The sequence below is a fragment of the Hydrogenophaga sp. genome, from assembly GCF_035481345.1.
Taxonomy (GTDB): Bacteria; Pseudomonadota; Gammaproteobacteria; order Burkholderiales; family Burkholderiaceae_C; genus Hydrogenophaga.
In genome coordinates, this window is record NZ_DATIGV010000186.1 from 1 (window position 1) to 43099 (window position 43099).

The 43099-nt window shown below is 69.8% G+C and carries 44 protein-coding genes; 6 read left to right on the forward strand and 38 right to left on the reverse strand.

Translation table 11 applies throughout. The features are described from left to right. The 4 genes from VLG41_RS19890 to VLG41_RS19905 form a co-directional block, all read right to left on the reverse strand. A partial coding sequence (locus VLG41_RS19890) for an NAD(P)-binding domain-containing protein (RefSeq protein WP_325351124.1) occupies positions 1 to 458 on the reverse strand: 458 nt, incomplete at its 3' end. Positions 459 to 474: 16 nt separating this feature from the next. Continuing rightward, positions 475 to 933 carry a protein-export chaperone SecB gene (secB, locus tag VLG41_RS19895; protein ID WP_325351125.1) on the reverse strand — a complete coding sequence of 153 codons (459 nt, stop codon included), beginning with the start codon at positions 931 to 933 and terminating at the stop codon, positions 475 to 477. Between the two features lie 103 nt (positions 934 to 1036). Next, positions 1037 to 1297 carry a glutaredoxin 3 gene (gene grxC / locus VLG41_RS19900; protein ID WP_325351126.1) on the reverse strand — a complete coding sequence of 87 codons (261 nt, stop codon included), beginning with the start codon at positions 1295 to 1297 and terminating at the stop codon, positions 1037 to 1039. Between the two features lie 37 nt (positions 1298 to 1334). After that, positions 1335 to 1745 (reverse strand): rhodanese-like domain-containing protein, encoded by a 411-nt coding sequence (locus VLG41_RS19905; RefSeq protein WP_325351127.1) that lies wholly within the window; start codon positions 1743 to 1745, stop codon positions 1335 to 1337. A gap of 82 nt (positions 1746 to 1827) precedes the next feature. Here VLG41_RS19905 and gpmA point away from each other — a divergent pair, with 82 nt between their 5' ends. From gpmA to VLG41_RS19920, 3 genes are all read left to right on the forward strand, one after another. Then, positions 1828 to 2571, forward strand: coding sequence for a 2,3-diphosphoglycerate-dependent phosphoglycerate mutase (gpmA, locus tag VLG41_RS19910; RefSeq protein WP_325351128.1), 744 nt, complete (start codon positions 1828 to 1830; stop codon positions 2569 to 2571). Positions 2572 to 2712: 141 nt separating this feature from the next. Then, positions 2713 to 4191 carry a S41 family peptidase gene (locus tag VLG41_RS19915; protein ID WP_325351129.1) on the forward strand — a complete coding sequence of 493 codons (1479 nt, stop codon included), beginning with the start codon at positions 2713 to 2715 and terminating at the stop codon, positions 4189 to 4191. Between the two features lie 49 nt (positions 4192 to 4240). Next, positions 4241 to 5008, forward strand: coding sequence for a molybdopterin-synthase adenylyltransferase MoeB (locus VLG41_RS19920; RefSeq protein ID WP_325351130.1), 768 nt, complete (start codon positions 4241 to 4243; stop codon positions 5006 to 5008). Here VLG41_RS19920 and VLG41_RS19925 read toward each other — a convergent pair. The 8 genes from VLG41_RS19925 to folE all read right to left on the reverse strand — a co-directional run bounded on the left by VLG41_RS19925 (position 4994) and on the right by folE (position 9838). Continuing rightward, a complete protein-coding gene (locus VLG41_RS19925; protein WP_325351131.1) occupies positions 4994 to 5524 on the reverse strand; it encodes a thermonuclease family protein in 531 nt (176 codons plus the stop codon). The genes VLG41_RS19920 and VLG41_RS19925 overlap by 15 nt on opposite strands. Further along, complete coding sequence (locus tag VLG41_RS19930; protein WP_325351132.1) at positions 5524 to 5745, reverse strand: hypothetical protein; 222 nt, start codon at positions 5743 to 5745, stop codon at positions 5524 to 5526. The genes VLG41_RS19925 and VLG41_RS19930 overlap by 1 nt, the downstream gene beginning before the upstream one ends. A gap of 149 nt (positions 5746 to 5894) precedes the next feature. Further along, positions 5895 to 6365 (reverse strand): DM13 domain-containing protein, encoded by a 471-nt coding sequence (locus VLG41_RS19935; protein WP_325351133.1) that lies wholly within the window; start codon positions 6363 to 6365, stop codon positions 5895 to 5897. Between the two features lie 52 nt (positions 6366 to 6417). Continuing rightward, positions 6418 to 6921: a 6,7-dimethyl-8-ribityllumazine synthase gene (locus VLG41_RS19940; protein ID WP_325351134.1), complete on the reverse strand. Its 504-nt coding sequence runs from the start codon at positions 6919 to 6921 to the stop codon at positions 6418 to 6420. A gap of 1 nt (position 6922) precedes the next feature. Continuing rightward, complete coding sequence (locus tag VLG41_RS19945) at positions 6923 to 7756, reverse strand: DUF429 domain-containing protein (RefSeq protein ID WP_325351164.1); 834 nt, start codon at positions 7754 to 7756, stop codon at positions 6923 to 6925. A gap of 20 nt (positions 7757 to 7776) precedes the next feature. After that, on the reverse strand, positions 7777 to 8658 hold the full coding sequence (locus tag VLG41_RS19950; RefSeq protein WP_325351135.1) for an EamA family transporter: 882 nt from the start codon (positions 8656 to 8658) through the stop codon (positions 7777 to 7779). A gap of 4 nt (positions 8659 to 8662) precedes the next feature. Then, positions 8663 to 9085: a BLUF domain-containing protein gene (locus VLG41_RS19955; RefSeq protein WP_325351136.1), complete on the reverse strand. Its 423-nt coding sequence runs from the start codon at positions 9083 to 9085 to the stop codon at positions 8663 to 8665. A 24-nt stretch (positions 9086 to 9109) separates the two neighbouring features. Beyond that, positions 9110 to 9838, reverse strand: coding sequence for a GTP cyclohydrolase I (folE, locus tag VLG41_RS19960; RefSeq protein WP_325351137.1), 729 nt, complete (start codon positions 9836 to 9838; stop codon positions 9110 to 9112). A gap of 103 nt (positions 9839 to 9941) precedes the next feature. On the opposite strand from folE, the gene VLG41_RS19965 reads away from it, so the two are divergent. Continuing rightward, the gene (locus VLG41_RS19965) at positions 9942 to 10766 is read left to right on the forward strand and encodes a hypothetical protein (protein WP_325351138.1); all 825 of its coding nucleotides are present in this window, start codon (positions 9942 to 9944) and stop codon (positions 10764 to 10766) included. Here VLG41_RS19965 and VLG41_RS19970 read toward each other — a convergent pair. The 26 genes from VLG41_RS19970 to dapF all read right to left on the reverse strand — a co-directional run bounded on the left by VLG41_RS19970 (position 10763) and on the right by dapF (position 40601). After that, entirely contained in the window at positions 10763 to 10939 is a 177-nt protein-coding gene (locus VLG41_RS19970; RefSeq protein WP_325351139.1) for a hypothetical protein, read from the reverse strand. The two genes, VLG41_RS19965 and VLG41_RS19970, sit on opposite strands and share 4 nt — an antisense overlap. 13 nt (positions 10940 to 10952) lie before the next feature. Continuing rightward, positions 10953 to 11876: a UDP-3-O-acyl-N-acetylglucosamine deacetylase gene (lpxC, locus tag VLG41_RS19975; protein WP_325351140.1), complete on the reverse strand. Its 924-nt coding sequence runs from the start codon at positions 11874 to 11876 to the stop codon at positions 10953 to 10955. Between the two features lie 391 nt (positions 11877 to 12267). Then, positions 12268 to 13482, reverse strand: a complete 1215-nt coding sequence (ftsZ, locus tag VLG41_RS19980; protein ID WP_291020351.1) for a cell division protein FtsZ — start codon at positions 13480 to 13482, stop codon at positions 12268 to 12270. A 197-nt stretch (positions 13483 to 13679) separates the two neighbouring features. Then, complete coding sequence (gene ftsA, locus VLG41_RS19985) at positions 13680 to 14909, reverse strand: cell division protein FtsA (RefSeq protein ID WP_291020349.1); 1230 nt, start codon at positions 14907 to 14909, stop codon at positions 13680 to 13682. 13 nt (positions 14910 to 14922) lie between these two features. Further along, positions 14923 to 15720, reverse strand: coding sequence for a cell division protein FtsQ/DivIB (locus VLG41_RS19990; protein ID WP_325351141.1), 798 nt, complete (start codon positions 15718 to 15720; stop codon positions 14923 to 14925). A gap of 11 nt (positions 15721 to 15731) precedes the next feature. Then, the gene (locus VLG41_RS19995) at positions 15732 to 16670 is read right to left on the reverse strand and encodes a D-alanine--D-alanine ligase (RefSeq protein ID WP_325351142.1); all 939 of its coding nucleotides are present in this window, start codon (positions 16668 to 16670) and stop codon (positions 15732 to 15734) included. Next, the gene (murC, locus tag VLG41_RS20000; protein WP_325351143.1) at positions 16667 to 18067 is read right to left on the reverse strand and encodes a UDP-N-acetylmuramate--L-alanine ligase; all 1401 of its coding nucleotides are present in this window, start codon (positions 18065 to 18067) and stop codon (positions 16667 to 16669) included. The genes VLG41_RS19995 and murC overlap by 4 nt, the downstream gene beginning before the upstream one ends. Next, positions 18064 to 19143, reverse strand: coding sequence for an undecaprenyldiphospho-muramoylpentapeptide beta-N-acetylglucosaminyltransferase (gene murG / locus VLG41_RS20005; protein ID WP_325351144.1), 1080 nt, complete (start codon positions 19141 to 19143; stop codon positions 18064 to 18066). The genes murC and murG overlap by 4 nt, the downstream gene beginning before the upstream one ends. After that, positions 19140 to 20417, reverse strand: coding sequence for a putative lipid II flippase FtsW (ftsW, locus tag VLG41_RS20010; RefSeq protein ID WP_414652521.1), 1278 nt, complete (start codon positions 20415 to 20417; stop codon positions 19140 to 19142). The genes murG and ftsW overlap by 4 nt, the downstream gene beginning before the upstream one ends. 41 nt (positions 20418 to 20458) lie before the next feature. Then, positions 20459 to 22321, reverse strand: a complete 1863-nt coding sequence (gene murD, locus VLG41_RS20015; RefSeq protein ID WP_325351146.1) for a UDP-N-acetylmuramoyl-L-alanine--D-glutamate ligase — start codon at positions 22319 to 22321, stop codon at positions 20459 to 20461. Further along, entirely contained in the window at positions 22318 to 23496 is a 1179-nt protein-coding gene (mraY, locus tag VLG41_RS20020; protein ID WP_325351147.1) for a phospho-N-acetylmuramoyl-pentapeptide-transferase, read from the reverse strand. The genes murD and mraY overlap by 4 nt, the downstream gene beginning before the upstream one ends. Continuing rightward, positions 23486 to 24994: a UDP-N-acetylmuramoyl-tripeptide--D-alanyl-D-alanine ligase gene (locus VLG41_RS20025; protein WP_325351148.1), complete on the reverse strand. Its 1509-nt coding sequence runs from the start codon at positions 24992 to 24994 to the stop codon at positions 23486 to 23488. Before VLG41_RS20025 ends, mraY begins: the two co-directional genes overlap by 11 nt. Continuing rightward, positions 24991 to 26502: a UDP-N-acetylmuramoyl-L-alanyl-D-glutamate--2,6-diaminopimelate ligase gene (locus VLG41_RS20030; protein ID WP_325351149.1), complete on the reverse strand. Its 1512-nt coding sequence runs from the start codon at positions 26500 to 26502 to the stop codon at positions 24991 to 24993. The genes VLG41_RS20025 and VLG41_RS20030 overlap by 4 nt, the downstream gene beginning before the upstream one ends. Further along, the gene (locus VLG41_RS20035) at positions 26502 to 28238 is read right to left on the reverse strand and encodes a penicillin-binding protein 2 (RefSeq protein ID WP_325351150.1); all 1737 of its coding nucleotides are present in this window, start codon (positions 28236 to 28238) and stop codon (positions 26502 to 26504) included. Before VLG41_RS20035 ends, VLG41_RS20030 begins: the two co-directional genes overlap by 1 nt. Then, complete coding sequence (ftsL, locus tag VLG41_RS20040) at positions 28235 to 28543, reverse strand: cell division protein FtsL (RefSeq protein WP_325351151.1); 309 nt, start codon at positions 28541 to 28543, stop codon at positions 28235 to 28237. Before ftsL ends, VLG41_RS20035 begins: the two co-directional genes overlap by 4 nt. After that, positions 28540 to 29463 carry a 16S rRNA (cytosine(1402)-N(4))-methyltransferase RsmH gene (gene rsmH / locus VLG41_RS20045; RefSeq protein WP_325351165.1) on the reverse strand — a complete coding sequence of 308 codons (924 nt, stop codon included), beginning with the start codon at positions 29461 to 29463 and terminating at the stop codon, positions 28540 to 28542. Before rsmH ends, ftsL begins: the two co-directional genes overlap by 4 nt. Positions 29464 to 29471: 8 nt before the next feature. Next, complete coding sequence (gene mraZ / locus VLG41_RS20050; protein ID WP_325351152.1) at positions 29472 to 29888, reverse strand: division/cell wall cluster transcriptional repressor MraZ; 417 nt, start codon at positions 29886 to 29888, stop codon at positions 29472 to 29474. Between the two features lie 481 nt (positions 29889 to 30369). Beyond that, complete coding sequence (gene hslU / locus VLG41_RS20055; protein WP_325351153.1) at positions 30370 to 31701, reverse strand: ATP-dependent protease ATPase subunit HslU; 1332 nt, start codon at positions 31699 to 31701, stop codon at positions 30370 to 30372. Between the two features lie 3 nt (positions 31702 to 31704). Then, positions 31705 to 32253 carry an ATP-dependent protease subunit HslV gene (gene hslV, locus VLG41_RS20060; RefSeq protein ID WP_325351154.1) on the reverse strand — a complete coding sequence of 183 codons (549 nt, stop codon included), beginning with the start codon at positions 32251 to 32253 and terminating at the stop codon, positions 31705 to 31707. Between the two features lie 184 nt (positions 32254 to 32437). After that, positions 32438 to 34261, reverse strand: coding sequence for an STAS domain-containing protein (locus VLG41_RS20065; RefSeq protein ID WP_325351155.1), 1824 nt, complete (start codon positions 34259 to 34261; stop codon positions 32438 to 32440). Positions 34262 to 34292: 31 nt separating this feature from the next. Further along, the gene (gene dksA, locus VLG41_RS20070) at positions 34293 to 35366 is read right to left on the reverse strand and encodes an RNA polymerase-binding protein DksA (RefSeq protein WP_325351156.1); all 1074 of its coding nucleotides are present in this window, start codon (positions 35364 to 35366) and stop codon (positions 34293 to 34295) included. Between the two features lie 256 nt (positions 35367 to 35622). Continuing rightward, a complete protein-coding gene (locus VLG41_RS20075) occupies positions 35623 to 36711 on the reverse strand; it encodes a GTP-binding protein (protein WP_325351157.1) in 1089 nt (362 codons plus the stop codon). A 64-nt stretch (positions 36712 to 36775) separates the two neighbouring features. Further along, positions 36776 to 37960 carry a class I SAM-dependent rRNA methyltransferase gene (locus VLG41_RS20080; protein ID WP_325351158.1) on the reverse strand — a complete coding sequence of 395 codons (1185 nt, stop codon included), beginning with the start codon at positions 37958 to 37960 and terminating at the stop codon, positions 36776 to 36778. Positions 37961 to 37985: 25 nt separating this feature from the next. Further along, complete coding sequence (locus VLG41_RS20085; RefSeq protein ID WP_325351159.1) at positions 37986 to 38936, reverse strand: tyrosine recombinase XerC; 951 nt, start codon at positions 38934 to 38936, stop codon at positions 37986 to 37988. Positions 38937 to 38997: 61 nt separating this feature from the next. Continuing rightward, positions 38998 to 39696, reverse strand: a complete 699-nt coding sequence (locus VLG41_RS20090) for a DUF484 family protein (protein ID WP_325351160.1) — start codon at positions 39694 to 39696, stop codon at positions 38998 to 39000. Positions 39697 to 39722: 26 nt separating this feature from the next. After that, complete coding sequence (gene dapF, locus VLG41_RS20095) at positions 39723 to 40601, reverse strand: diaminopimelate epimerase (RefSeq protein ID WP_325351161.1); 879 nt, start codon at positions 40599 to 40601, stop codon at positions 39723 to 39725. A gap of 221 nt (positions 40602 to 40822) precedes the next feature. On the opposite strand from dapF, the gene VLG41_RS20100 reads away from it, so the two are divergent. Continuing rightward, on the forward strand, positions 40823 to 41830 hold the full coding sequence (locus VLG41_RS20100) for an ABC transporter ATP-binding protein (RefSeq protein WP_325351162.1): 1008 nt from the start codon (positions 40823 to 40825) through the stop codon (positions 41828 to 41830). Positions 41831 to 41883: 53 nt separating this feature from the next. Then, a partial coding sequence (locus tag VLG41_RS20105; RefSeq protein ID WP_325351163.1) for a PotD/PotF family extracellular solute-binding protein occupies positions 41884 to 43099 on the forward strand: 1216 nt, incomplete at its 3' end.

A 43099-nucleotide genomic window follows, 5' to 3' on the forward strand; every position in this document is an offset into this window, starting at 1 on the left:
CCCCGGGCCACCTCCTGGGCGAAGCTGGGGCCGCTCAGCACACCGGCGCGCAGGCCCGGCGCCACGGCGGCGGCGATCTCGTGGCCCATCAGGCCGGGTTCGTCGGGCGAGGCGGCCCGTTCGAAGCCCTTGCACAGCCAGGCCACGGGCACGGCCAGGCCGCGCAGTTCGCTCAACCAGCCGCGCAGCGCGGCCATGGGTGTGGCCACGACGACCAGATCGGCGTCGGCCACCCAGGGTGCCGCCTCACCGGAGACCACGCTCAGGTCCTCGGGCAAGGCCAGGCCCGGCAGGTAGCGCCGGTTCTCGCACTCGCGGTCGATGGCGATGGCCTGCGCCGGGTCGCGCGCCCACAGTCTCACGCGGGTGGCGCCCTGGCGCGCGGCCGAAATGGCCAGCGCCGTGCCCCAGGCGCCGGCGCCCAGCACCAGGGTGCGTGCGGGGACGGCTTGCGTCATGCGTTCGGGAACGCGATCAGGTGATGATGCGCGGCGCCTCGGCCGTGTCCTGGCCGGCCTGCTGCTGTTCGTACATGGCCTGGAAGTTGATCTCCGCCAGGTGCACGGGCGGGAAGCCGGCGCGCTGGATCAGGTCGGCCACGTTGCCGCGCAGGTAGGGGTAGACGATCTGCGGGCAGGCGATGCCCATGATCGGGCCCATCTGCTCGTCGGGCAGGTGGCGGATTTCGAAGATGCCGGCCTGCTTGGCCTCGACCAGGAACACGGTCTTGTCCTTGATCTTGGTGGTGACGGTGGCGGTCACGCGCACCTCGAACACGCCATCGGCCACGGGCTGGGCGTCCACGCCGAGCTGGATGTCCACCGTGGGCTGCTCCTGTTCGAGCAGGATGGCCGGCGAGTTGGGCTGCTCCAGCGAGGCCTCTTTCAGATAGATGCGCTGGATCTGGAAAACGGGCGTGTCGGTGTCGGCCATGGTGCGTCTCGGGTGTATCGGGAATGAAAAAGCCCGCCGGGGAAGTCCCTCAGCGGGCACAGCGGCTGATTATGTCAGCCGCCAATGACAGATTGACAGCGCGTCAGGCCGCCTGCAGCAGCGGCACCAGGCCGCCGCGCGCGTCCAGCGCGTGCAGGTCGTCGCTGCCGCCCACGTGGGTGTCGCCGATGAAGATCTGCGGCACGCTGGTGCGCCCGGCCCGCTTCGTCATCTCCGCGCGCAACTCGGGCCGGCCGTCCACCACGATCTCCTCGTAGTCCGTCACGCCGCGGGCCTGCAGCAGGGCCTTGGCGCGGTGGCAGTAGGGACAGTAATCGCTGGAGTAGATGGTGACCTTGGACATTGGGCTTTCGGCTGTTCGGCGGGGAAAACCCGAATGATCAGGCTTTCTCCACCGGCAGGCCGGCGGTGCGCCAGGCACCCATGCCGCCGGTCAGGGATTGGGCGTTCTCGTAACCCAGTTTCTTCGCCAGCGCCACGCCCCGGTTGGCGCGCGCACCGGTCGGGCAGACGAAGATCAGCGGCAGGGCCTTGTTCTTGACCGCGCCGGGCAGCTTGGCCTCCAGCTCGTCCAGGGGCACGTGTTTGGCCCCGACGATGTGGCCTTCGGCGAATTCCTTGGCGTCGGAGACGTCGATCACGACCGCCTTCTGGCGGTTCATCAGCGTCACGGCGTCGGCGGCGTTGAGGGTGCCGGTTCTGCCGCCGGCCTTGACGGCGGGCCACACCAGCAGGGCGCCCGACACGAACGCCACGGCGATCAGGACCCAGTTCTCGATGAAGAAGCTCACGGTGATACCTTGGTGGGAAAGGCCGCGATTCTAAAATGCGCGGTTTCCGATCCTTCCGGCGCCCGGCGCCCCGCACTCCGCCATGCACAAGCTCGTCCTGATCCGCCACGGCGAATCCACCTGGAACCTCGAAAACCGCTTCACCGGCTGGACCGACGTGGATCTGACCCCCACCGGCGTGGCGCAGGCCCAGGAAGCCGCCCGCCTGCTCAAGGCCGAGGGCTACGACTTCGACATCGCCTACACCAGCGTGCTCAAGCGGGCCATTCACACCCTGTGGCACGTGCTGGACGGCATGGACCGCACCTGGCTGCCGGTGGTGAAGAACTGGCGCCTGAACGAGCGCCACTACGGCGCCCTGCAGGGCTTGAACAAGGCCGACATGGCCGCCCAATACGGCGACGAGCAGGTGCTGGTCTGGCGCCGCAGCTACGACACGCCCCCGCCCGCCCTGGACCCGGCCGACCCGCGCAGCGAGCGCGGCGACCGCCGCTACGCCCGCCTCAAACCCGAGGAAGTGCCGCTGACCGAGTGCCTGAAGGACACCGTGGCGCGCGTCATGCCCTTCTGGAACGAGGCGCTGGCGCCGGCCATCGAGTCGGGCAAGCGCGTGGTGGTGGCCGCGCACGGCAACAGCATCCGCGCCCTGGTGAAGTACCTCGACGGCATCTCCGACGCCGACATCGTGGGCCTGAACATCCCCAATGGCATTCCGCTGGTGTACGAGCTGGACGCGCAGCTCAAGCCGATCCGCCACTACTACCTGGGCGACGCCGAGGCCGCCGCCCAGGCCGCCGCCGCGGTGGCGACTCAGGGTAAAGCCTGAGTCGCCGCGCCCCCACCCGCCGGGGCGTGCAAAACCGCCGCCGGCCGGCGGGGAACCCTCACGAACGCCCATTCTCCAAGGTGTATATTGGCCCGCCGCAGGGCCAAGGGCCCTTGACGGGCAGTTTGCAAAGGTGATTCCATGACGAAGCGGGTCGGATCCAGGCTCAGAACCGTTGGCTGGGTGGCCATTGGCGCAGTGGCGGGTGCACTCACCACGGTGCAATTGCAGGCGGTGGCGCGCAACACGCTCAACCCCCTGCCGCTGGAAGAACTCCAGCAACTCGCCGCCGTGTTCGGCATGGTCAAGACGGACTATGTGGAGCCGGTGGACGAGAAGAAGCTCATCTCGGACGCCATCTCGGGCATGGTCGCCAGCCTCGACCCGCATTCCCAGTACTTCGACAAGAAGTCCTTCAAGGAATTCCGCGAGGGCACCAGCGGCCGCTTCGTGGGCGTGGGCATCGAGATCACCATGGAAGACGGCCTGGTCAAGGTGGTCTCGCCGATCGAGGACTCGCCCGCCTTTCGCGCCGGTCTCAAGAGCGGCGACCTGATCACCCGCATCGACGACACCGCCGTCAAAGGCCTGGACATCAACCAGGCGGTGAAGCTCATGCGCGGCGAGCCGCGCACCAAGGTGCTGCTGAGCATCCTGCGCAAGGACGAGGACCGCAGCTTCACCGTCACCATCACGCGCGAAGAGATCAAGACCGTGAGCGTCAAGTCGCGCTCGATCGAACCGGGCTACTCGTGGGTGCGCGTCTCGCAGTTCCAGGAACGCACCATGGAGGACTTCACGCGCAAGCTGGAAGACCTCTACCGCGCCGACCCGAACATGAAGGGCCTGGTGCTCGACCTGCGCAACGACCCGGGCGGCCTGCTCGACGCGGCCGTGGGCCTGTCGGCCGTGTTCCTGCCCGAGAACGTGACCGTGGTGTCCACCAACGGCCAGCTCGCCGAGAGCCAGTTCATCTACAAGGCCATTCCGCAGCACTACCTGCGCCGTGGCGGCAACGACCCGATCCGCCGCCTGACCGAGAACACCAAGGGCTTCTACAAGCGGGTGCCCATGGTGGTGCTGGTCAACGAAGGCTCGGCCTCGGCCAGCGAGATCGTCGCCGGCGCCCTGCAGGACCACAAGCGCGCCACCGTCATGGGCAGCCAGACCTTCGGCAAGGGTTCGGTGCAGACGGTGCGCCCGCTTGGCCCCGACACCGGCCTCAAGCTCACCACCGCGCGTTACTACACGCCCTCGGGCACGTCCATCCAGGGCAAGGGCATCGTGCCCAACGTGATGGTCGACGAGACCGCCGACGGCAACCTGTTCGCCGCCCTGCGCACGCGCGAGGCCGACCTGAACAACAGCCTGGGCAGCACGCCGCACGGCCCCATGACCGACGCGCAGCGCGACGCCGAGCAAAAGCGCGAGGAAGCGCGCGAGGCCGCCCGCAAGAAGCTGGAAGAAGAAGCGCGCAAGAACCCGGGCCAGCGTCTGGTGCCCGAGTTCGGCAGCGACAAGGACTTCCAGCTCGTGCAGGCCATCAACCAGCTCAAGGGCCAGCCGGTGGTGGTCAGCAAGTCGCAGACCGTGCGCACCGAAGAGAAGAAAGAGAACTGAGCCCCCGGCGGGCCGGCGCCCGGCCCGCCGCCCTCTCGCGCGAGACCGCGTGAACGACGCCCAACTGCTGCGCTACTCGCGCCACATCCTGCTCGACGAACTCGGTGTCGAAGGCCAGGAGCGCCTGCTGGGTTCGCACGCCCTGCTCATCGGCGCGGGCGGCCTGGGCTCACCGGTGGCGCTCTACCTGGGCAGTGCGGGCGTGGGCCGCATCACCGTGGTCGACCACGACACGGTGGACGAGACCAACCTGCAGCGCCAGATCGCGCACAACCTGGCGCGCGTGGGGCGGCCCAAGGCCGACTCGGTGCGCGAGGCCATCGCCGCCATCAACCCCGACGTGCAGGTCAACGCCATTCGACAGCGCGCCGACGAGGCCTTGCTCGATGCCCTGGTGCCCACGGCCGACGTGGTGATCGATGGCTGCGACAACTTCGCCACGCGGCAGATGGTCAACCGCGCCTGCGTACGCCACCGCAGGCCACTGGTCTCGGGCGCTGCCATCCGGCTCGACGGTCAGCTCGCCGTGTTCGATGCGCGCGAGGCCGAGGCGCCCTGCTACGCCTGCGTGTTCCCGCCCCAGGCGGACGTGGAAGAGGTGCGCTGCGCCACCATGGGCGTGTTCGCGCCGCTGGTGGGCATCGTGGGCACCTTGCAGGCGGCCGAGGCGCTGAAAATCCTCTCGGGCCTGGGCTCGCGGCTCACCGGCCGCTTGCTCATGGTCGACGGTCGCGAGCTGGCTTTCCACGAGATCGCGCTCAAGCGCGACCCGGCCTGTCCGGTCTGCGGTTCAAGCCACGGATCAGCGGACCGCTGAAGCCGGCGCGGGCCAGGGCGGTTCGCATGGGCCGTGGCGGCGCCGGAAATCGCGCGGTGCTTCTGGCGGCTCACCATCCTTTTTCCATAGACCTCGCCTCGCCGCCCGCGCCTGGTCTTCGTGCATCACGTAGACCCCTTGGCCCCGCCAACGCGAGGCCCAGGCCCAGCCGGTGCGCACCAGCCAGGCGTTCATGTCCTCTCCATCGCGCTCGATGACCACGAGCCCGCGGCCGTAGCTGTCGTGCGCACGCTCGCGCACGGTCACGGCCTGCTCCAGAAGCCGCGCCGCCAGGGCATCGCGCGCGGCCACGCCCATGGCCTGGCAGATCTCGGGGGCGTCCAGCCCGTCCAGCCGCAGCTTGCGCCAGCGCCCGCCGGCGGCGGGCTGCACCCACACGGTATCGGCGTCGAACACGCGCGTCACGCGCGCCGCGTACACCGCGTCATCGCCCCACGACGCCGCGGTGACACCGGCCAGCAGCGCGCCGGCCGCCACCACCGCCAGGCGCCGCATCAGCCCTTGCGGCCGCCCATGACCAGCAGCACCACACCCACGGCGATGGCGCCGATGCCGGCCCACACGGGCACGTTGATGGTTTCCTTCTGCTTCACCGACAGCTCGACCGGGCCGAGCTTCACGGCCTCGGTGTCCTTGGTGTAGGTGAAGCTGCCCATGACGAGGCCGACGGCCCCCGCCACGATGAGCACGATACCGACGACTTTGGCGAGATTCATGGTGGCTCCGTTGCTGGGTGAGAGAGGCCCGATGATGCACCAGTCCGCACCAGGCGCCGGACGGGTCCGCGGCCTCGGCCACGGCCACGGCCAAGGCCGGGGGAGTCAGCAGGCCGAGCGACCCGGGGCCCGGGTTCGACCGGTGGGCGTCATCGGTACTGCGCGGCCGTGATGAACTGCTGGAAGGTCTCGCACCAGACGATGACCGTGTTGAAGCCCTGCGGCTCCACGCCGGGCGGCAGCTCGACGATGAAGTTCTCGAAGGTTTTCACGTCGCCCACGCGCCGCATGCGTGGCTTCAGTCGCGCGAAATCGGCCTCGGTCTCCACGAACTCGGGCGAGAGGTAGAGCTTGTAGTCGGGCCCCGGTGCCAGGCGCCCGCGAAGCGCGATGCGCGTGGCGCCCACGCTCACCTCGCCCTCGCCCCAATGCAGCGCATCGCTGTCCTTCAGGTCGCGGCGGAAGTGGCCGGTGAACAGCGCGCCCTCGCTGGCCCGCCCGATCTGCTGCGCATCGGGCGGCGGCGGCGCGATCAGCAAGGGCAGTGTGTAGATGCCGGCGGCAAAGCCCACGGCCAACACCAGGCCGTGGGACAGGGTGAGCCAGATGAAACGCTTCATGGGTCGCGCTCCTGTCGGTGGGGTACCGTGAGTCGCCCCAGGCCCCGCGGTCTTACCGCCGGGCGTCCAGGCCACGCAGGCCGGCCACCGTGCTCAGCAGCGCCTGCGCGGCCTCGCTGCCCTTGGCACCGAAGTGCTGCTGCAGGAACTTGCGGTGCTCCACGTGTTCGTGGAAGTGGTGCGGCGCCTGCACCGCGCAGATCACGGGCACGCCGGTCTTCAGTTGCACGTCCATCAGCGCCCGCACCACGGTGTCGGCGACGAAGTCGTGCCGGTACACGCCGCCATCGACCACCAGCGCGCTGCCCACCACGGCCGCGTAGCGCCCCGACTGCGCCAGGCGCTGCACGTGCAGCGGAATCTCGAAGGCACCCGCGACGTCGAACACGTCGATGGCCTCGGGGCCGAAGCCGGCGCGCGCCATCTCGGCGAAGAAGGCGTCGCGCGAGCGCTGGACGATGTCGGCGTGCCAGGAGGCCTCGACGAAAGCGAAGCGCAGCTCGCGCGGCAACTGGGGCGGGTCGATGAGGGGAGGTGCTTCGGCCATGAAGGACATTCTAGGAGCCGACGATCCAGCCTTCGAGGGGGTCGAAGTCGGGCAGGCCCCAGCGCGCATCGCCGGCGCGGTGGCGCTGCAGCGCCCAGGCGGCCTGCAGCAGGCACAGCACGGCGTCGAGCCGGTCGCCGCTGGCGTCGTCGGCCAGGTCATCGCGCTGCGCGTGGGTGAGCCGCAGGCGCAGGCCCGCGGCCTGCAACAGCGGCGCCTGGCCGTTCTCCAGCGCGTTGATGAGGGTCTTGCGCGCGATCAGGCGCTCGCCGGTCTGCTTCGCCCGGTCGTCGCTCTTGTAGGAGGTGGCGCCCAGCACGCTGCGCGCGAGCAGGCCCGGGTAGGCCTCCAGCGCCACGCGCTGTGGGTCGCCGTCGAGCAGACCGGGCAGGCGCGCACCGGCGGCGATCAGGCGCGGCACGCCCGCGTGCATCATGAAAGCCACAGGCGGGTTGACCCACTTCATGCTCGGGCTGGAGCCGGCCGGGCCATCCGTGGCGCGGTGCGCGAACTTGGCACCCACCGGGCGCGCGCCGCAAAAGGCGGCGAAGGCCTCGCGGATGGCCGCGCGCGGCAGCGCTGCGTAGTGCGCCATGCAGGCGCGCCACTCCAGCGGCCAGCCCAGGGCCTGCACCAGCTCGCGCGGCAGGCCGAAGGGCAGGTCAAATCCGCCCACCCAGGGGCCGGGCGCGTGCAGCCGTTCGGCCCAGGCGTCCAGCGACTCGAAGCGCTCGATGGCGTCCAGCACCACGCGGCCCCGCTGCTCTCGGCCCACGGCCAGCACGATCGGCTTGCGCCGCGTCGGCGCGCTGGTGAAATCGCAACCGAGCAGCGTGAACTCCATGGCGGCGGCGCTCACCGGTTTCAGGCCAGGGCCAAGGCCGCCACGCCCAGGCCGATGCACAGCGCGCCGAGGATGCGCAGGCCACGGTCGCCCTCGCGCAGCAGGTGGCCGCCGATGAGCGCGGCGAACAGCATGGACACCTCGCGCGCGGGCGCCACGTGCGACAGCGGCGCGCGCTGCATGGCGAACAGCACCAGCACGTAGGCCACCGGGCTGAACACCGCCACCAGCAGCGCGTGGCGCCACTGCAGCCGCCACAGGCGCAGGGCTTCGGCCCGGTCGCGCAGCACGCGCGGCGAGAACAGCACCAGGCGCACCAAGTTGCCCATGTAGTCCAGCACGATGGGCGACACCAGCAGCACCTTGACGGTGTAGCCGTCGACCACCGAATAGGCCGCGATGGACAGGCCCGTGAGCGCGCCGTAATACAACCCGCGGTGCAGGCGTTCGCGCGCCGCTGCGTCGTGCGCCGCGCGCCACAGGCCCGGCCCGCCGGCGATGAGGAAGACCCCGCCCACCACCGCCGCGATGCCTGCCCCGCCGAGCGCGCTGATCCGCTCACCCAGAAACAGCACCGCCACCAGGGCCGTGATCAGCGGACCACTGCCGCGCGCCAGCGGGTACACCACCGTGAGGTCGGCGCGCCGATAGCCCCGCAGCAGCGTGGTGAAGTAGAAGACGTGGATGACACCGCTGGCCACCACCATGGCCCATTCCATGGCGCCCCAGCGCGGCAGTTCCGCGCGCGCGAACCACCAGCCCACCGGGGCCCAGATGACGGCGATCAGCGCGGAGGAGAACCAGGCGAAGCGCGTGTCGCCGCCCGCGTGTTTGGCGGCGATGTTCCAGCCGGCGTGGATCAGGCCCGCGAGCAGGACGAGCAGGAAGGCGTCGAGCGACACCTTCTCAGGCGCGGCCGATGATGCTGGCCGTGGCCATCAGCTCTTCGAGCAGCGCCAGCGAGACCTCACCCGACACGGCGTACGGGTCCAGCTCGGGGCGCTCGGAGTACTTGAGCACGATGGAGGTATTGAGTTTGGCGAGGTTGACCTGGCCCATGGTCCAGCCGCCGAAGCGGCGCTCGGTGATTTCCTGGTAGTGCAGCAGCACCACGTCCTTGTGGCGAGGGTCGGCCACGATGTGGTTGTAGAGCAGGTTGACGGCACCGCGCCCGCCCTCGATGGCCTGCAGAAAGATGCCGCCGCCGTAACACAGCACGCCCGTGATGCCGTGCGACACGTTGTGCTGGCGGGACGACTCGAGAATGCCTTCGATGGCCTTGGGGTCCTTGTCGACGGCGCGGCTGACATAGAGCAGGCGGACCAGCATGGTGGGCTTCTTTGCGAAAAAGGGTCAGCGGGGAACGAGGGCCAGGAATTCGCGGCGCAGGTTGGCGTCCTTGAGGAAGACACCGCGCATCACGGAGTTGATCATCTTGCTGTCCATGTCCTTCACGCCGCGCCAGGCCATGCAGTAGTGGCTGGCCTCCATCACGATGGCCAGGCCATCGGGCTGCGTCTTTTCCTGGATCAGGTCGGCCAGCTGGATCACGGCCTCTTCCTGGATCTGCGGGCGGCCCATGATCCACTCGGCCAGGCGCGCGTACTTGGACAGGCCGATGACGTTGGTGTGCTCGTTGGGCATGACGCCGATCCACAGCTTGCCGATGACGGGGCAGAAGTGGTGGCTGCAGGCGCTGCGCACGGTGATCGGGCCCACGATCATGAGCTCGTTGAGGTGCTCGGCGTTGGGGAATTCGGTGACCGCGGGACCCTTCACATAGCGTCCCGCGAAGACCTCCTTGAGGTACATCTTGGCCACGCGGCGCGCGGTGTTGCCGGTGTTGTGGTCGCTCTCGGTGTCGATCACCATCGACTCGAGCACGCCCTGCATCTTCTCGGTGACCTCGTCGAGCAGCTTCTCCAGCTCGCCGGGCTGGATGAACTCGGCGATGTTGTCGTTGGAGTGGAAACGCTGCCTCGCGGCCTTCAGGCGTTCGCGGATCTTGACGGACACGGGCACGCCTTCGTCGCCGGAAGGCGGCGTGGCCGGGGTCTGGTCAGGGTCGGTCTTCATGAGCATCGGGCATGCTAACACTGGCGCCCATTTCCCCCCGGTGTATGGCCTTGCGCGCCCCGGCAGGATCGGCCCGGGCGGCGTGGGCCACCGCTTCAGGAGAACGCGAATGACGGACTGGCGATGGTGCGGCCGGCGGCGGCTGGTGGGACTCGTGCTGGGGGGCATCGGCGCCCTCGCGGGCTGCACGAACGATGCCTTCGATCCCTGGCTGGGGCCGCGCCGGCCCCGGGAGGGCGCCGAACGCGACCTCGCCACCCGTTCCGAACTGAGCGACCTCGACAAGTACAGGCTGCTGGAGAAGCAGGCGATCGCACCGGCGCTGCTCGCTGACCTGGCCCGCTCCCCGTCGAGGGCGATCCGCGCCCACGTGGCCGTGAACCCCGCCACGCCGGCCGACACCCTGGTCGCCCTGGCCGCCGACCCCGACATTGGCGTGCGCCAGTACACCGCTTCTCACCCCCACCTGCCTCGATCCGCATTGCAAGGCTTGCTGTCGGACCCGAGCGCCTTGGTGCGCGACGCCGCCCTGGCCTCGCCGGTCTGGCAGGCCGAGGAGCTGTGGACCCTGTACCGCCAAGGCCACAACGGCGACGCCATCGCGGGCAACCCCCATGCGCCCGCGGCGCTGCTGATGGCGATCGCCCGCCGCGGCCGGGGCTCCTCACTGCTGGGTTTCCAACTGGCGCGCAGCCCGCAGATCACACCCGAGATCGAGGCTTTCGTGCTGGCGGGCGGATCGGGCGGCACGGACAAGCTGACGCTGCTGCGCAATCCGCGGCTGTCCTGCCCCACGCTGCTGAGCTTGGCCAGCGACCCGCAGCCCCACATCGCGCAACGCGCACGCGAAGCCATCGAGCGGCGCCACAGCGCCGGACAGGGGTGTCGCGTGAAGGGCGGGCCTGAGCAGGCGCCGACGAGGCCAGCGCGCTAGAGCAGCCGCTCCAATGCCAGCACCGCGAAGAACCCCAGGGCCGCGATCACCGTCCACTTGAGGATCACCAGGCCCCACTGGCGGTAGCGCGCCTGGCCGGTGCCGATGTAGAAGGCGAAGCACACGCCCGCCGCGATCAGCAGCAGCAGAACGGTCCAGCGGAACAGCTGCATGCGCGGACCCGGCTCACCAGGCGGGCGCGACCTGGGCGAAGCCCTGCGGGGCCTCGCGCTCGTTGTCGAAGCTCACGATCTGGTAGGACTGCGGCCGCTCCAGCAGCGCGCGCAGCAGCTGGTTGTTCATGGCGTGGCCGCTGCGGAAGGCGCTGTACGCGGCCAGCAGCGGCTTGCCCACGATGTGCAGGTCGCCCATGGCGTCGAGGATCTTGTGCTTGGCGAACTCGTCGCCGTAGCGCAGGCCGTCGGCGTTGAGCACCTTCACGTCGTCCATGACGATGGCGTTGTCCAGCCCGCCGCCCAGCGCCAGGCCATGCGAGCGCATCATCTCCACGTCCTTGGTGAAGCCGAAGGTGCGGGCGCGCGCGATCTCGCGCGCGTAGTTGCCACTGCCCAGATCGAACTCGACGCGCTGGCCGGAGGCGTTGACGGCCGGGTGGTCGAACTCGATCTCGAAGCTGAGCTTGTAGCCGTGGTACGGGTCGAGCCGCGCCCACTTGAGGCCGCGGCCCTCGCCTTCGCGCACCTCGACCGGCTCGACGATGCGGATGAAGCGCTTGGGCACGTTCTGCGCCACGATGCCGGCGCTTTGCAGCAGGTAGACGAAGGAGGCGGAGGAGCCGTCGAGGATGGGGACTTCCTCGGCGGTGATGTCGATGAGCAGGTTGTCCAGCCCCAGGCCGGCGCAGGCGCTCATGAGGTGCTCGATGGTGTGCACCTTGGCGCCACCGTTGGAGATGGTGGAGGCCAGGCGGGTGTCGCTGACAGAGAGGGCGTTGACGGGGATGTCCACGGGCTCGGGCAGGTCGACGCGCCGGAACACGATGCCGGTGTCGGGGGCGGCGGGGCGCAGCGTCAGCTCAACGCGCTGACCGCTGTGCAGGCCGACGCCGACCGCCTTGGTCAGGGATTTGAGGGTGCGTTGAGCGAGCATCCTCGGATTGTAGTTTTCACGGCCCCAGAGCATGGTTGCAAATGGCGATGGCCTTAATAGGTTTGGGTTCTCGAAGCGTCTTTCTCCGGAGGGGTCGGTCATCGGCGCTCGGGTGTCCGGCTCCGCGACTGTCCCCCGGAGCGGATCGCTGGCGCGCTCCGCTCCTCCTCCTTTATGTCGCTACGCCGGACACCCGATCACCGACGACCTCGTTGGCACTCGGTCTGTTGGTGCGCAGCCGTGCCTGTTGCTCGCGGACGCTGGGTGCCCTGCGTAGCGAAATAAAGGGGGAGGACGGCGCAGCCGTCCGGAGGACATTCGCGGAGCAGGGCACCCAGTGGCCGCGAGCCCGCGAGGTGCAGGCTCGCTACCGCCACGAACGCAGACAACCTCAATCCGCCTGCTTACGAAGGAAAGCAGGAATCTCGAAGTCGTCCATGCCCCCGGAAGCCAGCGCATCCACCTTGGCCGCCGCCTGCGTGCGGTTGGTGCGCCACACGCTGGGCACCGCCATGTGCTGGTAGTCCGGCTGGGCCGAGCCCGCGCCCGGGCCGCCCACGGCCTGGTTCACCGTCGGCACGTTGAACGGCACATCGTCCGTGCCCGTGCGCAGCACCTGCAGCGGCGGCTGGCGGCGCTGCTGACCCTGGCGCGACAGACCCGTCGCCACCACCGTCACGCGCATCTCGTCGCCCAGGCTGTCGTCGTAAGCGGCGCCGTAGATCACGTGCGACTCGGCCGAGGCGTAGGCGCGGATCGTGTTCATCGCCAGCTTGGACTCGGCCAGCTTCAGCGAGCCCTTGGCCGCCGTCACCAGCACCAGCACGCCCTTGGCGCCGGACAGGTCGATGCCTTCCAGAAGCGGGCAGGCCACGGCCTGCTCGGCGGCGATGCGCGCGCGGTCGGGGCCGGCCGCGGTGGCGGTGCCCATCATGGCCTTGCCGGGCTCGCCCATCACCGTGCGCACGTCCTCGAAGTCGACGTTGACGTTGCCGTACTCGTTGATGATCTCGGCGATGCCGCCCACGGCGTTCTTCAGCACGTCGTTGGCGTGCGCGAAGGCCTCGTCCTGGGTGATGTCGTCGCCCAGCACCTCCAGCAGCTTCTCGTTGAGCACCACGATCAGCGAGTCCACGTTGGCCTCGAGTTCGGCCAGGCCCTGGTCGGCGTTGACCATGCGGCGACCGCCCTCCCAGTCGAAGGGCTTGGTCACCACGCCCACGGTGAGGATGCCCATCTCCTTGGCCACGCGCGCGATCACGGGGGCCGCGCCGGTGCCGGTGCCGCCGCCCATGCCGGCGGTGATGAACAGCATGTGCGCGCCTTCGATGGCTTCGCGGATGGCGTCCACGGCGCCCTCGGCCGCCTCGCGGCCCTTCTCGGGCTTGCTGCCCGCGCCCAGGCCGGTGATGCCGAGCTGGATGGTCTTGTGCGACGCGCTGCGGGCCAGGGCCTGAGCGTCGGTGTTGGCGCAGATGAACTCCACGCCCTGGACCTGGCGGGCGATCATGTGCTCGACCGCGTTGCCGCCGCCGCCGCCCACGCCGATGACCTTGATCTGCGTGCCCAGGTTGAATTCTTCAACTTCGATCATTTCGATGCTCATTGGGTGCTCCTTTGCAGTTGCCTGTTGTGTTGCCGTGTTGCCGGCGATGCTCTGAATGTGAAAACGGAAATCAGGGAGAAACGGTTCGGGTCATCCGGGAGGCCCGGTGTGCTCGTCACACCGTCCTCGTCGTCGGCGCCGCCCCGGCGGCCGCCACTGGGGCGGGCCGTGCGTGGTGAGGGGGATCGTCGCGGCCATCAGAACGTTCCCATGAACCAGTTCTTCACGCGCTCGAAGGTGCCCGACACCGAGCCCGCCTTCTGCGCCACCTTGTGGCCGCGCACGCGCGCCAGGCGCGCCTCTTCGAGCAGGCCCATCACCGTGGCGGCGCGCGTCTGCGCCACCATGTCCGACAGCGCGCTGTGGTAGTTGGGCACGCCGCGGCGCACCGGCTTGAGGAAGATGTCCTCGCCGAGCTCCACCATGCCGGGCATGACGGCGCTGCCACCGGTGAGCACGATGCCGCTGGAGAGCATTTCCTCGTGGCCGCTGTCGCGCAGCACCTGTTGCACGAGCGAGAAGATCTCCTCCACGCGCGGCTCGATCACGCCGGCCAGGGCCTGCTTGCCCAACAGGCGCGGACCGCGATCGCCCAGGCCCGGCACCTCCACTTGGGTGTCCGGGTCGGCCAGCAACTGCTTGGCGCAGCCGCTTTCCACCTTGATGTCCTCGGCGTCCTTGGTGGGCGTGCGCAGCGCCATGGCGATGTCGCTGGTGATCAGGTCGCCAGCGATCGGGATCACCGCCGTGTGGCGGATCGCGCCGCCCGAGAAGATGGCCACGTCGGTGGTGCCGGCGCCGATGTCCACCAGCGCCACGCCGAGTTCCTTTTCGTCGTCGGTGAGGATGGCCTGGCTGCTGGCCAGCGGGTTGAGCATGAGCTGGTCGACCTCCAGCCCGCAACGGCGCACGCACTTGATGATGTTCTCGGCCGCGCTCTGCGCGCCGGTGACGATGTGCACCTTGGCCTCCAGGCGGATGCCGCTCATGCCGATCGGCTCCTTCACCTCCTGGCCGTCGATCACGAACTCCTGCGGCTCCACCAGCAGCAGGCGCTGGTCGGTGGAGATGTTGATGGCCTTGGCGGTCTCGATCACGCGCGCCACGTCGGTGGCGCTGACCTCGCGGTCCTTGATGGCCACCATGCCGCTGCTGTTGATGCCGCGGATGTGACTGCCGGTGATGCCGGTGTAGACGCGCGCGATGCGGCAGTCGGCCATGAGCTCGGCCTCTTTCAGCGCCTGCTGGATGCTCTGCACCGTCGCGTCGATGTTGACCACCACGCCGCGCTTCAAGCCATGGCTCGCGGCCACGCCCAGTCCGGCGAGCTTGAGCGTGCCGCCGGGCTGTACCTCGGCCACCACCACCATGATCTTGGCGGTGCCGATGTCGAGTCCGACGACGAGGTCCTTGTATTCCTTGGGCATGATGGTGCGGGCGTTACCGGTTCGAAGAAGTGTTGGGTGAGGTCTGGTCGTTGGTGGTGGTCACCCCGCGCACACGCAGGGCGTAGCCATTGGGGTAGCGCAGGTCCACGGTCTGCAGCGCCCCCGCGTAGCGTTCGGTGATCTGCGGCAGCGTGCCGACGAAGCGCTGCACGCGGGCCTGCAGTTCCTGCGGCGTACCGCGCCCCAGCTCGATGACCGCGCCGCTGTGCAGCCGCGCGCGCCAGCCGCCGCGTTCGCCGAGTTCCAGGCGGTCCAGGCCGAGTTCGAGCCGCGCGAACTGCGCCTGCAGCACCTGGTGCAGCGCCAGCACCTCGGCCGCGCGGCCTTCGGGGCCGGCCAGCTCGGGCAGGCCGTCCACGTCGTCGGGGCTGGCCTCGAACACTTCGCCGTGCGAATTGACGAGCTCACCGGAGCCTTCGTCGCCCCACCAGGCCACGGCGTCGTGCTCCTGCAGGGTCACGCGCAGGCGGTTCGGAAACTCGCGCTGCACCACCGCGCGGCGCACCCAGGGCACCTGCTCGAACATCTGGCGCACCTGGTCCAGGTCCACGGTGAGGAAGCTCGACGACAGGCGCGCGCGCATCTGCGTGGCGAGCTGGGCGCGCAGGCCCACGGCGTTCTGGTGCGCCACGTCGCCGTGCACGCTGATGCCCTTGACCGCCCAGGCCGGGTGGCGCACGGCCCAGGTGCCCAGGGCACCGAGCGCCAGCAGCGCGAACACGCCCAGCAGAAGCTGGGTGGCCAGGGCCATCAGCTTCACGTCCAGGGGCATGTCGGTGGTCGTTGGCATGGTTGGACCGTTCAGGCGTTGTCCAGGCTGGCGGTGGCCAGCAGTTGCACGCACAGGTCTTCGTAGGAGATGCCGGCCGCGCGCGCCGACATGGGCACCAGCGAGTGGCCGGTCATGCCCGGCGAGGTGTTGATCTCCAGCAGCCAGGGCTTGCGGGTGGCCGCGTCGATCATCACGTCGGCGCGCGCCCAGCCACGGCAGTCCAGGGTGCGGAAGGCCTTGAGCACGAGGGCCTGGATCGCGGCCTCTTCGCCCTCGGGCAGGCCGCAGGGCACCAGGTACTGCGTGTCGTCGGTGAAGTACTTGTTCTGGTAGTCGTAGTTGCCCTCGGGCGCCACGATGCGGATCACCGGCAGCGCGCGGGCCGATTCGCCCGTGCCCAGCACGGGGCAGGTGACTTCGTCGCCGGCGATGAACTGCTCGCACATGACCATCGGGTCCTGCTTCGCGGCCAGGGCGTAGGCGGCCTCGCACTGGTCGGCGCTCATCACCTTGGTGAGACCGATGGTGGAGCCTTCGCGCACGGGCTTGACGATCATGGGTGAGCCCAGGGCCTCGAAGGCGGCGCGCGTGTCGGCCGCGCTGCGCACCTGGCGCCAGGTCGGCGTGGCCAGGCCCTCGGCCAGCCAGATGCGCTTGGTCATGAGCTTGTCCATGGCCACGGCCGAGGCCATCACGCCCGGGCCGGTGTAGGGAATGCCCAGCAGCTCCAGAGCGCCCTGCACCGTGCCGTCCTCGCCGAAGCGGCCGTGCAGTGCGATGAAGCAGCGCGCGAAACCCTCGCGCTTGAGTTCGCCCATCTCGCGCTCGGCCGGATCGAAGGCGTGCGCGTCCACGCCCTTCGATTGCAGCGCCTTGAGCACGCCCGCGCCCGACATGAGCGAGACCTCACGCTCCGCGGAGCGCCCGCCCATCAGCACGGCCACCTTGCCGAAGTCCATCGTCGTCATTTCGCCAGCTCCATGATTCTTCCCGCCACCGCGCCGACCGTGCCCGCGCCCATGCACAGCACCACGTCGCCATCGCGCGCGTTGTCCAGCACCGCCTGCGGCATGTCGGCCACGTCGTCCACGAACACCGGCTCCAGCTTGCCGGCCACGCGCAGCGCGCGCGCCAGCGATCGGCCGTCGGCCGCCACGATGGGCGCCTCGCCGGCCGCGTACACCTCGGCCAGCAGCACGGCGTCGGCCTGGCCGATGATCTTCACGAAGTCCTCGAAGCAGTCGCGCGTGCGGGTGTAGCGGTGCGGCTGGAAGGCCAGCACCAGGCGGCGGCCGGGGAAGGCGCCGCGCGCGGCCGCGATGGTGGCGGCCATCTCCACCGGGTGGTGGCCGTAGTCGTCGACGATGGTGGCGTGGCCGCCGCCGGGCAGCGCGGCCTCGCCGTAGCGCTGGAAGCGCCGGCCCACGCCCTTGAAGCCCGCCAGCGCCTTGAGCACCGCCGCGTCCGGCACGCCCAGCTCCACCGCGATGCCGATGGCCGCCAGCGCGTTGAGCACGTTGTGCTGGCCGGGCAGGTTGAGCACCACGTCCAGGTCGGGCAGCGCCACGCCGTTGCGCCGCTGGACGGTGAAGTGCATCTGAGCGCCCACCGCGCGCACGTCGATGGCGCGCACCTGCGCGTCATCGCTGGCGATGCCGTAGCTGGTGATGGGGCGCGCGATCTCGGGCAGGATCTCGCGGATCGCGGGGTCGTCCACGCAGACCACGGCGGCGCCGTAGAACGGCATCTTGTGCAGGAACTCCACGAAGGCGCCCTTGAGGCGGCCGAAGTCGTGGCCATAGGTGTCCATGTGGTCGGCGTCGATGTTGGTGACGACCGAGATCACCGGCAGCAGGTTGAGGAAGGAGGCGTCGGATTCGTCGGCCTCGACCACGATGTACTCGCCGCTGCCCAGGGCCGCATTGGCGCCCGCGCTGTTCAGGCGCCCGCCGATGACGAAGGTCGGGTCCAGGCCGGCCTCGGCGAAGACGCTGGCCACCAGGCTGGTGGTGGTGGTCTTGCCGTGCGTGCCGGCGATGGCCACGCCCTTCTTCATGCGCATCAGCTCGGCCAGCATCACCGCGCGCGGCACCACCGGCACCAGCTTGGCGTGCGCGGCCACCACCTCGGGGTTATCGGCCTTCACGGCGGTGGAGGTGACGATGGCGTCGGCGCCTTCGATGTGCTTCGCTTCGTGCCCGATGCAGACCTTGGCGCCCAGCGATTCGAGGCGGCGCGTGGTGGCGCTTTCGCCCAGGTCGCTGCCGGAGATGGTGTAGCCCTGGTTGAGCAGCACCTCGGCGATGCCGCTCATGCCCGCGCCGCCGATGCCGACGAAGTGGATGTGACGGATGGCGTGCTTCATTCGGTCCTGACTTTCGCGAGTTCGATGCAGGCGCCCACCACGGCCTCGGTGGCACCTGTTTTGGCCACGGCGCGCGCCTTCTCGGCCATGGCCTGCAGTGGCGCGCGGTCCAGACCCTGCAGCAACACGGCGAGCTTGTCCGGCGTGAGACCGGCCTGCGCTTCCAGCCAGGCCGCGCCCGCGTCCACCAGGAAGCGCGCGTTGTGCGTCTGGTGGTCGTCCACCGCGGCCGGAAACGGCACCAGCAGCGAGGCCGCGCCCACGGCGGCGAGTTCGGTCACCGTGCTGGCGCCCGCGCGGCCAATCACCAGGTCGGCCTCGGCGTAGGCGGTGGCGGTGTCTTCGATGAAGGGAGTGAGTTCGGCCGCCACGCCGGCCTGGGCGTAATTGGCGCGCAGCTCTTCGATCTGTTTTTCGCCGCTCTGGTGCAGCACCACCGGGCGCTGCGCCTCGGGAATGCGCGCCAGCGCCTGCGGCACGATGCGGTTGAGCGCCTGCGCGCCCAGGCTGCCACCCACCACCAGCAGGCGCAGCGGCCCGCTGCGGCCGGCGAAGCGCTCGGCCGGCGCGGGCTGATTCAGGAAGGCCTCGCGCAGCGGGTTGCCCACCCACTGGGCCTTGGACAGCGCGTTCGGGAAGGCGTTGAAGCGGCGGTCGGCCACCTCGGCCAGCACCTTGTTCGCCAGGCCGGCCACCGAGTTCTGCTCGTGCAGCACCAGCGGCTTGCCCAGCAGCACGCCCATCATGCCGCCCGGGAAGGTGATGTAGCCGCCCAGGCCCACCAGCACGTCGGGCTTCACGCGGCGCACCACCTGGATGCTCTGCCAGAAGGCGCGCAGCAGGTTCAGCGGCAGCAGCAGCTTGGTGACGAGGCCCTTGCCGCGCAGGCCACCAAAATCGATGGCTTCGAGCGGGAAACCGCGCGGCGGCACGAGCCGGCTTTCCATGCTGCCCGGCGCGCCCAGCCAGTGCACGCGCCAGCCGCGCGCGCGCAGCGCCTCGGCCACGGCCAGGCCGGGGAAGATGTGGCCGCCGGTGCCACCGGCCATGACGAGGGCGCAGGGCTCACGCGTCATGAGCGCCCTCCTTTCATCATCTGCCGGTTCTCGAAGTCCACGCGCAGCACGATCGCCAGCGCAATCAGGTTGAGCAGGATCGCCGAGCCGCCGTAGCTCATGAAGGGCAGCGTGAGGCCCTTGGTGGGCAACGCGCCGAGGTTCACGCCGATGTTGATGAACGCCTGGAAGCCCATCCACAGGCCCACGCCCTGCGCCACCAGGCCGGAGAACACCTGGTCGAGCGCGATGGCCTGGCGGCCGATGTGCATGATGCGACGGATCATCCACAGGAACAGCGCGATCAGCACGAGCACGCCGAGCAGACCGAATTCCTCGCCGATGACGGCGAGCAGGAAGTCGGTGTGCGCCTCCGGCAGCCAGTTGAGCTTTTCCACGCTGCCGCCCAGGCCCACGCCGAAGATCTCGCCGCGGCCGAAGGCGATGAGCGCGTGCGAGAGCTGGTAGCCCTTGCCCAGCGCGTGCTCCGCGCTCCAGGGGTCGAGGTAGGCGAAGATGCGCTCGCGGCGCCAGTCGCTGGCCATGATCATCATGGCGAAGGCGCCCACCACCACCAGCGCGATGAGGAAGAACATGCGCGCGTTGACGCCGCCCAGGAACAGGATGCCCATGGCGATGACCACGATCACCATGAAGGCGCCCATGTCGGGCTGGGCCAGCAGCAGCATGCCCACCACCAGCAGCGCCACGGCCATGGGCCACACGGCCTGCCAGAAGTTCTGCTTGATCTCCATCTTGCGGACCATGTAGCTGGCCGCGTAGAGCAGCACCGCGAGCTTGCCCAGCTCGGACGGCTGGAAGTTCATGACACCCAGTGAGATCCAGCGGTGCGCGCCATTGACGCCCTTGCCGATGCCCAGCACCGCCACCATGAGCAGCAGCGCCAGCGCGAACAGCCAGGGCGCGAGTTGCTCCCAGCGACGCAGGGGCACCTGGAAGGCCAGCAGCGCGGCAACGAAGCCGATGGCCATGGACAGGCCGTGGCGCAGCACGAAGTGCGTGTGCGCGTAGTTCTCGAAGCGCGGGTTGTCGGGCAGCGCGATGGAGGCCGAATAGACCATCACCAGCCCCCAGGCCATGAGCGCGAACACCACCCACAGCAGCGGCTGGTCGAAGCCGGTGACGTGCACGGACGCGCCGCGCTGGCGGCCATAACTGCGGCTGGACAGGCGCACGGGAATGCCGTCGCCGCCCGCGCCCACCAGCGCACCGGCGGCCCAGGCGGGCAACAGGCCTTGCAGCCACGCGCGCAGGCGGGTGCCCAGGCGCGCCATCAGGCCGGGGCCCTGGGTGGGTTGTGCGGCCTTGCGCTTGCTCACAGGCCGCCCTCCAGGCCCATGCCGCGCGCCTCGGCGAGCTCGCGCACCGCGGCGACGAAGACCTCGGCGCGCTGCACGTAATTGCGGAACTGGTCCAGGCTGGCGCAGGCCGGCGACATGAGCACGGCGTCGCCCGACTGTGCGAGTTCGGCGGCCAGCCGCACGGCGGCCGTGAGCTCGCCCGCGTCGTGCAGGGGCACGCCGGCACCGCGCAGCGCGTCTTGCACGGCGGCGCGCAGCAGCGGCGCGTCGCGGCCGATGAAGACCACGGCGCGCGCGTGGCGGGCCAGCGGCGCGGCCAGCGGCGTGAAGTCCTGGCCCTTGCCGTCGCCGCCCAGGATCACCACCAGGCGGCGCTCGGCGCCCAGGCCATTGACGGCCGCCAGCGTGGCGCCCACGTTGGTGCCCTTGCTGTCGTCGAAGTACTCGACCCCGTCCACGATGGCCACGGGCTCGACGCGGTGCGGCTCGCCACGGTACTCGCGCAGGCCGTGCAGCATGGGCGCCAGCGGCGCGCCGGTGGAAGTGGCCAGCGCCAGTGCGGCCAGCGCGTTGGCGGCGTTGTGCCGGCCGCGGATGCGCAGGGCCTCGGCGGGCATCAGGCGCTGGAAATAGATTTCTTCATCTTCCTGCGCGCGGCCCTTGGTGCGGGTCTCGTCGACCGCCAGCGCGCGCACCAGCCAGGTCATGCCGTTGACGGTTTCCAGGCCCCAGTCGCCCGCGCGCGTGGGCGCGTCCAGGCCGAGACTGCACCAGGCGCGCGCCGGCACCTGGCGGTTGCGGTTGCCGATCTTGACCGTGACCAGGCCGGGCTTCATGGCCATCACGCGCGGGTCGTCGCGGTTGAGCACCATGAGCGCGCGCGCACCGAACACGGCGGCCTTGGCCTGGGTGTAGGCGTCCATGTCGCCGTGCCAGTCGAGGTGGTCCTCGCTGAGGTTGAGCAGCGTGGACGCGGTGGGCACGCCGGCCCAGGCGCCCTGCGCGGTGCCATCGAGCTGGAAGCTGGAGAGTTCGAGCACCCACACGCGCGGCAGGTGCGGCGGCTGCGGGGGCTCGGGCGGCGGCGGGGCGATCAGCGTCGGGCCCTCGCCGTCCGGCAGGGCGGTGGCGGGCTCGTCGGTGGCCTCGACGGATGGCTCGCCCTCATCCGCCTCGACGGATGCGTCCGCCGGCGCGAACTCGCCCGATCCGTCGTCGAACAAGGGACCGGTTTCCGGTTCGGGTTCGGCAAGCGGCGCCGCCATGGCGGACTTCGCCGGCTCGGCCTGCGCTTCGGCAGCGGCTTTCGCTTCGGTCTCGGCCGCTTCCGCGGCTTCGCGTTCGTCGTCCGCCGCCTGCGCCACCGCCTCCGCGTGCAGCGCGGCGGCCAGCACGTCGAGCAGGGCCGGGCCGATGTTGCCCGCCACCGCCACGGACCAGCCCGCGCGATCCAGCAACTGGCCCGCGAGCGATGTGACGGTGGTCTTGCCATTGGTGCCGGTGACGGCCAGCACCTGGGGCCGGTAGGGGAAGCGCTCGCGTTGCGACAGGGCCTGCAGGGCCTGGGCGAACAGGTCGAGCTCGGTCAGCACCGGCACGCCGCGCTCACGCGCGAAGTCGAACACGCCCTGCAGCTCGGCCGGCGTCAGGCCGGGGCTGCGCGCGATCAGTGCCCAGGGCTCGCGGCTGAGCAGGGCCTCGTCGAAGGCGCCGCTGATGAACACCGCGTCGGGGCACTCGCCCTGCAGGGCCACCAGTTGCGGCGGCGCCTCGCGCGTATCGGCCACGGTCACGCGCGCACCCTCGCGCGCGCACCAGCGCGCCATCGACAGGCCGGAGGCGCCGAGACCGAGGATGAGAACGGGCTGGTCTTTCATCGCAGTTTCAGCGTCGACAGACCGACGAGGCACAGCAGCATGGTGATGATCCAGAAACGCACCACCACCTGCGTCTCCTTCCAGCCCTTCTTCTCGAAGTGGTGGTGCAGCGGGGCCATCTGGAACAGGCGCCGGCCTTCGCCGTAGCGCTTCTTGGTGTACTTGAAGTACGTCACCTGCAGCATCACCGACAGCGCCTCGACGACGAAGATGCCGCCCATGATGGCGAGCAGGATCTCCTGGCGCACGATGACGGCGATGGTGCCGAGCGCGCCGCCGAGCGCGAGCGCGCCCACGTCACCCATGAACACCTGCGCCGGGTGCGTGTTGAACCACAGGAAGGCCAGGCCCGCGCCGGCCATGGCGGCGCAGAAGATGAGCAGCTCGCCCGCGCCGGGGATGTGCGGCAGCAGCAGGTAGCGCGCGAACACCGCGTTGCCGGTGACGTAGGCGAAGATGCCGAGGGCCGAACCCACCATCACCACCGGCATGATGGCCAGGCCGTCGAGTCCGTCGGTGAGGTTGACCGCGTTGCTCGCGCCCACGATGACGAGGTAGGTGAGGATGACGAAGCCGGCCACGCCGAGTGGGTAGCTCACTTCCTTGAAGAAGGGCACGATGAAGCCCGACTGCGGCGGCAGGTCGAGCGTGAAGCCGGAGCCGACCCAATCGATGAAGAGCTCGAGCACGCGCGTGTTGCTGGTCTCGGAGACCGCGAACACCAGGTAGAAGGCCGCGACCAGGCCGATCAGCGACTGCCAGAAGTACTTCTCGCGCGAGCGCATGCCCTCGGGGTTCTTGTGCACCACCTTGCGCCAGTCGTCGGCCCAGCCGATGGCGCCGAAGCCCAGGGTGACGATGAGCACGATCCAGACGAAGCGGTTGCTCCAGTTGAACCACAGCAGCGTGGACAGCGCGATGGCAAAGAGGATCAGCACGCCGCCCATGGTGGGCGTGCCGCCCTTGCTCAGGTGCGTCTGCATGGCGTATTCGCGGATCGGCTGGCCGATCTTGAGCGCGGCGAGGCGGCGGATGAACCAGGGGCCGGCGACCAGGCCCACCACCAGCGCCGTCATCGCGGCCATGACGGCGCGGAAGGTGAGGTACTGGAACACCCGCAGGAAGCCGAGGTCGGGGAACAGGCCTTGCAGCCAGAGGGCGATGCTAGGCAGCATGGGAAGAGTCCTTGTCGTTGACGGCCTGCGTCGGATCGAGCGCGCGAACCGCCCGCACCACGCGCTCCATGCGCATGAAGCGCGATCCCTTCACGAGCACGCTGGCCACCACGCCGGTGGCCACCTCGGCGGCCACGTCGGTGGCCAGCGCGTCCACCTCGGGCACGCAGCGCGGCGCGGGCTCGCTGGCCGCGCGCATGGCCTCGGCGGCCTCGCACATCGCCGTGCCGCTCACGCGCACCTCGTCGATGCCGCGCGCGTAGGCGTGGCGCAGCACCTCCAGGTGAAAGGCCAGGCCCTGGTCACCGACCTCGCCCATGTCGCCCAGCACCAGCAGGTGCGGCGCGGGCAGCGTGGCGAGCACGTCGATGGCTGCGCGCACGGAGTCGGGGTTGGCGTTGTAGGTGTCGTCGATCAGCGCGACCACGCGGCCGTCGATGGTGAGGGTGATGGCGCGCGAGCGCCCGCCCACGGGCTCGAAGGCGTTCAGGCCTTGCACGATGGCGCTGAGCGGCACGCCGGCGGCCACCGCGCAGGCCACGGCCGCGAGCGCGTTGCGCACGTTGTGGCGGCCGGCGATGCGCAATTGCACCTGGCCCTCACCCAGGGGCGAGGCGAAGTGCAGCGCCCAGGCGTTGTCCTGCCACTCGGCGGCGAGCGCGCGCACGGCGGCTTCGGGGTCGGTGTCGCTGAAGGTGAGGCGGCGGCGCGCGCCGGCCAGCGCCTGCCAGATGCGGGTGTGCACGTCGTCGCTGGGGAACACGGCCACGCCCTCGGCGCCCAGCGCGGCGATCGCGGTGCCGTTCTCGCGCGCCACGGCCTCCACCGAACTCATGAACTCCTGGTGCTCGCGCTGCGCGTTGTTGACCAGGGCCACCGTGGGTGCGGCGATGGCGGCGAGCTGGGCGATCTCGCCCGGGTGGTTCATGCCCAGCTCCACCACCGAGCACCGGTGCGCGGCGTTCAGGCGCAACAGCGTGAGCGGCACGCCGATGTCGTTGTTGAAGTTGCCCTGCGTGGCGTGCGCGGCCTCGCCCGCGTGGGCGCGCAGGATGCTGGCGACCATCTGCGTGACCGTGGTCTTGCCGTTGCTGCCGGTCACGGCGATCAGCGGCAGGCCGAACTGCGCGCGCCACACCTGTGCGAGCTGCAGCAGCGCGGCGCGCGTGTCGGGCACCTCGACACCGGGCAGACCGGATTCGGCCAGGCCGCGCTGCGCGAGCGCGGCCACGGCGCCGGCGACCGCCGCCTGCGGCAGGAAGTCGTGCGCGTCGAAGCGCTCGCCGTGCAGCGCCACGAACAGGTCGCCCGCGCGCAGGCTGCGGGAGTCGGAGTGCACGCGCTGAATGGGCGCGGCGATGCGGCCGACGGCGCGCGCGCCGGGCAGGGTGAGCAGCAGTTCGGCCAGGGTCTTGCGATCCGGCGCCGGGCCGCCCCCCGCCGGATCAGCCCCCTCGGGGGGCAAGGACCCGCGCAGCGGCGGAGTGTGGGGGCTCATGTTGTTGCCTCCAGACGCAGCGCGAGCGCGCGCCGCGCGTGTTCGATGTCGGAGAACGCCGACTTCACGCCGCGCACCTCCTGGTAGTCCTCGTGCCCCTTGCCGGCGATGAGCACCACGTCGGCGGGCGCGGCCTCGCGCACGGCCAGGGCGATGGCCTCGGCACGGTCGGCCACGGTGCGCGCGGCGTCGGCGCGGCTGAGGCCGCGCGCCATCTGCGACAGGATGGCCATCGGGTCCTCGCTGCGCGGGTTGTCGCTGGTGAGCACGGCGTGGCGGGCTCCGCGCTCGGCCACGGCGGCCATCAGCGGGCGCTTGCCCGGGTCGCGGTCGCCGCCGCAGCCAATGAGCACCCACAGCGCGCCGCCGCGCCGCACGGCCAGCGGTTGCAGCGCCTGCAGGGCCTTCTCCAGCGCGTCGGGCGTGTGCGCGTAGTCCACCAGCACGAGCGGCGCGCCGGGCGCGTCGGCCTGGGCCTGCTGCATGCGACCGGGCACGGGCGTGAGCGCGGCGCAGGCCTGCACGGCCGCGGCGAAGGGCACGCCCAGTGCGCGCGCCGTGGCGAGTACGCCCAGCAGGTTGTGCACGTTGTAGCGCCCAACCAGCGGCAGGCTCAGCGCCTGGCGCTGGCGTTCCTGGCCTCGTTCGTCGCGCTCGACGAGCTCGAAGGCCAGCCCCGCGGGCGTGGTGGTGACGTCGCGCGCTTCCAGGCGCGCGTCGCGGTCGATGGCGACGGACCACAGGTCGAGCCCGCGCCCTTGCAGACGCGCGAGCAGGCCGGCGCCGTGCGGATCGTCGATGTTGATCACCGCGGCCTTGAGGCCGGGCCAGTCGAACAGGCGCTGCTTGGCGGCCCAGTAGGCGTCCATGCTGCCGTGGTAGTCCAGGTGGTCTTGCGTGAAGTTGGTGAACACTGCCACCGCGACGCGCGTGCCGTTCAGACGCCCCTCTTCCAGGCCGATCGAGGAGGCCTCGATGGCGCAGGCGCGCAGGCCCTGTTCGACGAAGGCGCGCAACCCATGCTGCAGCATCACGGGATCGGGCGTGGTCAGGCCGGTGACCCGCAAATCGTCGCCCGGACGGCCCATGCCCAGCGTGCCCACCACCGCCGCCGGGCGGTTGCAGGCCGACAGCAGTTGCGCCGCCCACCAGGCGCTGGAGGTCTTGCCGTTGGTGCCGGTGATGGCGATGACGTCGAGCGCGCCGCTGGGCTCGCGGCACCAGGCGCTGGCGATGGGGCCGGCCTGTGCCTTGAGGCCGGGCACGGCGAGCACGCGCGGGTCGTGGCGGAAATCGTAGGCTTCCAGGCCCTCGCGCTCGACCACGGCCGCGCTGGCGCCGGTGCGCAGCGCGTCGAGCACGAAGCGGCGCCCGTCGGTGGCCGCGCCGGGCCAGGCCACGAATCCGTCGCCCTCGCGCACGCGGCGGCTGTCGCACACCAGCGCGCCGGTGACGCTGGCGCGCAGCCACTGCGCCACGGCCTCGGGGTGGACGAGCGTCTGCACCATCAGAACGACTCCTCCACCGGGTCGGTGGTGACGATCTGCGGCTTGACGTTCATGTCGGGCTGCACGCCGAGGATGCGCAGGGTTTCCTGCACCGTCTCGCTGAACACGGGCGCGGCGACCACGCCGCCGTAGAACTTGCCGTCGGTGGGCTCGTCGATCATCACCGCGACGATGATGCGCGGCTGCTCGATGGGTGCCATGCCGACGAAGAAGCCCCGGTACTTGCCTTCGGCGTAGCCGTCGCCTTCCTGCTTGCGCGCGGTGCCGGTCTTGCCGCCCACCGAGTAGCCCATCGTCTGCGCGCGCGTGGCGCTGCCGCCGGGCTGCGCGGCCAGGGCCAGCATGTCGCGCACGGCGCGGGCGTTGCGCTCGCTGAACACGCGAACGCCCTGCGCGGGCGTGTCGCTCTTGAGCAGGGTCAGCGGAATGAGCTCGCCGTCGCGCGCGAAGATGGTGTAGGCCTGCGCGAGCTGGTAGATCGAGACGGACAGCCCGTAGCCGTAGCTCATGGTGGCCTGCTCGATGGGGCGCCAGCTCTTGTAGGGCCGCAGCCGGCCGGCCACGGCGCCGGGGAACGGCACCTGCGGCTTCTGGCCGAAGCCCACCTGCGCGTACATCTCCCACATCTCGCGCGGGCTCATCTGCATGGCCATCTTGACCGTGCCCACGTTGCTGGACTTCTGGATCACCTCGGCCACGGTCAACACGTCCTTGGGGTGCGTGTCGCGGATGGTGGAGCCGCCGATGGTGATGCGGCCGGGCGCCGTCTGGATGGGCGTGGTCGGCTTGACCAAACCCTTGTCGAGCGCGAGCGCGGCGATGAAGGGCTTCATCGTCGAGCCGGGCTCGAAGGTGTCGGTGAGCACGCGGTTGCGCAACTGCTCGCCGCTGAGGTTGCGCCGCAGGTTGGGGTCGTAGCTGGGGTAGTTGGCCAGGGCCAGCACCTCGCCCGTGATCGTGTCCAGCACGATCACGCTGCCGGCCTTGGCCTTGTGCTGCAGCACGGCCTGGCGCAGCTTCTGCCAGGCGAAGTACTGCACCTTGCTGTCGATGGAGAGGGCGAGATCGGGGCCGTCCACGGGCGGCACCACGTCCTGCACGTCCTCGACGACGCGGCCCAGGCGGTCCTTGATGACGCGGCGCGAGCCGGCCTTGCCGGCCAGCTGCGACTGGAACGCCAGTTCCACGCCCTCCTGGCCGCGGTCTTCCACGTTGGTGAAGCCCACCACGTGCGCCGTGGCCTCGCCCTCGGGGTAGCGGCGCTTGTACTCACGGCGCTGGTAGATGCCCTTGATGTCCAGCGCGGCGATCTTCTGCGCGATGGGCTCGTCCACCTGGCGCTTGACCCAGACGAAGGTCTTGTCGTTGTCGGCCAGGCGCTTGCGCAGATCGGCCAGCGGCATGTCGAGCAGCCGGGCGAGTTCGCGCATCTTCGGGTGGTTCTTCTCCACGTCCTCGGGGATGGCCCAGATGCTCTGCGCCACCACGCTGGAGGCGAGGATCAGGCCGTTGCGGTCGAGCACGCGGCCGCGGTTGGCGGGCAGTTCGAGGTTGCGCGCGAAGCGCACCTCGCCCTGGCGCTTGAAGAAGTCGTTGCCGATGACCTGCACATAGGCGGCGCGCCCGGCCAAGCCCGCGAAGGCCAGCGCCAGGCCGGCGACGATGAACTTGCTGCGCCACACGGGCGTCTTGCTGGCCAGCAGCGGGCTGGAGGCGTAGTTGATGCTGCGGCTCATCGCGCACCCTCCCCGCCCTGGGGGGCCGGTGCCGGCGCGGCGGCGCGCTCGCTCACGTACTGCGTGATGCCGGGCGTGACCTGGCGCATCTGCAACTGGCGCGCGGCCAGTTGCTGCACGCGCGCGGGCGTGGCCTGCGCGCGGCGCTGCACCACCAGTTGCTCGTGGTCGGCGTCGAGCTGCTTGGCCTGGCTCTGCGCGCGGTAGAGCGTGGAGTACAGGCGGCGCGACTCGTACTGGGTGTGCACCAGGTAGAAGGCGCTGGCCAGCACGGCCAGCAGCAGCACGAGGTTGAGCCGAATCATGCGGCAACCCCCGTGCGCGTAGCCACGCGCATGACGGCGCTGCGCGCGCGCGGGTTACCTTGCACCTCGGCGTCGGAGGGCATCACGCGGTGCACCTCGGCCAGGCGCGTGGGCGCGGGCTCGGCGAAGGGCGCGCGGCGGTCCACCACGGTGCGCGAATGGCGCGCCATGAACTGCTTGACCGGGCGGTCTTCCAGGGAGTGGAAGCTGATGACCACGAGGCGACCTTGGGGCTTGAGCAGGGTCAGGCTGGCGTCTAGCGCCTGTTGCAGCTCTTCAAGCTCGGCGTTGATGAAAATCCGAAGAGCCTGAAATGTGCGCGTTGCAGGGTCCTTGCCCGGCTCGCGGGTTTTGACCGCGCCAGCCACGATTTGGGCCAGCTCGCCGGTGGTTCGAACAGGGCCCCGTTCCTGTCGGCGACGATCAATCGCCTTTGCAATCTGTGCAGCAAACCGTTCTTCGCCATAGTCACGGATGACCTCCGTCAGGGTGGGGATGGGCACCGTCTCCAGCCACTGGGCCACGCTCTGGCCACGCGTGGTGTCCATGCGCATGTCCAGCGGACCGTCCTGGCGAAAAGAAAAACCCCGCGCGGGGTCGTCGATCTGCGGTGAACTCACGCCGAGGTCCATGAGCAGACCGTCGGCACTGGCTGGGGGCAGGTCGGCGATGGCCGCGAAGCCGCTGTGGTGCACCGTCACGCGCGCGTCCTTCGCGGCGAGCTGGCGCGCCACCTCGATGGCCTGGGGATCCTTGTCGAAGACGCTCAGCCGCCCTTGGGGCGACAGCCTCTGCAGGATGGCGCGGCTGTGCCCGCCGCGGCCGAACGTGGCATCGACGTAGTGGCCGTCCGGGTTGATCGACAGCGCCTGCACGGCTTCGGTCAACAGGACGGTCAGATGGGTCCATGTCGTCTCCACCACCACCCTTAGAAGGAAAAGTCCTTGAACACGTCGGGCATGTCGGCCTTCATAGCCTCGGCCTCCTGCGCGGCATACACCTGGGCGTCCCAGAGTTCAAGGTAGGCGCCCATGCCGAGCAGCACGACGTCCTTGCTGATGCCGGCGGCGGCGCGCAATTCGGGCGAGACAAGCACGCGGCCGGTGCCGTCGACCTCGACGTCCATGGCGTTGCCCAGGAAGATGCGCTTCCACCACTGGGCCTGCATGGGGAGGTTGGCGATGCGGCCACGGAATTCTTCCCAGGCCTCGCGGGGGAAGACCATGAGGCAGCCGTGGGGGTGCTTGGTGATCGTGAGCGAGCCGCCCAGGGCGTCGCGGTGCCGGGTCGGCACGGACAGCCGCCCCTTGGCATCGAGACTCAGCGAAGACGCGCCCTGAAACACCGCTTTGGACCCTGGGATGGCAGATACCACCACTTAATTGCACTAAATCCCACTGTAGCAGGAAAACACTCCCGCGCCAGGGGTTGAGTACACATTTTTTCAATGAAATCAACCACTTAGAGGCGATTTCGTAGTGGTCGAGGCACCAAAAAGCGCATAAAAAGCAAGCACTTACAAAGGGCACTGCAAGTGAAGCTTCAAAACAGGAACGCCCGTGGGGACGTTCCACGGGCGTTTCACGAGACGACGGGCGGTTGGGTTGGCTTGGCTGGGTCTTCTCCGGCGGCTTCGGTCATCGGCGACCGGGTGTGCGCCTACGTGCCTGGAGCTCGCGGACGCTGGGTGCCTTGCGTAGCGAAATAAAGGAGGAGGACGGCGCAGCCGTCCGGGGGACATTCGCGGAGCAAGGCACCCAGTGGCCGCGAGCAACCGCGAGGTGCAGGCGCGAAACCGCCGAGCGCAAATCCGGAAGGCCGCAAGATCAGAGGATGTACCGCGACAGATCCTCGTCCTTGCTCAGCGCCCCCAGGCGTTCCTGAACGAATGCAGCGTCGATGTTCACCGTCTGCCCCTGCAGTTTCGCGGCATCGAAACTCACCTCATCGAGCAGGTGCTCCATCACCGTCGACAGCCGCCGCGCCCCGATGTTCTCGGTGCGCTCGTTCACCTCGCAGGCGATCTGCGCCAACTGGCGGATGCCTTCGGGCGTGAACTCCAGCGTCACCCCCTCGGTCTGCAACAGCGCCTGGTACTGACGCACCAGCGAGGCGTGCGTCTGCGTCAGGATCGCCTCGAAGTCGTCCACCGACAGCGACTGCAATTCCACGCGGATCGGAAACCGCCCCTGCAGCTCTGGGATCAGGTCGCTCGGCTTCGACAGGTGGAACGCCCCGCTGGCGATGAAGAGGATGTGGTCCGTCTTGATCGGCCCGTACTTGGTCGACACCGTCGTGCCCTCCACCAGCGGCAGCAGGTCGCGCTGCACGCCCTGGCGCGACACCTCGGCCGTGCCGCCGGTATCGCTGCGCGAGGTCACCTTGTCGATCTCGTCGATGAACACGATGCCGTTCTGCTCGGCGTTGTGCAACGCGCGCGTCTTGATCTCGTCCTCGTTGACGAGCTTGGCCGCCTCCTCGTCGATCAGCAGCTTCATGGCCTCGGCGATGCGCAGCTTGCGCACCTGCTTGCGCCCGGCACCGAACTGGCCGAACAGGCCCTTCAGTTGCTCGGCCATTTCCTCCATGCCGGCCGGGCCCATGATCTCCATGCTGGGGCGCGGCTCGGCCAGCTCGATCTCGATCTCCCGATCATCGAGCTCGCCTTCGCGCAGCTTCTTGCGAAACGCCTGGCGCGTGCTGCTGTCGGGCGTGGCCTGGGGTTCGAAGCCCACCGCGCGCGGGGGCGGGATCAGCGTGTCGAGGATGCGCTCCTCGGCCGCGTCCTCGGCCCGGGTGCGCTGCTTGCGCATCTCGGCCTCGCGCGTCTGCTTGATGGCGATGTCGGCCAGGTCGCGCACGATGCTGTCCACGTCCTTGCCGACGTAGCCGACCTCGGTGAACTTGGTGGCCTCCACCTTGATGAAGGGCGCGTCGGCCAGGCGCGCCAGGCGGCGCGCGATCTCGGTCTTGCCCACGCCGGTGGGGCCGATCATGAGGATGTTCTTGGGCGTGATCTCCGGGCGCAGCTTGTCATCGACGAGCTGGCGGCGCCAGCGGTTGCGCAGGGCAATGGCGACGGCGCGCTTGGCGCCCTTCTGGCCAATGATGAATCGGTCGAGCTCGGAGACGATCTCCTGAGGGGTCATGGAGGACATGGCTCAGTCCAGGGTCTCGATGGTGTGGTTCATGTTGGTGTAGATGCACAGCTCGCCCGCGATCGCGAGCGACTGGCGCACCACGTCCGCGGCGCTGAGCTGGGTGTGGTCGACCAGGGCCTTGGCCGCGGCCTGCGCGTAAGCGCCGCCCGAGCCGATGGCCACGATGCCGTGCTCGGGCTCGAGCACGTCGCCGTTGCCGGTGATCACCAGCGCGGCGGTGCGGTCGGCCACGGCGAGCATGGCCTCCAGGCGGCGCAGCACGCGGTCGGTGCGCCAGTCGCGCGTGAGTTCGATGGCGGCGCGCGCCAGTTGGCCCTGGTGTTTTTCCAGCTTGGCTTCGAAGCGCTCGAACAGGGTGAAGGCGTCGGCCGTGGCACCGGCGAAGCCGGCGAGCACGCGGTCGTTGTAGAGCTTGCGCACCTTGCGGGCGGTGCCCTTGATCACGATGTTGCCGAGCGTGACCTGGCCGTCGCCGCCGATGGCGACCTGCACGCCCTGCGGGGTTTCCCGGCGGACGCAGACGATGGTGGTGCCGTGAAAGGATTCCATGGGATGCCAAATGGGGATGCGAGAGCCCCCCTCAAGGGGCTGCTGAGAAAAAGCCGGCGCGCGACCCGCCACGCACCACGCGGTCCAGCCGGGGGCACCGCGGAACCGCCCTTCTACAAGCTCAGGACGGCCCGCAGGTGCCGCCCCCTAGCGGGGGTCGCGCGCAGCGCGGCGGAGGGGTACTTCAATCATTGCGGAGGACGACCTTCGCGTACTCGGTGATGCCGATGACGTGGAAGAAGGCCGAGACCAGGCGGTGCACGTCGACGAACTGCACGAGCCGGTTCTGCGCGTGGTGGTTGGAGACCCAGTTGAGCAGGGTGCCCGCGGCCGAGAAATCGACGCGGATCAGGTTGCGGCACGACAGGATCAGCACGTCGGCACCTTCCAGACGCTGCTCGAGCATGTCGATGGTGCTCTGCGCGTCGCCACGGATCTCGCCCGAGAGTTCGACCAGGCCCAGGTGGTTGATCGAAGAGCCGGGCTGCGTGTCCATGCCCGCCTCGCCCGACAGGGTGGACTGCACGGCCTCGATCACCGATTCGCCGAGCACCGAATGGCCCTCGTCGCCATCGCCGCGCACCGACTGGTAGCGACAGCGCGGCCGTTCCCAGCCCGGCGGAGAGAGTTCGTAGGTGACGCAGAAATCCAGCGCGGTGAGCTCGAACTCGTCGGCGCGGTTCATGAGCCGCAGCACCGCCATGCGCAATTCCCACCAGAGCTGCTCGACGTCGCGGCGCCCCGAGTGCGTCATGTTCTTGAGCACGTCGCGCAGCTTGGAGCCGCCCACGAAGCGCAGGTCGACGTCCTGGTCGGTCCACAGCGTGACGATGCCCAGCAGCGCGCGGGCGGCCTTCTGGTCCATGCTGGTGAGCAAGGTCCAGTCGAGCACCCAGGGCGAACGCGCGCGCGACAGCACGTTCTGCAGCGTGCCCACGGCGTGGGCGTCGAGTTCGGGCTCGCAGGCCCAGACAGCGCGGGCCTGCGTGGCCGCCACCGGTTCCTGGGCCGCGCCAACCATGCGGTGCACCGCGGCCGGCATGTCGTACCACTGCGGGGCCGAGCGGCTGAAACGGTTCACGAACTCCACCGCGCGGCTTTCGAATGGGGCGAGCTGGCCGGTGGCGCGGTACAGGTCGAACAGCGCCAGCCAGTCGGCCTCCTGGTCGACCCGCGGCCCGCCTGCGGACACGGCCTCGAGCAGGCCCTGTTCGGCACCCGCGTCGTCGCCGTTGGCGAAGCGGATCGCGGCCTCCTCCACCTCGGGGTCCTGCGCGATCTCCTGCACGTCGAGCGCATAGAAGTGCGAGGCCGAAAACTCGGAGCCCTGGACGCTGGGCGTGCCCGCACGCGGCGCCATGAGGCCGGTGCGCGGACTGGCGCTGGCGGGCTTCACCGGGGCCGGTGCCGTCGCGGCGGTCGCCGCGCGCAGGTCCATGGGTTCGGTGTGCTGGTGCTCGCGCGGCGCCGCCGCGGGATTGAGCAGCGGCGCGGGCTCGGTCACGTCGTACTGGGCGCGCAGGCGCGCCGGGTCCACCTGCGGCAGCGGCCGGATCGGCGAGGCCTCGCGGCCCTTCTGCGGAAGGGTGCCGGGCGGCTGCGCGGCGCTGTTGGGGCCCGGTGAGCCGGTGCTGGTGATGGAGTCCGCGCCCTTGGTCTTCCACCACTGCATGGACATCTGGGCTTCGATCTCGTCGATCTTCTTGAGCGTCATGGCCCGGTCGTCGGGCTTGGAGGGGATGCTGCTCTGGAAGAAGGACGGGCGCATGCCCTGCGCCTCGGCGGGGCTGCCCTCGCGCGAGCGGATCTTGCGCAGCATGTCGAACTCGCGCTTGCGCACGAAGTCGTTGCGCCGCTTGCGCTCGATCATTTCCTTGAGCGCGGCTTTGCTGTACTCGCTTTCGCGGTCCGACTGGCGCGTGTCCAGGTCCGCCCAACTCGTGGTCGGGTGGCGAACGAATTTCACCACCTTGGAAAGAAAGCCGCCGCTGGAGTCGTCCTTGGACATGGAACCGGGCCGTGGATCGATCAGCCGGCGCTCAGTCGCCGAACATCTTCTGCTTGAGTTCGCGGCGCTGCTGCGCTTCGAGCGAGAGGCTGGCGGTGGGTCGCGCGATGAGCCGGCCGACGCCGATGGGCTCGCCGGTCTCGTCGCAGTAGCCGTAATCTTCCGCGTCGATGCGGGCGAGGGCCTGCTCGATCTTCTTGAGCAGCTTGCGCTCGCGGTCGCGCGTGCGCAGTTCCAGGGCGTGCTCTTCCTCGATGGTGGCGCGATCGGCCGGATCGGGCACGACCACGGTGTCCTCGCGCAGGTGCTCGGTCGTCTCGCCCGCGTTGTTCAGCATGTCGGCGCGCAGGCGCTGCAGCTTGAGCTTGAAGAAAGCCAGCTGCACGTCGTTCATGTACTCACTGTCGGGCATGGCCTGCACGTCCTGATCGGTGAGCTGCTCGACCGGCAGGGTCTTCCAGTTGTTGGCCCGCTTGGGGTCCTTCTGGAGGGATGAGGGGGCGGGGGGCGTCATGACGGTTCGTTCATTCATGTGGGAGAAGGTCGCCTTGGCGGCGTCCGGGGCGTGGCTGGGGACCGAGGCCGGCTGGGACATCTGCGCCAGCATGACCTTGCGGGCCTCGCGCTTGCCCATGGGTGGGGGCGAGGGTTCGATGACGATCGGCGCGGGCGGGCTGGCCACCTTGGCCTTGGATATGAGGGCCTTGGCCGCCGACGCGGCCTTGGCCGCGGGCGATACCGCGGGTGGGGCCTTGGCGGGCGCAGCGGCCGCTTTCGCGGCGGGCTTCACGACCGCTTGCGCGGGTGCCTTCTTCACGGGTGCTTTCACAGGTGCCTTGGCCACGGCCTTTTTCGCCGGGGCCTTGGCCACCGGCTTGGCTGCCGCCTTCTTCGCCACCGGCTGCGCCGGCGCCTTCCTGGCAACGGCCTTCACGGCGGGTCTTGCGGGCGCCTTGGCCACGGGCTTCTTCGCTGCGGGCACCTTCTTGGAGACGGCCTTGGCCGATGACGACTTCGCCGTTGCAGCCGGCTTGGCGGCACGCGCGGAGGCGCCCGAGGCGACGGACTTGCCTGCTTTCGCTGCCTTGGAAGCCGGGGCTTTCACAACGGGTCTCCTTAGGATGGCGGGGTTGTCCCTTGCTAGGGATCATGCCCGGCGCGTGGACCGATGGCGACAGGTCGAAACCCGGACCCGCCATCGGCGAAGGGGCTGTTATACCCCCATGCTGTGTGACAAAAGTCCCGTTCGATTCGGGGCGCGATTGTAGCCATGCGCGAAACGGGATCGGCGCCGGCCGGCAGCCCGCGGCGCGCCGAAGCGAGACAAACGACACGGCGGGCCCCGCGCAACGGGCTGTTCGTCAGGCCAGGCTCTGCTCGAGCCCCTGCTCGAGGATGTCGCGCGGCAGGTCGATGCCGATGAAGACCATCTTGCTCACGCGCTTCTCGTCGGGGCCCCATTCGGGACCGAGGTCGCTGCCCATGAGCTGGTGCACGCCCTGGAAGATCACCTTGCGCTCGGTGCCCTGCATGTGCAGCACGCCCTTGTAGCGCAGCATGCGCGGGCCGTAGACCTGCACGATGGCGCCCAGGAAGTCTTCGAGCTTCTCGGGGCTGAAGGGGCGCTCGGCGCGGTAGACGAAGCTCTTGACGTCGTCGTCGTGATGGTGGTGATGGCCATGGCCATGACCGTGCTGGTGCGAGGGGTGGTCGCAATGCTCGCCGTGGGCGTGGTCATGGTCGTGGTGCTCGTGCCCGTGGTGCTCATGGCCATGGTCGTGATTGTGGTCGTCGGCCTTGAGGAAGTCCGGGTCGATCTCGAGCTTGGCGTTGAGGTTGAAGCCGCGCAGGTCGAAGACCTCCTTGATGGCCACCTCGCCGAAGTGCGCGGGCCGCATGGCCGCGCGCGGGTTCATGTGCTTGAGGCGGTGGGTCAGGGCCTCCACCTCGTCCTGGGAGACCAGGTCGGCCTTGCTGATGAAGATCTGGTCGGCGAAGCCCACCTGGCGGCGCGCCTCCTGGCGGTCGTTGAGCTGGTCGGCGGCGTGCTTGGCGTCCACCAGGGTGACGATGGCGTCGAGCAGGTACTGCTCGGCCACCTCGTCGTCCATGAAGAAGGTCTGGGCCACGGGGCCGGGGTCGGCCAGGCCGGTGGTCTCGATCACCACGCGCTCGAAGTCGAGCTCGCCCTTGCGCTTCTTCTGCGCCAGATCGGCCAGGGTGGCGCGCAGGTCGTCGCGGATGGTGCAGCAGATGCAGCCGTTGCTCATCTGGATGATGTTCTCGGTGGTGTCGGCCACCAGGATCTCGTTGTCGATGTTCTCTTCGCCGAACTCGTTCTCGACGACGGCGATCTTCTGGCCGTGGGCCTCGGTGAGCACGCGCTTGAGCAGGGTGGTCTTGCCCGAGCCGAGGAAGCCGGTGAGGATGGTGGCGGGGATCAGGGCCATGGTGCGTGTGGGGGTGGGGACAACGAAGGCGGACGAGTGTAGGACAGCAAGATGAATGCCGGCCTCAGGGCCGGCGCATCACCACCAGGCCCTTGAGGTATTCGCCCTCGGGAAAGTTCACCGTCATCGGGTGGTCACAGGCGCCGCCCAGGCGCTGCAGGAAGACGCCGTCCACTCCCGCCTCCAGCCCGGCGGACGCCACGATCTTGTGGAACAGCTCCACGCCCACCCCGCCGGAGCAGGAGAAGGTGAACAGCACGCCGCCCGGGCGCAGCAGCTTGAAGCCCAGGCGGTTGATGTCCTTGTAGGCGCGCGCGGCGCGCTCGGCGTGCGCCGCCGTGGGGGCCAGCTTGGGCGGGTCGAGCACGATGCCGTCGAACTGGCGGCCTTCGTCGATGAGGCGGCGCAGGCTGGCGTTGACGTCGGCGTCGAGCCATTCGCAGCGATCGGCATCGAAGCCGTTCAAGGCCACGTTGGCGCGGGCCTGCTCCAGCGCGGGGCCGGAGGAGTCGACCGAGAGCACACGCCGGGCGCCGCCGGCGAGCGCGGCCACGGTGAAGCCGCCGCTGTAGCAGTAGCCGTTGAATACCTCGGCCAGGCCGAAGCGCTGGACGAGGTCCCGGCAGGCGGCGCGGCTGTCGCGCTGGTCGAGGTAGTAGCCGGTCTTGTGGCCGCTGGCGACGTCCAGGCCCAGGCGCCAGCCGTGTTCCTGCAAGACGAGCGCGGTGTCGCCCTGCCCGCGCAGCCAGCCGGTGGCGTCGGCCAGGCCTTCCAGGCGCCGGCTGCTGGTGTCGCTGCGCTCGTACAGGCGCTCGCAACCCGTGAGCTCGACCAGGGCGTCGGCGATCGCGTCCTTCCAGCGCTCGACGCCGGCGGCGCCGAACTGGGCGACCAGGGTGTCGCCGTAGCGGTCGACCACCAGGCCGGGCAGGCCGTCGGACTCGGCGTGCACCAGGCGCACGCCATCGCTGGCGATGGCCAGGCGCTCGCGCAGCGCCAGGGCCGCGCGCAGGCGCTCCTTGAAAAAGGCGGCGTCGATGCGCTGGCCCTGATCGAAGCTCCAGGCGCGCACACGGATCTTCGAAGCCGGCGAGTACGCGCCCCAGGCCAGGAACTGGCCGTCGGCGCCGTCCACGCGCACGGTTTCGCCGGCATCGGCGCTGCCCTTGGCGATGGCGCCGTCGAACACCCAGGGGTGATGGCGCTGCAGCGAGCGCTCCTTGCCGGGCTTGAGTCGGATGGATTTCATGGCCGCGATTGTCGCGGCGCCGCGCTCACTTGCCGCGCGGCTTGCGGGCCTGGGCGCGCGGATGGGCGGCGTCGTACACCCGCGCCAGGTGCTGGAAATCGAGCCGCGTGTACACCTGCGTGGTGCCGATGCTGGCATGGCCCAGCAGTTCCTGCACGGCCCGCAGGTCGCCGCTGGACTGCAGCACGTGGCTGGCGAAGGAGTGGCGCAGCATGTGCGGGTGCACCGGCGTGGCCAGGCCGGCCTTGATGGAGCGGCGCTTGAGCCGCACGCGGATGTACTGCGGCGTGAGCCGCTGGCCACGCTGACCGATGAAGAGCGCCGCGTCCTCGCGCGCGAAGGCCGCGCGCAGCTCCAGCCAGCGCCGCAGCGCTTCAAGCGCCGCACGGCCGACCGGCACGCTGCGCCGCTTGCTGCCCTTGCCGAGCACGTGCGCCTCGGCGCCCTGCAGATCGATCCAGCCGCGCGCCGTGGCGCTGGCCGCCGCGTCCAGGCCCACCAGTTCGCCGATGCGCAGGCCACAGCCGTACAGCAGCTCGGCGATGCAGGCGTCGCGCGCCTCCAGGGCGGGGTCGTCCTCGGCGTCCTCGTAGCTCGCCAGCCGCACGGCCTCGTCCACCGGCAGGGCCTTGGGCAGGGGCTTGCCGGCCTTGGGCGCGCGCACGTCGTTCACCGGGTGCTGCTGGATGAGGCCCTGGCGCCCGAGCCAGCCGTAGAAGCCGCGCCAGCCCGAGAGGATGAGCGCGATGCCACGCGCGCTGCGCCCGCCCGAGTGCATCTGCGCCACCCAGCGCCGCACGTGCGCGGGCATCACGTCCACCAGGGCCACGCCGGCCTCGCGCGCGTTCGCCTGCAGCTTGTCCAGGTCGGCCGTGTAGAGGATCAGGGTGCGATCGGCCAGCCGCTTGTCCACGCGCACGTGGTCCAGGTAGGCCCGCACCAGGCCCGCGTCGTCGTGGCGGGCCGGCAGCGTCATCGGAAACCCTTCGCGCAACGCGCTGCGGTGCGCGCGCCTTCGGGCGGCCGGGCGGGGTTCATCATTCCACGCTGGCGGGCACCACCGGGCGCAGGCGCGAGAGCGCGGCGCTGGTGAGTTCGCCGATGCGTTCGAGGAAGTCGGTGCCCATGTCGGGGGCGAAACGCTGCGGATCGGGCGAGGCCAGCACCAGCAGGCCGAAGGCCTCGGGCGCGGCGCCCGCGCGCAGGGGGATCAGCGCGAGCGAACTGGCCGACTCCGGATCGGCCAGCCATTGCGCGGCCTCCAGGCCCGGGTTGTGGCCGCAGTACGGCACCGCGAGCGAGCTGGCAAAGGCCCGCACGTCCTCGCTGGCGCCCTGGGCGTAGTCCTCGTCGCCGAATTCGGCCGACACGCCCCAGACCTTGATGCCCACCTGCGGCACCAGGAACTGCGCCGCCAGTTCGGTGGCGGCCACGCGCGGCAGTTCGCGCGCCTCGCGCACCAGCAGCAGCTCGCGCATCCAGCGCTGCAGCTTGTCGGCGATGGCGGTGTTCTCCTTGCCGTGGCGCAGCATCTCGGCGCCCTTGAGCTCCAGGCCGCGGATCTTCTCGCGCAGCATCTCGGCCTGGCGCTCCTGCAGGCTCACCGCCCGCCCGCCGTGCGGGCTGGTGAGCTGCACCGCGGCCAGCAGGCTGGCGTGGCGCTCGAAGAAATCGGGGCTGTTGGCCAGGTACTGGGCGATGTCGTCTTCGGTGATGGGCGGGATCGGCTGGGTCATGGTCTTGGGCGCAAAAGGCAGTCGTTTCAGTTCAGTTCGTCGGGCACGGTGATCTCGCCCTCGAACACGGGGGTGGCCGGGCCGGTCATGAACACCGGGGCGTCGTGGCTGGCGGTGTCGATCCATTCGATGGTGAGCACGCCACCCCGGGTGTGCACGTCCACGCGCGAGCCCAGCCAGCCCAGGCGGATGCCCGCCACCACGGCGGCGCAGGCGCCGGTGCCGCAGGCCAGGGTCTCGCCAGCGCCGCGCTCGTACACGCGCAGCTTCACGGTGCGGGTGTCGATCACCTGCAGGAAGCCGGCGTTGACGCGCTGCGGGAAGCGCTCGTGGTTCTCGATCAGCGGGCCCCAGGCCGCCACCGGCGCGCTGTCCACGTCGTCCACCCGCAGCACGGCGTGCGGGTTGCCCATGGACAGCACGGCAACCGGCTGGTCGCCCGCGTAAGGCACGGGCAGCGGCCAGCGCTCGAAGTTGCCGAGCTTCTCGGCCCGCAGGCCCCTGGCGTCGAAGGGCACCTGGGCCAGCGAGAACACCGGCGGGCCCATGTCCACGGTCACGCGGCCATCCGGCAGGCGCTTGAGTTCCAGCACGCCGTTCTTCACCTGCACGCGCAGCGGGTTGCGCTCGCTCAGGCCCTTGTCGTGCACGTAGCGCACGAAGCAGCGCGCGCCGTTGCCGCAGTGCTCGACCTCGCCGCCGTCGGCGTTGTGGATGACGTATTCGAAGTCCAGCCCCGGCCCGGGGGCCGGGCGCACGGAAAGGATCTGGTCGGCGCCGACGCCGAAGTGGCGGTCGGCGAGGAAGCGGTACTGCGCCGGATTCAGGCCGAGCAGTCCGCGTGTTTCGTCGAGCACGACGAAGTCGTTGCCCGCGCCCTGCATCTTGGTGAAGCGGATCTGCATGGGCGCGAATTATCCGCGCACGGAACCCGTGCGGTGGCGGCGCACGCAATCGACCCACGGCGCGCAGGGCTGGTGCGCCTCGCCCCGGTGCGCACGCACCGGGGCGCATCGCCCAGGCCACGCATGCCCCATCACCGTGCACAAACACCCGACTTCTTGTACGCAATCGGTGCTGGATTGCGTACAAACCGCCTGGCACAACTCGTGCAAGCAAGCGGGGCATGCACGCCGAAGCCCCCGCCCCCGCCGCCGTCGAGCTGATCGCGCTGAGCAAACGCTACGGGCCCGCCAGCGTGGCCGTGGACAGCATCGATCTGCGCATCGCCCCCGACAGCTACTGCTGCCTGCTGGGGCCATCGGGCTGCGGCAAGAGCACCACCCTGCGCATGATCGCGGGGCACGAGAGCACCACCAGCGGCGACATCCTGCTGGAGAACCGCAACATCACCACCCTGCCCGCCGCCAGCCGCGGCACGGCCATGATGTTCCAGAGCTTCGCGCTGTTCCCGCACCTCACGGCGCTGGACAACGTGGCCTTCAGCCTGAAGATGAAGGGCGTGGCCAAGGCCGAGCGCCAGGCGAAGGCGCAGGCCCTGCTGGAGCGCGTGGCCATGGGCCACCTGGCGCAGCGCAAGCCGGGCGAGCTCTCGGGCGGCCAGCAGCAGCGCGTGGCCCTCGCGCGCGCCCTCATCACGCAGCCGCGCGTGCTGCTGCTGGACGAGCCCCTGTCCGCGCTGGACCCCTTCCTGCGCATCCAGATGCGCGCCGAGCTGCGCCAGTGGCAGAAGGACCTGGGCCTGAGCTTCATCCACGTGACGCACTCGCAGGAAGAGGCCATGGCCCTGGCCGACACCATGGTGGTGATGAACCAGGGCCGCATCGAGCAGGTCGGCAGCCCGCACGAGGTCTACAACCGCCCCGCCACCGAATTCGTGGCCCGCTTCATGGGCGGGCACAACGTGCTGGCCACCGCCGAGGGCAAGGTGGCCGTGCGCAACGACCACATCAGCCTCGACGAGGCCCAGGCCGGCGCCGACTGGCAGGCCACCGTGAGCGACGTGGAGTACCAGGGCACCTACGTGCTGCTGGGCCTGCGGCTCGACGGTGAAGGCAACGAGGTGGTCTCCGTCATGCTGCCCGAGGCCCGCTTCCTGCAGCGCCCCTACCGGCTCGGCGAGCGCGCGCGCCTCACCTGGGACCCGCAGCGCGCGCACCGCTTCGCCGCCTGATGCCTTTCCCTTTTCCCGCCCTCCCCTTCATCCACCCACTCAGGAGCACACCCATGTCCGACCCCATCGACAGCAAACCCGGCCAGGCCGGCATCTCGCGCCGCAGCCTGCTGCAGGGCAGCGCCGGCATGGCCGGCATCCTGGCCAGCGGCCTGGCGCCCGCCGTGCACGCGCAGGAGAAGATCGTGCTGCGCTACCTCGGCACCGCGGTGAACCAGGACAAGGCCATCGCCGAGAAGTTCGAGGCCGACACCGGCATCAGGATCCAGTACATCCCGGTCACCACCGACGACGTGACGAAGCGCGCGGTGACCGCGCCCAACTCGTTCGACCTGATCGACACCGAGTACTTCTCGCTGAAGAAGATCCTGCCCACCGGCAACCTGCTGGGCATCGACACGAAACGGATCAAGAACGCCGACAAGATCACGCCGCTGTTCACGCGGGGCGAGGTCGGCGGGAAGAAGGTGGGCGACCAGGGCACCGCGCCGAAGAAGGTGATGTACCTCGAGACGCCCACGTCGAAGACGTTCTCGGCGGCGCCCACGCAGTTCATGACGCTGATCCCCACCGTCTACAACGCCGACACGCTGGGCATCCGGCCCGACCTCATCAAGCGGCCCGTCTCGTCGTGGGCGGAGTTGCTCAACCCCGAGTTCAAGGGCAAGTCGGCGATCCTGAACATCCCGAGCATCGGCATCATGGACGCGGCCATGGTGGTGGAGGCCGCGGGCCTCTACAAGTATCCCGACAAGGGGAACATGACGAAGAAGGAGATCGACCTCACGATCAAGGTGCTGATCGAGGCGAAGAAGAACGGCCAGTTCCGCGCGCTGTGGAAGGACTTCAACGAAAGCGTGAACCTGATGGCCTCCGGCGAGGTGGTGATCCAGTCGATGTGGTCGCCGGCCGTGACGGCCGTGCGCACGAAGGGCATCGCCTGCACCTTCCAGCCCTTGAAGGAGGGCTACCGCGCGTGGGCCGCGGGCTTCGGCGTGCCGAAGTCGGTGACGGGCCGCAAGGCCGATGCCGTCTACGAATTCATCAACTGGTTCCTCGACGGCTGGGCCGGCGCGTACCTCAACCGCCAGGGCTACTACAGCGCGGTGCTCGAGACGGCGAAGGCCAAGATGGAGCCGTACGAATGGGCGTACTGGATGGAAGGCAAGGCCGCCGCGAAGGACATCAAGAGCCCGAACGGCGACCTGCTGCAGAAAGCCGGCGGCGTGCGCGACGGCGGCAGCTACGAAGAGCGCATGGGCGGCATCG

Excerpts from the sequence above, each read along its gene's own strand:
- secB (WP_325351125.1), bottom strand. The coding sequence starts at position 933 with ATGGCCGACACCGACACGCCCGTTTTCCAGATCCAGCGCATCTATCTG.
- grxC (WP_325351126.1), bottom strand. The coding sequence starts at position 1,297 with ATGTCCAAGGTCACCATCTACTCCAGCGATTACTGTCCCTACTGCCAC.
- gpmA (WP_325351128.1), top strand. The coding sequence starts at position 1,828 with ATGCACAAGCTCGTCCTGATCCGCCACGGCGAATCCACCTGGAACCTC.
- VLG41_RS19915 (WP_325351129.1), top strand. The coding sequence starts at position 2,713 with ATGACGAAGCGGGTCGGATCCAGGCTCAGAACCGTTGGCTGGGTGGCC.
- VLG41_RS19925 (WP_325351131.1), bottom strand. The coding sequence starts at position 5,524 with ATGCGGCGCCTGGCGGTGGTGGCGGCCGGCGCGCTGCTGGCCGGTGTC.
- VLG41_RS19930 (WP_325351132.1), bottom strand. The coding sequence starts at position 5,745 with ATGAATCTCGCCAAAGTCGTCGGTATCGTGCTCATCGTGGCGGGGGCC.
- VLG41_RS19935 (WP_325351133.1), bottom strand. The coding sequence starts at position 6,365 with ATGAAGCGTTTCATCTGGCTCACCCTGTCCCACGGCCTGGTGTTGGCC.
- VLG41_RS19940 (WP_325351134.1), bottom strand. The coding sequence starts at position 6,921 with ATGTCCTTCATGGCCGAAGCACCTCCCCTCATCGACCCGCCCCAGTTG.
- VLG41_RS19945 (WP_325351164.1), bottom strand. The coding sequence starts at position 7,756 with ATGGAGTTCACGCTGCTCGGTTGCGATTTCACCAGCGCGCCGACGCGG.
- VLG41_RS19955 (WP_325351136.1), bottom strand. The coding sequence starts at position 9,085 with ATGCTGGTCCGCCTGCTCTATGTCAGCCGCGCCGTCGACAAGGACCCC.
- folE (WP_325351137.1), bottom strand. The coding sequence starts at position 9,838 with ATGCTCATGAAGACCGACCCTGACCAGACCCCGGCCACGCCGCCTTCC.
- VLG41_RS19965 (WP_325351138.1), top strand. The coding sequence starts at position 9,942 with ATGACGGACTGGCGATGGTGCGGCCGGCGGCGGCTGGTGGGACTCGTG.
- VLG41_RS19970 (WP_325351139.1), bottom strand. The coding sequence starts at position 10,939 with ATGCAGCTGTTCCGCTGGACCGTTCTGCTGCTGCTGATCGCGGCGGGC.
- lpxC (WP_325351140.1), bottom strand. The coding sequence starts at position 11,876 with ATGCTCGCTCAACGCACCCTCAAATCCCTGACCAAGGCGGTCGGCGTC.
- ftsZ (WP_291020351.1), bottom strand. The coding sequence starts at position 13,482 with ATGAGCATCGAAATGATCGAAGTTGAAGAATTCAACCTGGGCACGCAG.
- ftsA (WP_291020349.1), bottom strand. The coding sequence starts at position 14,909 with ATGCCCAAGGAATACAAGGACCTCGTCGTCGGACTCGACATCGGCACC.
- VLG41_RS19990 (WP_325351141.1), bottom strand. The coding sequence starts at position 15,720 with ATGCCAACGACCACCGACATGCCCCTGGACGTGAAGCTGATGGCCCTG.
- VLG41_RS19995 (WP_325351142.1), bottom strand. The coding sequence starts at position 16,670 with ATGACGACGATGGACTTCGGCAAGGTGGCCGTGCTGATGGGCGGGCGC.
- murC (WP_325351143.1), bottom strand. The coding sequence starts at position 18,067 with ATGAAGCACGCCATCCGTCACATCCACTTCGTCGGCATCGGCGGCGCG.
- murG (WP_325351144.1), bottom strand. The coding sequence starts at position 19,143 with ATGACGCGTGAGCCCTGCGCCCTCGTCATGGCCGGTGGCACCGGCGGC.
- ftsW (WP_414652521.1), bottom strand. The coding sequence starts at position 20,417 with ATGGCGCGCCTGGGCACCCGCCTGCGCGCGTGGCTGCAAGGCCTGTTG.
- murD (WP_325351146.1), bottom strand. The coding sequence starts at position 22,321 with ATGAAAGACCAGCCCGTTCTCATCCTCGGTCTCGGCGCCTCCGGCCTG.
- mraY (WP_325351147.1), bottom strand. The coding sequence starts at position 23,496 with ATGCTGCCTAGCATCGCCCTCTGGCTGCAAGGCCTGTTCCCCGACCTC.
- VLG41_RS20025 (WP_325351148.1), bottom strand. The coding sequence starts at position 24,994 with ATGAGCCCCCACACTCCGCCGCTGCGCGGGTCCTTGCCCCCCGAGGGG.
- VLG41_RS20030 (WP_325351149.1), bottom strand. The coding sequence starts at position 26,502 with ATGGTGCAGACGCTCGTCCACCCCGAGGCCGTGGCGCAGTGGCTGCGC.
- VLG41_RS20035 (WP_325351150.1), bottom strand. The coding sequence starts at position 28,238 with ATGAGCCGCAGCATCAACTACGCCTCCAGCCCGCTGCTGGCCAGCAAG.
- ftsL (WP_325351151.1), bottom strand. The coding sequence starts at position 28,543 with ATGATTCGGCTCAACCTCGTGCTGCTGCTGGCCGTGCTGGCCAGCGCC.
- hslU (WP_325351153.1), bottom strand. The coding sequence starts at position 31,701 with ATGTCCTCCATGACCCCTCAGGAGATCGTCTCCGAGCTCGACCGATTC.
- hslV (WP_325351154.1), bottom strand. The coding sequence starts at position 32,253 with ATGGAATCCTTTCACGGCACCACCATCGTCTGCGTCCGCCGGGAAACC.
- VLG41_RS20065 (WP_325351155.1), bottom strand. The coding sequence starts at position 34,261 with ATGTCCAAGGACGACTCCAGCGGCGGCTTTCTTTCCAAGGTGGTGAAA.
- VLG41_RS20075 (WP_325351157.1), bottom strand. The coding sequence starts at position 36,711 with ATGGCCCTGATCCCCGCCACCATCCTCACCGGCTTCCTCGGCTCGGGC.
- VLG41_RS20080 (WP_325351158.1), bottom strand. The coding sequence starts at position 37,960 with ATGAAATCCATCCGACTCAAGCCCGGCAAGGAGCGCTCGCTGCAGCGC.
- VLG41_RS20085 (WP_325351159.1), bottom strand. The coding sequence starts at position 38,936 with ATGACGCTGCCGGCCCGCCACGACGACGCGGGCCTGGTGCGGGCCTAC.
- VLG41_RS20090 (WP_325351160.1), bottom strand. The coding sequence starts at position 39,696 with ATGACCCAGCCGATCCCGCCCATCACCGAAGACGACATCGCCCAGTAC.
- dapF (WP_325351161.1), bottom strand. The coding sequence starts at position 40,601 with ATGCAGATCCGCTTCACCAAGATGCAGGGCGCGGGCAACGACTTCGTC.
- VLG41_RS20100 (WP_325351162.1), top strand. The coding sequence starts at position 40,823 with ATGCACGCCGAAGCCCCCGCCCCCGCCGCCGTCGAGCTGATCGCGCTG.